The sequence below is a fragment of the Gordonia sp. NPDC003950 genome, from assembly GCF_053605205.1.
The window spans coordinates 170909-227989 of the sequence record NZ_JBSGIT010000001.1; the positions used below are offsets into that span (position 1 = coordinate 170909).

Below are 57081 nucleotides of genomic sequence, written 5' to 3' on the forward strand. Positions count from 1 at the left end.
CGTGCCGTTCATCGACGTGACCATCGCGCAGGGACGCAGTCCCGAACAGGTTCGCGCGCTCATCCACGAGCTGACCGAGGCGGCGCACCGCACGCTGGGCGCACCGATCGCCAACATCCGGGTGGTGGTGCGGGAGGTCCCCACGACACACTGGGCCGCCGGTGATGTGACGATCGCCGAACGGAAGGAGCCGAACACCGTGTCGTCGCGGGAGTAGCAGCGTCTCGCGGGCGAGGGGAGATGGTCGAGGCCGCGAGTGCCGAACCTGCTCACCGGCCGATCAGCAGCCGCACCCGACCATCGGCGTCGTCGCGCCGGGCGGCGACGCCGTACACCCGCGTCACGCATTCGGCGGTGAGCCCACCAGCTGCCGTGCCAGATGGGGAACGACGAGTCCGACGAAGCCGATGGCCCCGCTGACCGCCACCGCCGCGGCAATGGCCGACGCGGACAGGATCGTCACCTGCAGCCGTAGGCGATGTGCGTCGACGCCGAGACTGCGCGCGACGTCGTCGCCGAGACCGATGGCGTCGAGCCGCCGCGCCCACAGGATCATGATCGACAGTGCGACAACACCGATACCGGCGAGAACCGGCAGCTCAGCCCAGGATGAGCGGCCGAGCGAACCGAGCATCCAGAACATCACCGCGCGGACGGCGTCCCGGTTATCCGACAGCACCACAACCAGATTCGTGACCGCCGCCATGAAGTAGCCGACAGTGAGCCCGGCAAGAACCAACCGCGAGCCACTCAGGGCACGCCCACCGCCGAGAAGCAGCACCACCATCACCAGCGATGCGATGACCCCGAAGAAGGCCCCAACGGTGGAACTGACCACGCCCAGAGCGGCGCCGAGTCCGGTGGCGATGACCAACGCCGCACCCAAGGACGCGCCCGAGGAGACACCGAGGAGGTAGGGATCGGCGAGATCGTTGCGGACGATCGCCTGCAGTGCGCATCCGGTTGCGGCGAGAACCGCACCGACGCACAGGCCGGTCAGTACACGCGGTAGTCGCAGCTCCCAGATGACCGTGTCCACGGTGGGTCGGTCACCACCCGCCGGCGGTCCGGCGGCCACCACGCCGACCACCTCACCGGGCGTGACGAAGAGCTGGCCGACCCCCACCATCAGAACCGCCACCACCGGGGTGGCCACGGCCAACACGGCGAGCACGACACCGGGACGACGCCGTCGCGGGATCGGGTCGAGATCCCCGGTGTTGACTGATGGGCGTTTGGCTCGTACGGTCACGCAGTAATGATAACCATATTCATTAGTGGGTGCTGACGTGGAGCACATCCGCCTCCTCAGGCTGTGGGATGGTCGCCGCAGCAGACTGCTCTGCCTGGTGGTGATCGGCCTGTCGATCTCCGCGACTGGGTGGCGCAGGCGCTGCTCACCTCACAGATCTTCGCCGACGTGACCGCATCGCACAGATGGTCGGGCACGACAATGGTCCCGGTCGTCATCGCCCTTGCCGCCGTGCTTGTTTCACGTCCTCTGCTGGTGCTCGCCCGCCAGTTGGTCGCACACTCGTCGATGAGCGCGATCAAAGCAGACATCCGCTCACGCGCATTGCGCGCCTTCGTCCGACGCAGTGCACTCGACCCGGCAGGCGGTCGCAGTGGACGTGACCATGCCGTGGCGGTCGACGGCGTGGAGAACCTCGACGCCTACCTCTCCGGCTACGTCCCCCAGATCGCTGTGACGATCGTCGTGGTGCTCGCGACCGGCATCACGATGGTCACCGTCGATCCCGTCACCGGCCTGGTGGCAGTGTGCGTGACCATCCTGCTGCCCTTCCTTCCCCGGCTGTGGGACCGCGCTCTGGCCGCGCGCGGTTCGGATCACTGGGATGCCTACCAAGAACTGCACGCCGAGTTCGTCGACTCGATGCAGGGGATGACGACCCTGGTGACCTTCGGCGCCGATCAGCGTCGTGAACAACAGCTGGCGCAGGCATCGCGCACACTGCTGCAACGTACCCTGCGTCAGCTTCGGCTCTCCTTGGTCGAGTCGGGCCTATCGGGATTCTCGCTGGCCGCCATCCCGGCGGCCGTCCTGGTGGTGGTCGCACTCCGGCACGATCATCTGAGCGCCTTCGACATATTCGCCCTGGTGTTGCTGTCGGTGGAACTGGTTCGTCCGTTCCGCGACCTCGCGTCGATGTGGCATGCGGGCTATCTGGGTACGTTCTCGGGTCCACGGATTCTGGACCTGCTGGACGAGGAAGCCCGCCACCAACGGGGCACCGCAAGCCCCCCGCACCTCGACGCCTCCGCAGGCAATCCCGTTGTCGGAGGGTGGATTAGCGCTCCGCCACCGGACGAGACCGATCCGCTGCGCCTGGTCGGCGTGACCGCGAGGTATCCCCGGGCAGCCGAGCCGAGCATCGTCGATGCCTCCCTCATCGTGCGGCCCGGTCTCACCGCCATCGTCGGCGCCACCGGATCGGGCAAATCGACCTTGGCCGCCGTGATCTCCGGACTGTTGGTACCGGAGGCGGGTTCGGTTGCCCTGTGGGGCAATCAATGTACGCCCGATGAGCTCCTGGAACGAGTCAGCCTCGTCGCACAGGACTGCCTACTCTTCGCCGGGACCGTCGCCGAGAACATCGCGATGGGATTGCCGCCCGGCGCCGACCCCCGGCAGGTGATCGACGCCGCCCACATCGTCGGGATCGGTGATGCCGGAGGAGAATTCACACTGGACACGCCCGTCGGCGAGGACGGTGCACTGATCTCCGGAGGCCAACGTCAGCGAGTGGCGATCGCTCGCGGCCTGGCCCAGGGACGCCGACTGCTCATTCTCGACGAGGCCACCTCCGCCCTCGACCCGGCAAGCGAGCACGGGGTGCTCACCAATCTGCGTTCCCATCACCCGGGGCTCCCGATCCTCGCCATCACCCATCGTCTCGACGTGGCGCATCAGGCCGATCACCTGATCCAGGTGCGAGACGGACGAATCGTCGACGACCACGTCCACGATGCAGAAGCAGCTCACCAGGACTTGGCCGAGGCGTCACCGAACAGGCACCCGCATGACTGAACCGACCGCGGCAGCACCTCCCACCTCGGCGGTCCACGCTCGCAGCGACGCCGGTCCGGCCTCACGCGCGGCCGTGATCGCCCCCATCCTCGCCCTCTCGTCCCACCTGCGCGGTCAGTGGCGGTTGTTCATCGGCGTCGTGGCCGTTGTCTGGACCGTCCTGATTCTGGGCATCCTGTCCTCCGTTCTGTCGGTGGCGGCGGCGGCGGCGCTGGTCGCCGACACCGGAGCGGCGCCCATGCTGTTGATCGGGCTCATCGCCACGGTCATCGGTATCGGTCTCGCGTCGTGGACCGAGCAATGGTTCGCGCATGTGCTGGCCTACCGCGTCATCGACACCATTCGACTGCGCATCCACCGCGCGCTCGCACGTTTGGCTCCCCTCGGCCTCGCCGGCCGCAAGTCCGGGGACACCGTCTCGGCTGCGATGACCGACGCCGAGAGTCTCGAATGGTTTTACGCCCACACCGCCGCACAGGTGGTCGCCGGTGCCATCGCCTCGGTCACGGTGTCGATCGGTGCGGTCATCTGGCTCGGTCCGGCCGGCCTTCTCCTTCCGCTCGCCCAGATCATCATCGTCGCCATCCCGATCACCCTGCTGCCCTGGGCTGTTCGTCAGGGCACGGTCCTGCGCACAGCGATCTCCACCATGTCCGCCGATGCCCTGTCGGCACGCACCGGCGCACGGGAGGCGGTCCTGCTGGGACGTCTGGACATCGTGGCCGCCCGGGCCGCCGACGGCACCCGCCGGATCCAGCGGGCACGACGGGCATTGGCCGTGCGCGGTGGCATCGAACAGGGATTGATCGAAGCATCCACCGTCGGGATTGTGCTGACGGCTCTCGGTCTGTCCGTTCAAGCGGTCAGCTCGGGGACATTGGCCCCCACCATGGTTCCGGTGATCGTGACCCTCGCCGCCGCCGGCGTCTCACCGGCCGTCGCCATCACCGGCGCCGTCGGCAAACTCGGCGAGACCTCTGCCGCCGCCGCGCGAGTGGATGAACTCATCACCACCCCCGGAGTTCGTCCACAGACGAGTCCCGACGAACCCGAACCGACCGCACCTCGGCCGAGGTGCGGTCGGACGCACTGACGGTTCGCTACCCCGGCACCACCGAACCCTCCGTGCGCGACCTCGATCTGGACGTCGACGACGGCGAACTGGTGGCCATCGTCGGAGCCAGTGGCGCAGGCAAATCCACCATCGCACTGGCGCTCACACGACTCATCGCCGAGGAATCCGGTCGAATCTCCATCGGCGATGTGGACGTGGCCCGGCTGTCGCCGGAACGGACCCGCGAGCACGTCGTCCTCGTGGGTCAGCACACCCACATCTTCCATGCGAGTGTGCGTGAGAATCTGCTGCTGCCCGCGGCCGACGACGTACGCATCTGGGAGGCCCTAACCAACGCCCGACTGGCGGAACGGATTCGACGGCTTCCGAGAGGACTCGACACCGTCCTCTCCGAGCGGGGTGCCGATCTCTCCGGTGGCGAGCGGCAGCGACTCGGCCTCGCACGTGGCCTGCTGAGATCCCCCGATGTGCTCATCCTCGACGAGCCGACCGCGGGGCTGGACCCGAACACCGAGGCCGAGTTTCTGTCCGCTCTCGCCGCCGCACGGCGCAACCGCACGACCATCGTCGTGACCCACCGCGCCTCTGTCATGGCGGCGTGCGATCGAGTCGCCGTACTCGCGGCCGGAACCATCGTCGCGACCGGTCGTCACGACGATCTCATCGTCAGCTCACCGCACTATCGCGAGCTGCACGGATCATCCGACGATGACGGTGCGACGCCCTCGTGAGTCGCACTCTCGTTGTCCCCCAACCGATTCATCACGCACACACTGAGAGGAGGTGAAACATGTCGGAGATCACGATCGTCGCTGTCGAAGAGGCGCGTGCCGAGGAGGCGGTGCTTGCACCGAACTCCAACCATCACGGCCACGTGGCAACCGCCTTCTCCTGGGAGTGATCCCGGGCCGGCGGTGACGCGGCCCCGGTAACCACCGGGGCCGCGTCCCTCCCCGTCGGTCGCCACACCTGTTGTCCTGCAAGACACTTCCCTGGAGAACTCCATGTCCGCCGCCTCCGAGTCCATTACCTCCGAGTCCGTTACCGCCATCTCCACACCGGTTCCCCTCGTCACCGAGACACTCCGCCCGGTCGTCGGCGTGGAGATACGATCCCTCGACGACCGGTCATGCGTGATCAGCCGCGGCGAGGCGCACCACATCATCGGGCTGCCGGCCGCAACCGTGACGATGCTGATCGCCGCCTGGCAGGCCGGACGCGACGAGTTGGTGAGTGCGGACCTCACGCGCGCCGCGCATCCGCTGCGTGCGTTGATCGGAGATCGTTCCGTCGAAGGCGCGAGTACCGTGCGGTCGGTTGCGCCACAAGACATCCGGCGACGGGGTATCGATGCACTCATCAGCGGCGATGGTGAGGCCGTCGATGCGATGGTCACGCTCACTCATCCTGACGACCGCCTCATTCCCGTCGAATGGACCGGGGCGCGCGCTGTGGTGAATCAGGCGTTCACCACCAGATCACCTCTGGTGGTGGTTGTTCAGGGCTCACGAGAGTCGGATCTGATCGACATCGACCGGATGTGCCACGACATGCGGGTCACCTGGCTCCCGGTGGAGATCACCCGCGGACGCCTGTGGGTGGGTCCCGTGGTCACGCCGGGACTCGGCGCCTCGTATGAGGATGCGGCGGCGCTCCGACTCGCGGCAGCACGCGACCCACGGGTCCATCGTGTCCTGCGGACACCGGCCATCACCGGCGATCACGGTCCTCGTCCACGTTCGCTCACAACGCTTCTCGACGCCGCACTGGACATCATCGCCACCACATCACCGTCAGCAGCCCGCGCAGGGGCCGGTGATGTCGTCCACGAACTCTGGATCGACCCAACCGGAGACGTCGACCACCGCAGACACCCGGTACTCCCGATGCCGTCCCGGCGCACCACACACCGCCCCCATACCATCGACGACCTCGTCGACGACCGAACCGGTGTGATCGTAAGGGTCCGCACCGTCACCCACGACGCGAGCGTTCCGGCCGCCCTCGCCACCCGACAGGCCGACGTCGGCGACATCCGTGCAGTCACTCCGTGGGCCAACAACATCCTCTGTCAGGGTTCGGCTTTCGACGACCCACGCTCCGCTGAGTTGGCGGCGTTGGGAGAGTCGGCCGAACGATACTGCGGCAACATCCTCGATACCCTGCCGGTCACCTGGGGCTCCTATCACGAACTCGTACGCCGGGGTGTTCCGACGCTTGATCCGGCCGAACTCGTACTCTACAGCGATACCCAATATCGTTCTCCGGGTTTTCCTTTCGTCCCTCTGACCCGTGATCTGCGGATCCACTGGGTTCCCGGGCGGAGGCTCGGCGATCGCTCGGAGATCCTCGTTCCCGCGTCGCTGGTCTATGTCAATTGGTACTCGGCCGGGTTCGCGGCCGCCCCACCGACCAACTTCTGCGCCTTCGCCGGGATCGCGGCCGGACCCGATGAGGACTTCGCCGTCGCGAGTGCACTCGAGGAGATCATCGAGCGTCACGCCACCATGATCTGGTGGCTCAACGCCTTACCCCTGCCCGCTGTCGCCGGTGTCGAGTTACCCATACTTGCAGACGGACTGCGTCACCATGTGATCCGTCTCGACAACGAGTTCGGCGTACCCGTGGCGGCCTCGGTGGTGCACGACGATGCCCACTCGTTGGTCAACGTGGGCTTCTCGGCGCGACCGCGGTTCGGCGACGCCGCACTCAAAGCACTCACCGAGGCCTTCACCCTGCAGGAGGGATCACGCGATCTGTTGCGTGCCAACGGCCTGCACTGGAAGGTGATGGCCGACGGCGAGCTCAACGGCCGAGCCTTCAAACCGTGGCGAGCCGATCGCGCATACCTGGATGACTTCCGCCCCGACATGCACGACTGCGACGACCTCATGGTGCAGCAGCAGGTCTACCTGGATCCGCGGGCCGGTGAACGTATGGCGCATCTGCTGGAACCGGCCGCCCGGATCGCGATCTCCGACATCGCCGAACTGCCCTCCCGATCGGCATCGCAGTACGGTGACACGTTGCACGCCAACGGTATCGACCCGATCGTCGTCGACATCACCACCGACGACATCGGCAGTACCGGCATGCGGGTGGTTCGTGTGCTCGCCCCGGGCACGGTCGGGAATGCTCCTGCCGCCTTCCCGTTTCTCGGTCGGGCACGAGTCATGGACGTACCTGTTCAGCTCGGCTGGCGCGAGCGCCCGCTCGCCGAGACAGATCTCAACTACTTCCCCATGCCCCATGCCTGAGATGTTGCACGCCATCCGGATCCGCCATTCCGCCGATATCCCTGAGGCATTCCGGCACCACCAGATATCGCTGCCCCGCCATGATGGTGTCGACGCGCAGGCCGTGGTGGTCGATCTCGATGAGTCCGATGACGCGGATCGTCTTCGCCTCGCGGCGGTGCGTCATTGGTGGTCGGCCGACCATTCCCGGCTGCCTCGCCGGGTCGGACGGATGACCGAGTTGTCCGAGGAACATTCGCCCGCGCTAACGTCGCCGATCTGGGATTGATCGATCCGGCGCTGGTCGCCGAACCGGGCTGCCCCGTCACCACACCGGGAGCCGACGTCCGACGAACCTGGGTGGCGGCGACCCGATATCGCGTTACCGAGAGTGACCGGCCACCGCAGAAGCGCTGTGGATGGGTGCCGTACACCCTCGCGTTTGCTCGGGGATGGGATACCAAACCTGCTGAGCCCAAGGATCATCCACCCTTCCTATCCGGGCTGGGTGCCGGCCTCACCCACGCTGCCGCGGTAGACGATGCGTGGGCCGCGCTCGCCGTCGAGGATGCCTTGTGGCGGTGGTGGGCCGCCGAACAGCCCGAGGTGATCGAGACGGCGTCCGCGATGCATCCCGAGGTGAGTGATCTTCTGGGCCCGGCGCCAGGGCCGGTGACCCTGCAGGTGCTGCCCGCCCGCCTCGGCGGCGTGGTGACCCTGGCCGCGGTCGACGATGGCGAGATCATCGCGTTGGGCGGTGGATACGGAAACGATGCTCGGGCACAACGCTCCGCGATCGCGCGAGCGTTCTGGCAGCTCGTCGTCGCCCGTTCGTTGAGCGACGCGGGGAGCGCAATGTATCGCGCCGGTACCTCGGGGCTGCCGGCACATCGGACCGACCGAGGATATCTCGCAGCCTCCGGTCCCCGACACCGGACTTTGCTCGATCCCATTGCGCACGTTCAACTTCTCATCGATCCGGTGGTGCGCAACCTCATCCGAGATCGCCTGGATGCTCCGGCACGCCTTGACGATCGGAAAACGGCCACGGACTCCGGCGGGCGCGTCGCCGCGTTGTCGACACCACCGCACGACGTCGCGTGGCGGATCGACCTGTCACCACCGGACAATCCGTCCGGCGTGTGCGTCCGACTCCTCGTACCCGGCACAGCGACGATTCCGCTCGGCGCTTTCCCGCCCGATGCGGTCGTGACCGCGACACCCTCGGGAGTGACGCCGTACCCCGGGTGGTGATATTCGCAGTGGCCATCACCGATCACACGGTGAACACGCGACCTGCGTTGCAGACCCAACTGTCTGCTGACCGGATCGGATGCACAGTCGACGCTGAGTGGCGCACGCTCGAAAGGAAAGGGCGCACACTCGACGCAGAGTGGCGCCCACTCGACGTGAAACAGCGCCCACTCGGCGCACGAGGGTCAGGGGGTACCTGCGCGGGCTCTGATCTCCGATGCACGCGCGCCCGACGCCGGACGGCCCGCGATCCCCCAGTTGTCCGGGTCGACCTCGATGATCTGTCCACGCACGCCGGCGCGGTCGACGTCGAGGACGTCCACGATGAGGTCGGTGAACCCCGCGAGTAGCTCCTGCCGCTGCTCGACGGGACGTCCGGCCAGGACGATCGCGGTGAAATATGGTGCGACAAACCCACTCTCGGCGACGAGCTCCCCGGCCACCGTGAGGTGAGCGGGGTCATAGTGCACCAGGAAGGTCCGCACCCGCTCGATCGGAGAGTCGAGGACTCGCGAGTAGGCTGCCGCCGCCTCGGTCAGCAGTCGGCGCTCCTGATCGGGTGTCGCCGCTCCGACGGGCAGGTGAAAGTGGGCTACCGGCATGGTCTTTCCCTTCTAGAGAAGTCCGTGGCGCACGCCGCCGTCGGCGGTGAGGACGGCGCCGTGCAGGACGTCGGCTTCCGGCGCCAACAGCGTTTCCACCACCCAGGCGATCTCCTCGAGCGTGGGTAGACGGCCCAGCGCGGTCTTGGCGCGGTAGCGCGCCCAGATCTCCTCGATCGCTTGCCCGGTCTGCTGCGACTCGGTCTCGATGATCGCGCGCAACCGAGGCGTGTCGATGGGCCCGGGCGCGACGGTGTGCGTGGTGATTCCCTTCGGCCCGTACAGTGCACTGATCTGCCGCATCAGGTTCAGCAGTGCGGCATTCGCGGTGCCCGGGCCGGCATCGAGCGGACCGGGTTCGATACCGAGCGATCCGGCGATCGCCACGAACCGCGATCCCGGCACGAGGTGAGCCCGCACCGCGTGCAGCAGCCGCACCGGCCCGGCCACCTTCACGTTGGCAGCGGTCGCCAGCGCCGACGGCGTGATGGTGTCCACCGAACCCTTGACCGGCAGACCGGCCGCGAAGATCGCCATCCGGACGGGCGCGTCGAGCGCTGCCCGAATGTCGTCGACCGCGGCGTCATCGGCGATATCCGTGCGGCACGACACGATCAGAGGGCTCGTCGTCGCGAGTTTGTCGAGCTGCTCCTGTGAACGGGCCACCGCCACCACCCGATGGCCGCGACCGACGAGTCGCTCGACGATGACCGATCCCATCGCGCCCGTGGCGCCGACCACCACACAGGTCTCTGCCGCGGCGTGCTCAGACATGCCTGCCGCACTCACTTGCGTAGCCGGATGGTCACCGCGCGGGGCTCGGTGAAGAATTCGCGGGAGTACTGACCGCCTTCGCGGCCGAGTCCGCTGATTCCCTCCCCACCGAACGGCAGGCGCAGATCCCTCTCGAAGAAGGTGTTGATCCAGACGGTCCCGGCCCTCCATCGCGCTGCCATTCGATGAGCGCGATCGAGGTTCTGCGTGAACAGCATTCCGGCCAGGCCGTACGGGGAGTCGTTGGCGATCCGCAGCGCCTCGTCCTCGGTGTCGAAGCCGATGACCGTCTCCACCGGGCCGAAGATCTCCTCGCGAGCGGTGCGGGACTCATTGGTGAGCCCGGTGATCACCGTCGGCGGGTAATAGAAGCCCTTGGCATGTGCGGCACCGGTGAGCCGCTCGCCTCCCGTGATGACCTTCCCACCCTCCTCCTGAGCGAGTTCGACGTACCCGGCGACCTTGTCGAGGTGACGTTGTTCGATAAGCGGCCCCATGAATGTCCCGGAATCCTTGGGATCGCCGACGGTGAGCTTGGCGGCCTCTTCGGCGAAACGCTCGATGAAGGCTTCGCGGATCGAGTTCTGCACCAGTAGTCGTGAACCCGACAGGCACACCTGACCGTTGCCCCCGAAGATCGCACGAATCGACATCGGCACCGCCACATCGAGATCGGCGTCGTCGAAGACGACATTGGCCGACTTGCCACCCATCTCCGCCGACACCGGTGTGTGATTGAGTGCTGCCGCCTGCAGGATGTGGACGCCGGTGGCGCTCGACCCGGTGAAGGTGATGCGGTCGACTCGCGGGTCGGAGGTCAGTGGTCCGGCAACGCCTTCGCCGCCGAAACCGTGCACCACATTGAGCACTCCGGCAGGCAGGCCGGCCTCCAGGGCGATCTCGGCGAACCGGTTGGCGGTCAACGGGGTTTGTGGTGCCGGTTTGAGCACCACGGTGTTACCGAAGGCCAGCGCCGGTGCGATCTTCCAGGTGGCCAGCATCAGCGGCGCATTCCACGGACTGATCGCCGAGACGACTCCGGCCGGCGGGTAGAGCACATAGGACAGCAGGTCGCCGTCGGGGTAGGCCTCGCTCGCGGCCATCGACACATAGTCGGCGAAGAATCGCAGATTGTGGGCGACCCGCGGGATCTCCGCGTGCAGCGACTGCGTGATCGTCTTGCCCCCGTCACGGGTTTCCAGCTGCGCCAGTTCTTCTCGATGCTCGTCGACGGCGTCGGCGACGGCGCGCAGGACGGTGGCGCGTTCCTTGGGTGACATCTGCGGCCACGGTCCTGTGTCGAAGGCGGTGCGCGCCGCGGTGATGCCGGCCGCGCCGTCGTCGGCGGTTCCGCGGGCCACATTCGCCAGCAGTGTGCCGTCGTGCGGATCTCGGGATTCGAAAGTTGTTCCGTCCGAGGCACCATGCCAGTCGTCACCGATCAGGTGACGAATCTCGACGGGTGTTGAAGTCGGTGCTGGTGTGGTGGTCATACCGCCGCCACCTCCGGGGTCTCGTAGGTGCGGCCGGCCAGTTCGGAGGCAACATCGATGATCATGTCCTCCTGCCCGCCGATTACCCCACGCCGGCCGAGTTCGAGCAGGATGTCGCGGGTACTGACGCCGAACTTCTTGGCGGCGCGTTTGGTCGGGTGGAAGAACGTCGAGTACACACCGGCGTAGCCGAGGACCAACGCCGTCTCGTCGACGATCTGCGGTTCCTTCATCAGTGGCGCGACCACGTGTTCGGCGGTGTCGATGAGCGGGAAGAGATCCACTCCGGTGTCCCATCCGGCGCGTTCGAAGGCCGCGGCGAGAACCTCGGTCTGGGCGTTGCCGGCGCTCGCGCCGAGACCGCGCAGCGAGCCGTCGATAAAGGTGGCGCCGTTCTCGGCTGCGGTGAGCGCGTTGGCGATTCCGACGCCGAGGTTGTTGTGGGCGTGGAATCCGATGTCGGCGGAGATTGCCGACCGTAGTGCGGCGACCCGTTCGCCGGCCTGCTGCGGCACCATCGCACCTGCGGAGTCGACGACGTAGACGACGTCGGCGCCATATGAGTCCAGCTTGGCCGCCTGTTCGGCGAGTGGCTCGGCCTCGAGTTTGTGGCTCATCATGAGGAAGCACATGACGTTCAGGCCCTTGTCTTTTGCCCACTCGACCGGTTGCTGACCACAGTCGGCCTCGGTGCAGTGCACGGCCACCCGGACGGTGGAGATGCCCGCGTCGATGGCGCCCTGCAACTCGTTGAGGGTGGCGATTCCGGGGACGTACAGCGCGGCGATCTCGGCGTTCTCGACGGCATCGACGGCTGCGCGTACGTATTCGGGATCGGTGGCGGCGGCGAAGCCGTACTGGATCGACGAGGCGCCCAGCCCGATGCCGTGGGCGACCTCGATGGTCGGTACCCCGGCACGATCGAGTCCGGCGGCGATCGCCGCGACATTCTCAGTCGTGAATTGGTGTGACACGCTGGACATTCCGTCGCGCAGCGTGGTGTCGACGAGGGTGATCTCGCGGTTCGTGGTCGGCTGGTCGGTCATCGTGTTGCTCCTGCGACGAGGTTCTGCTGGGCCATCACGTCGGCGACGCGTACGGCGGCGGCGGTGATGATGTCGAGGTTGCCCGCGTAGGTGGGCAGGAAGTCGCCTGCGCCAACGACTTCGAGCATCACCGTGACGAGATCGCCTTCGACGTCGACGAGTTTGAGGGTGTACCCCGGCACGTACTCCTGCACTCGGGCCACCATGTCGACAACGGCACGTTCGATGGCTGCGGCATCGGGGTTGCGCACCTTCGCATAAACGGTGTCCCGCATGTTCATCGGTGGTTCGGCCGGATTGATGACGGAGATGGCCTTGGCCTTGTCGGCCCCGGCGACCTGCGCGAGGGCACGTCCGGTTTTCTCGCTGAACTCGCTGAGATTCTGCCGCGTTCCGGGGCCGGCGCTCGCCGACGCGATGGCGGCGACGATCTCGCCGTAGGCGGCCTCGGCAACCTCGTTGATGGCGTACAGGATCGGGATGGTGGCCTGTCCGGCGCAACTGACCATGTTCACATTGGGCGCGCTGAGGTGCTCGTCGAGATTGACGGCCGGAACCACATACGGACCCACCGAGGCCGGCGTGAGGTCGATGGCGGTGATACCGGCATTCGCATACCGCGGGGCTGCCGCAGCGTGGATCTTCGCCGAAGTCGCCTCGAAGACAAGATCGGGCAGATCCGGTTGCGCCAGCAGCCAATCCACTCCTCCGGCGGAGATCGTGAGGCCTTCGGAATCTGCGCGGCGCAATCCCTCGCTGTCCGGATCGATCCCGATCATGTACACCGGATCGACATGCTCGGATCGGAGCAGTTTGTACATCAGGTCCGTCCCGATGTTGCCCGACCCGACTATTGCGGCGGTCAACCGACTCATCGTGTTCTCCCTTGTTCGCTGACGCGTTGGCACCGACGCTAGGCAGTTGGTCCCTGCTCGTGAGCCCGGTCACGGGGTATCCGGACAGACGAGCCCGTCCCGACGACGTTGTTCGGTATTGCCGAACGGCAGTGATGGCGGTCACAGAGTTGGTCCATCCTCGTCTCATCCGCAGATGGATGGCACCGCCCAAGCGGTTCGCCAATGAGTCACCACAGGAGATCCGATGACCGAAAATCCCGGCCGTTTCGACGTTGCCCATCTGGCACGCTGCGAGCTGCTCAGCCCCAAGCCTCAGGAGACCGAAGATTTCTTCACCCGGTTCCTCGGTATGTACGTCACCAAGCGCGAGGGGCAGTCGGTATACCTGCGCGGCTATGAGGACCCCTACCAGTGGAGTCTGAAGATCACCGAGTCCGCACAGCCGGGCATGGGCCACGCGGCAATGCGCACCAGCTCACCCGAGGCGCTCGAGCGGCGCGCGAGGTCCCTTCAGGACGGAAACGTCGAAACCTCCTGGCACGAGGATGAATTCGGCTACGGAAAGACGCTGTCATACAACACCGCCGACGGCCACGACTTCGCACTGCTGTGGGAGGCCGAGAAGTACGTCGCGCCGGCGGAACTGCAGAGCAAGATCCTGTCCCGGCCGTCGAAGAAGCCGCTGCAGGGCATCCCCGTCAAGCGCATCGATCACCTGAACCTGATGGCATCGGATGTGACCGCGGTGAAGAACGAGTTCGAACGTCACCTCGGCTTCCGCACCACCGAGCGCGTCGTCGACGGTGACGTCGAAATCGGCGCCTGGATGAGTTCCAACCTGCTCGGTCACGAGGTCGCCTGCATGCGCGACATGACGGGCGGTCGGGGCAAGCTGCACCACCTCGCCTTCTATTACGGCACCGGCCAGCACAATGTCGATGCTGCGGAGATGTTCCGCGACTACGACATTCAGATCGAGGCCGGTCCCGACGTGCACGGCATCACCCAGGGCCAGTTCCTCTACGTCTTCGAACCCGGCGGCAACCGGATCGAGCTGTTCGGTGAGGCCGGCTATCTGCACCTCGATCCCGACGCGCAGACCAAAACCTGGAACATGGCCGAGATCGACACCGGTCTGGCCATCGGCGGCGCGAAACTTCCGTGGGAGACCTACTTCACCTACGGGACCCCGAGCCCGCTGTCACTCGATCAGCACATCGAGCAGTTCGCCCACTTCGGTCCCGGCGCCGAACTACCCGAGGCCGAAGCTGCGGCGGAGAACATCCCGGCCGAGATCGATCACTCGCGCGCGGTCGCCGGCGCCCCGGTGTAGGCGCGCCACATCACGCCGCCATCACGCACATCGGCGCGGAACCCTCAGGTTCCGCGCCGATGTTGTGTTCGCCGATGTTGTGTTCGTGGAAGACTACTTTCCCGGCCCGGGCTGCGGCGGTCGTCCACACTGAACCCAGTTCCCCACCAGGACAGCGTGGGCCAGCGCGGCGACCAGGAATCCGACGGAGGCCACACCGAGTCCGGTCTGCGTCGACCAGTAGCCGAGTACCGACAACGGCACCGCGATCGCACTGATCGCCGAGGCCACCCAGCACCAGCCGAATCGTCGTAACGTCACGGCGACGGTGGACATCAGCGCGCCGGCCACGCCGAGTCCGATGGCGATCTCACCGAGGATCGTGCGGACACCGTCGGCGTCGCTGGTGATCCACGCGGTGACGGTCGCCGCCGCAAGCACCACGATCGTGGTCCAGATCACCCGGACCGAGCGCGGACGCAGCGGGACCTCTGCCAGCACCTTGCGCTCGATCTTGCGCAACGAAGCCGCGAACCCCGGGTCCAGTTCGAGCCCTGCCACTACTCTCCGATCGTCGGCCACTGCTACCAGTGTGCTCCCCGTGTCGAGGGACGGCATGGACCGGGGTGACGCGGCCAGCCCACTGACAGCGCTCTCCTCCTCGCTGACAGCGCTCTCCAGCCCACTGACAGCGCTCTCCTCCTCGCTGACAGCGCTCTCCAGCCCACTGACAGCGCTCTCCTCCTCGTTCACAGCGCTCCCAGGTTGATCGGCTCCAGCCGATTCTTACGAGGCCTCGGGGCTCGTCGCCATCTCTGGATCCAGTGCACGGCACGTGACCGCCACCGACAGTGCGCACTCTCCCGCATCGGAGGCATACCTCGCCGCACCCACTCGACGCTGAACGACACCCACTCGACGCGGACGAGCGCACACTCGACGGGAATGAGCGCACACTCGACGAAAAGGACGCCCAACTCGACGAGGCGTGTTACACAGATCGGCCGTTCAGTTGTTCCGTTTGTAACCACCACGAAATACGCCGGCGGTCTACTTGATGCGTGGCCGAGAGTTCGACGGCCCGCCCGGAACCTGATCCGGAATCTCCCCGGCAATGTCGCCGAATCTGAATCTTCACTTCCTGCAGAGCTTTCCGCACCCTCAAGGAGTCCCATGTCCCTCGACGACACCATCACCGAGAACATCGCCAAGTCGCTCGCCGAGATCCCCCATCCTTCGCTGCCCAAGGGGTCGAACATCTACGGCGGCACCAAGATCTTCCCCGACTACCAGGCCGAGGACGGCGAGACGTACTTCACCCTCGTCCACGGTATCGCGCACGAGTCGTCGGTGTCATTCGTGGCGGTGCTGCAGGCCACCCGCGCACTGCGCAAGGGATTCGAATCCGCCATCTACTTCTACGGCCCCGGCGCCATCAATTGCCTTGCCACACGCGGCTTTCCGAAGACCGGCGACTCCGGATTCCCGGGTGAGCAGAACATCAACGACTCCCTCGCCACGTTCATCTCCGAGGGCGGCACCGTCTTCTGCTGCCGGTTCGGCCTGGCATTGCACGGCGGCCGCGAAGAAGACCTCATCGAAGGTGTCATTCCCGCGCACCCACTCGACGTGCAGGACGCGGTCATCCACTACGCCCGCAAGGGCGCCATCATCAACTCGACCTACATGGTCTGACGAGGATGCCATGACCATCATCGGATCGGTCGCGGCCAACTTCACCCGCGACCTCGAGCAGAACTTCCAGACGATCGCCGAGTATGTGGCGCAGGCTCGTGAGCACGGCGTCGACTTCCTCGTCTTCCCCGAGGCCGCCATCGGCGGCTACCTGTCGAGCCTCGGCAATCACGGTGACACCATCAAGAACACCCAGCGGTCACTGCCGCCGGCGATTCGTCTCGACGGCCCGGAAATCGCTCGGATACAGTCGATTATCGGTGACATGCTCATCGCCATCGGTTTCTGCGAACTCGCCGACGACGGCGAAACCCGTTACAACGCGGCCGCACTCCTCGACGGCACCCGAATCTACGGCAGTTACCGGAAGGTGCACCAGCCACTGGGCGAGAACATGTCGTACTCGTCGGGCACCGACTACGGGGTCTTCGAGACACCCATCGGCCGAGTCGGTCTCCAAATCTGTTACGACAAGGCGTTTCCCGAAGCCGCCCGGATCATGGCCCTCAAAGGTGCCGAGGTCATCGCCAGCCTGTCGGCGTGGCCGGCCGCGCGGACGGCAACCGCGGAGAACCTGCAGGAGGATCGCTGGACCTACCGGTTCAACCTCTTCGATGTCGCCCGCGCCCTGGACAATCAGGTGTTCTGGGTGGCGTCTAATCAGGCGGAAACCTTTGGCTCCCTTCGCTATGTCGGCAACGCCAAGATCGTCGACCCCGGGGGAAACATCCTCGACTCGACCCTGCTCGGGAGCGGACTGGCCATCGCCGACGTCGACATCCCCGACACCTTCCGCACCATGCGCGCAGGCATGTTCCATCTCCGCGATCGACGGCCCGACGTCTACGGCACGTTGACCGATGTCGACGCCACCGGCGCGGCGGCCTGGCGGAGTCTGTCGCATGCCTGAGATGACCTTCACCGTACGTTGGCCCGATGGTGCTGTGCGCGAATATTATTCACCCAGTCTGGTCATGCACGATCACCTGGATTCGGGAGCGGACTACACCGTCACCGAACTGCGTGATCGCGCCACCACCGCTCTCGGCGAGGCGGCCGAACGCGTCCGCGCCAAGTACGGATTCGCATGCACGTCGGCCGCCGCCTCCGCGGCCGACATCACCTCCACCGCAGGCGGCTACGACGACGATGCCACCGTCACCGTGATCACCATGTATCCGCCACTGCCCCAACCCACTTCCTCCAGCTCCTCCTCCCACCACCCGGAGTCACCATGAGCACACCGGCTCATCCCACCCACCACATCCCTGTCGTCATCGTCGGCGGCGGCCAGGCCGGCCTGTCGGTCAGCTGGTACCTGCAACGAGCCGACATCGACCACCTCGTCGTCGAATCCGGCACCCTCATGCACGCCTGGGCCGACAAGCGGTGGGACAATTTCACTCTCGTCACCCCGAACTGGCATTGCCGACTGCCCGGACACACCTACGACGGCGCGGACCCCGACGGATTCATGACCCGCGACGAGGTCGTCGCGTGGTTGTCGAGGTGGCTGGATACCTTCAGTCCTCCCGTACGCGAGCACACCACGGTCACCCGCGTCCACCAGCCGACCGCGCACGGGTTCCAGGTGACACTTCACTCGCAGGTTGCCGACGCCGGAGCCGGCGACGAGATCCTCACCTGCGATCACGTCGTGATCGCCACCGGCGGGTACCCGCTGCCGGTGCTACCGCCCTACGCGTCATCACTCGATCCTGCTGTTGCCCAGATTCATTCGGAACAGTACTTCCACCCCGACCAACTCCCCGAGGGCGGCGTGCTGGTCGTCGGATCGGGCCAGTCCGGCACCCAGATCGCCGAGGACCTGCATCTGGCCGGCCGCGAGGTCCACCTCGCCATCGGCAACGCACCCCGCGTCGCGCGGACCTACCGCGGCCGGGACTGCATGACGTGGTTGGCCGAGATGGGTGTGTATGACATTCCGGCGCAACAGTATCCGGGCGGACGGGCGGCGCAGGAGAAGACCAACCACTACGTCACCGGCCGGGACGGTGGCCGCGACGTCGACCTGCGCCAGTTCGCCCGCGAAGGAATGCGCCTCTACGGTGCGCTCACCGGCGGCAAGGACGATCACCTCACCTTCGCCCCGACTTTGACCGGATCGCTGGACCGGGCCGACGCGGTGTACAACTCCATCTGCTCCGACATCGACCGCTACATCGACACCCAGGGGATCGACGCTCCCCCGGCGTCGCGGTACGAGCCGGTGTGGACACCCGAGGCCGGTCCCACCGCACTGGACCTCACCGCGGCCGGGATCACCAGCATCATCTGGGCCATCGGGTACCGGCCGGACTATCGCTGGATCGAGGCCAGCGCCTTCGACGGCGCCGGCCGCCCGATGCAGACCCGCGGAATCACCGCGGTCCCCGGACTCAGCTTCATCGGACTACCGTGGATGCACACCTGGGGATCCGGCCGATTCCTCGGAATCGACCGCGACGCCCACCACGTCGCCGACAGCATCACCACCGCATTGCGCCGGGGCAACCCCGGTACGCACGCCAGTCCGGTCGGCATCGCGTCCTGATCGACCCGCCTCACCCACACCCGCACCAGCCACACCCGATCGATCCGCAACGACGCGGCACCGACCTCGCCCCAGCGCATCCCGCGAGCGAACGGAGCACACCATGACAGCATCCACCCGGGTCGACCTCGCACTCCTCGGTATCCGGGGCACACCCCCGGTCCATCGAACCGGCGGTGCCGGCCCCAGCGACGACGGCCACCTCATCGTCGATGGCCTGGACGCGGCCATCCCCCGAAACCCCGACAGTCCCTTCGTCTTCGACGGCAGCCGGGTGCTGCGCGACGGCGACGACACCGGCTTCGAGATCGGAGTGATCGGCCGCCCGAGGTTCTACGATCTGCGCACCGACGACGGCATCGCCTACGAACAGATCGCCAGACTCCACGGCCGGAATGTGCTGGCCACCACCGTGGTTCAGACGTGCATCCGCTACGGCGAGGATCAGCGCTGCCGATTCTGTTCCATCGAGGAATCCCTGCGATCCGGTTCCACGGTGGCGGTCAAACGCCCCGAGCAACTCGCCGAGGTCGCACGGGCAGCAGTGGAACTCGACGGCGTGAGCCAGATGGTGATGACCACCGGCACCTCCGCCGGAAAAGACCGGGGCGCAAGACACCTGGCGCGCTGCGTTCGGGCGGTGAAGCGGGCCGTACCGGATCTGCCGATCCAGGTGCAGTGCGAACCGCCCGCCGACCTCTCAACCATCACCGACCTGCGAGATGCCGGCGCAGACGCCATCGGCATCCACGTCGAGTCGCTCGACGACGCCGTCCGCCGGCGCTGGATGCCCGGCAAATCGTCGGTCCCGTTGAGTGAGTACCGCGCGGCGTGGGCCGAGGCGGTACGTGTCTTCGGGCGCAATCAGGTCTCCACCTACCTCCTCGTCGGACTCGGCGAGGACCCCGACGAGATGATCTCCGGTGCAAAGGAACTCGTCGACTTGGGGGTGTATCCGTTCATCGTTCCGTTCCGTCCGCACGCCGGGACCCTCGCCGTCGACGTGGACAAGGCGCAGGCTCCCGACCCGGCGATCGTCGAGAAGATCAGTCGGGAGGTTGCCGCCCACCTGGCCTTCACCGGAATGGCCGGCACCGACCAACGCGCCGGATGTGCGGCCTGCGGCGCCTGCAGCATCCTGGCGAGCGTGGGAGGCTGACATGCTCGACGGACGGCCCCGGCCCGGCACACTCGCGCACACCACACCCGCCCCCGCCGCATGTCCCGCACCCCGGGAACTCTCGATTCTCGCCGGCCGGCGCGCGGCACCCGCGCCTGCCTTTCTGATCCGGGTGGCCGACGACCCGACCACACTGGCCGCGTATCACGCTCTGCGACATCAGGAATTCGTCGTACACCAAGCACTGTTCGCCGGCTCCGACCGCGATCACGTCGACGACGACCCGCGCACCGATGTGCTCGTGGCCGTCGCCGGTGACACCGTCGTCGGCGGAGTGCGTGTGGCACCGATGCACTCGCCCGACATCGGCTGGTGGGCGGGCAGCCGATTGGTGGTCGCCCACACCGCGCACGCCGGCGGGATCGGACGGGCGCTGGTGCGGGCCGCCTGCGCACACGTCGAGCAGGCCGGCGTCCTGCGTTTCGACGCCACCGTGCAGGCCAGGTACGCCACGATGTTCGCCTCCCTCGGGTGGGACGACACCGGGACCGGGGAGACCATCGGGGAACGTGCCCACCGTCGAATGCGGTGGCCGCTGCACCGGATTCAGCGGACCGCGGACTCCACCAAATCCCTCCTCGCCGATGTGCTGGCCCCGCTACGTCACCAGGACGGCGGTCTCGGTCCGGACGGATTCCGCGGTGACGACGGAGTGCCCCTGGACGGTTCCGACATGATCGCCGCCTGCGATGCGATCATTCCGGCCATGGTGGACCGCGACCCGGAATGGGCGGGGTGGTGCTCGGTTCTGGTCAACATCAACGACCTGTCGGCGATGGGGGCCACACCGACAGCCCTTCTCGATGCGGTCGGCGCACCCACCACCGCACACCTGCGCCGCATCGTCGGAGGTATCGCGGGGGCGGCGCAGGCCTGGCGCACCCCGGTGGTGGGTGGCCACACGCAGGTCGGCGTTCCCGCATCGCTGTCGGTGACCGCGCTCGGTCGCACCACCGAGCCGATCGCGGCAGGCGGCGGGCGCGTCGGCGACGTCGTGTCCGTGGCGGCCGATGTCGGCGGCTCGTGGCGACCGGGGTATCACGGCAGACAGTGGGACAGCACCAGTTCGCGCAGCGCCACCGAACTCGGCGAGCTGGCCGCACTGGTACAGCGGCTACGTCCGGCCGCCGCCAAGGACGTCAGCATGGCCGGGCTCGCGGGCACCCTCGGCATGCTGGCCGAGGCGTCGGGGACCGGAGCCGAGCTCGACGTCACCGCGATTCCCCGACCCGACGCGGCGACGATGGGTGACTGGCTCACGTGTTTCCCCGGATTCGCCATGCTGATCGCCGACCGCCAACCGGCCGCCGACGCGGGTGGTCCGGCGGTGACCGCATCCTGTGGTCGTCTCACCGCCGCACCCGGGGTTCGGCTGCGCTGGCCCGACGGTGAGGTGACCACCGCCGTCGCGTCGACGGTCACCGGACTGGGGGTGGCGTGATCACCGTGCCCGCCCGCGCCAACCGCGGCGCGTTCCTCAGTAGAGTTCGCTGACATGAGCACGGTCACCCTGGGCGCGCTGGCCGGGCACTTCGGCCGCGACCTCACGCGCGGAGTGGACAAGGCCGTCGGGATCATCGAGGCCGCCGCCCGCGACGGCGTCGACCTTCTGGTGTTTCCCGACGCCGCGCTCGGCGGATACATCGGTGACCTGCGACATCCCGACCCCGAGGATCTGCCGCCCGCCATCGACCCGGCCGGGCCCGAGGTGGCGGCGATCATCGCGGCGGCGGGCCCGATGACGGTGTGCATCGGATACACCGAGGCCGCCGGCGACGTCCACTACAACGCGGCGATCTGCGTCAACGGCGACGGCATCCTCGGGTCACATCGCAAGGTCCACCAACCGGCCGGCGAATCGGAGGCGTACGCGGCGGGCGATTCGTTCCGCACCTTCGACACCCCGGTGGGACGGATCGGTATGCTCATCGACTACGACAAGACCTTCCCCGAATCGGCGCGTACCCTCGCCCTGCACGGCGCCCGGGTGATCGCGGCGCTGTCGGCGTGGCCGGCCAGTGTCACCGACCGCGCCACCCGATTACCCGCCGACCGGCAGTCCCGGCTGTTCGACCTGTATGACTGCGCCCGCGCCGCGGAGAATCAGGTGTTCATAGTGTCGTCCAACCTCACCGGCATCACCGGGTCGTTGCAGTTCCTCGGTCAGGCCAAGGTGGTCGGGCCGGGCGGCGACGTGCTGGCCACCACCCGATCCAAGGGCGGCCTGGCCAAGGTGGAGGTCGACATCGACGCCGAGATCGGCCGCGCCCGAAGGGTTCTCAACCATCTCACCGAACTGCGTCCCGACATCTACGCCACCGATCCGGTGCGGGAGAGGTGAACCATATGCGGGTCGCACTGCTGACCTATTCGACGAAGCCTCGCGGCGGTGTCGTGCACACACTGAACCTGGCCGAGGCGTTGGCGGCGCAGGGCGCCGAGGTGACGGTGTGGAGCCTGGCCCGTGGTGGCGACGAGGGATTCTTCCGTGACGTCGATCCTGCTGTGCAGCAAATACTTCTGCCGTTTCCCGACCGCGCCGACGAGACGGTCACCGACCGCATTCTGCGCTCCATCGACACTCTTCGCAACGGTTTCCGCCCCGACGAGTACGACATCGTCCACGCGCAGGACTGCATCAGTGCCAACGCCGTCGGACGTTGCATCCGCACCATCCATCACCTCGACCAGTTCACCACGCCCATCCTCGTCGAATGCCACGAGAAGGCCGTCGTCACCCCCTACGCACGCATCTGCGTGTCGCAGGCGGTGGCCGACGAGGTGCATGCCGGTTGGGGTCTGACACCGAACGTCATCCCCAATGGTGTTGCCTACGAACGTTTTGCTGCGGCTTCGGCGGATACATCGACCGCTGTCGCGGCCCGCGGAGAGTGGCGATCTCGACTCGGTCGGTATGTGCTGGCCGTCGGCGGCATCGAGCCCCGCAAGGGCAGCATCGACCTATTGGCGGCGTGGGCACGGCTACGACGCGACGACCCCGACCTCGGACTCGTCTTCGCCGGTGGCGAGACACTCTTCGACTATCGCGGCTATCGTGCCGAGTTCGACAGTCTCCAAGAGACTTTGGGTGTGCATCCGGTGGTGCTCGGCAATGTCGCCGATCCCGACCTGCCGTCCCTGGTGGCCGCCTGCGAGGTGTTCGCCTTCCCGTCGACGAAGGAGGGCTTCGGTCTGGCGGCGATGGAGGCTCTCGCGGCCGGTCGGCCCGTCGTCGCGCGTGATCTGCCGATACTGCGAGAAGTGTTCGGCAACAGCGTGTCCTATGCGACCGACATCTCGTCGCTGGCCACCGCATTGGCTGCCGCGGGTGAGGACGGTGGTCGCCGCGAGCGTGGACGAGCCCTGGCCCGGTCGCTGACCTGGGAGCGCGCGGCTGCGGCACATCTGGAGTTCTATCGACGACATCCGTTGCGGGGGTAAAGCATTTCGGTGGTGATCCCGCGCCGGCGTCAGCTCAACGAGCCTCGATATCTGGTCGATGCCCGCTGCGGTGATGCTGGGACACAACCGGGATTCCTACCCGAACCGTTCCGTCCGGATCAGCGCGCGGTCGTGCCCGGCCTCGATCATCCATTGGGCACAGTTCTCGACGAAGCCGTTCGGTCCGCAGATGTAGACGTCGGGTCGTCGGTCGGGAGCGATCGTGGCGTCGGCGAGCTCGGTGGACGTGAGTCGCCCTGGTGGCCGTGACTCGCCTGCGGGTGCGACTCGGGTGTGAAAGAGATTGAGCGACAGCCGATGATGGTCGGCGAGCTGGCGCAGGTCATCGGTGAAGAGCGTTCGGTCCGGCGACCGCAGGGAGTACACGAGGTTGAACCGAACCTGTGGCGCCGACGCCTCGCGGGCACGGATCATCGACATCAACGGAACGATGCCGGAACCCCCGCCGATCAGTTGCACCGACCGCGGACTGCTCGGCTCCCAGGTGAACCAACCGCCGTGCGGTCCGCTGATCTCCAGCGGATCACCGGCCTCGACGACGTCGACCAGATATGGCGACACCTCGCCGTCGTCGGCACGTTCGACGGTGACCTCGGTGGTGGCGCGTTCCCGGGTATCCGACAGCGAGTATGCCCGTGCGGTGGTGTAGCCGTCCTCGGCGGTGAGCCGAATGTCGATGTGCTGGCCGGCAATTGCGGTGAACGGCTCCCCCAGCGCCAGTCGCAGCGACACCGATGACGGACTCTGCCGGATCGTGGAGATCACGGTGGTGACCTGCCAGCCGTCACTCACGAGTAGCGCTCCTCTTTCCACGGGTCACCGTAGATGTGGTAGCCGCGCTCCTCCCAGAAGCCGGGGGTGTCACGCGGCATGAACCGTAGGCGCCGAACCCATTTGGCGCTCTTCCAGAAGTACAGGTGCGGGACCAGCAACCGCACCGGGCCGCCGTGCTCGGCTGCCAGTGGCTCACCGTCGAAGGTGTCGGCCAGCCAGCCCTTTCCGTCGACGAGGTCGGCGAGTGGGACGTTTGTGGTGTAGCCGCCGTAGCAGTGCGCCATCACGAAATCGTCCGGCTGCCATGGCAACAGCGCCAGCAGGGTATCGAAAGACACGCCCCGCCATCGGGTGTCGAACTTCGACCATCGGGTGACGCAGTGGATGTCGGTGGTGATGTCTGCGTGGGGCAATGCCGAGAACGCGGCCCAGTCCAGACTGTGCGCACGATGATCCGACGACTGGATCGTCAGCTTCCACGACTCGAGCGGTAGCGACGGGGTGGGTTCGGCGGACAGGACCGGGAAGTCGACCGTCGAATACTGCCCGGGCGGGAGCCGTCGGGCGGTGCGATCGCGCCGCCCGACGAATCCACGGTTGACGATGGCCATGTGACCGATCCAGCCTACAGCCGGCCCAGCAACTCGGCCTTCTTGGTGGCGAACTCCTCGTCGCTGAGGATGCCGCGCTGATGCAGACCGGCCAGCTGCTCGATGGCCGCGAAGATGTCGTCGGAACCCGAGGACGGCGCCTGATGCGACGTCGGCGTTACCGGTGCCTGATCGAACTGCGGCGCGGGTTCGGGTTGGGACACGAATCCCGGCTGGGACACGAATCCGGGTTGGGACGCGAATCCGGGTTGGGACGCGAATCCGGGCTGGGACACCGATCCGGGGTCTGGGGCCGGTGCGGCCACCGGCGTGGCGTCGACCTGCCGATCGGTGAGTTCGGTCAGGCTCGACACATCGAAGGTGCCGAACTGGCTGGTGAAGCTCACGGTGCCGGGGTAACCGCCCTGCTGCTGTTGCACGCCGCCGATCTGGTGGTCGCCGGTGTCGAAAACGCGCGTGACCCCGTTCTGCTGGATGGCCAGTCGCCGGGTTCCGGGGAACACCGCATACCGAGAGTCGTTCTGCCCACCGGTGGAACTCGGCACGCCGAGCTCGGTGGGCCACCAGTTGTTGGCCGTACCGAAGCCGTAGTTCGCGCTTCCGCCGGCGGGGTGCGCCGGGGGCGGCGGGAACACGATCGTGGTCGCCAGGAGCTGCGACAGCTCATTGCAGAGCGAATCGACGCGTGCCTTCAGGGCGTTGTCGAACATGTTGCCCACCATGGTCATACCGCCGCGCATCCACTGTCCGGATCCGCCGAGTTCGGGGATCGAGAACTGCGCCATCGTGCCGCCACCGCTGTTGACGGCGTACAGCATCGCCAATACGGCGTCGTGGGAGATGCCGTAGCGTCCGGCGATCTCGTTGACCGATTGCTCGGCCTCGGGGGTGAGGGCACCCTGCATGATGTGACTCTTTCGTCGAGGAAATCCGACACAAGTGTACGGCTACCACGCAACGGAATTCAGCCCGCGCAGGCGGCCCCTGCTCGCACGCGCACGTCCGTTCCTCAGGTGGTCGGCGGCGGAACCACCGCACCGCGGACATGTGCCGCACGACGGCGCGCCACCGGCGCCCAGAGCATTCGTTGTGTCCACAGGGTGAACCAGCCGGCCACGGTCATTCCGACGATGTTCACCAACAATTGCAATGCCGAACCTCGTACCTCATGCCATTCGGCGAAGGCCGCCGCCAGGGCGATGTTCCCGGCGGCCGGAATCGTGGTGACCGAAATGAACACCCCGGCCAGGCCGCCGAGGCGCGCCGAGGTGATCGAGAGGATGCCGGCCACCGCGGCGAGGACCGCCACGACGAACGACCACCGGTCCGGTGAGTAGATGAAATCGGTCTCCGGGTGGTGCTGCAGATCGTCGAGGTCGACCCATCCGATCCCGCGCATCACCCAGGACAGGGCGTATGTCACGGCCATCGCGACCGCGAAACCGACCACCAGGGTGCGTGCGGACATGCCGAGCAGATTCCATCGCCGGAGTACCAACGCCACCCCGAGCGCCGAGATCACCCCGAACTCGGGTCCGAGGACCATCGCCCCGATCGTCAGGATCTGTGAATCCAGCACGATGGCGATGGCCGCCAGCATGGTGGCGAGCACCATGAACCCGAGGTAGGTGAAGTTGAGTTCGGAGTCTGCGTAGGCGCGGCGACCGACCTGCGCCCACACGACGGCATCCGAGCCGAAGCCGGGCGCCGCGCGTTCGGCCTCCAGGGCGTGCCGGGACAGGAAGGTCTCCACCTCTTCGGCGCGGACGCACCCGTCATCGGCGACGCCCATGCTCCGCAGGGTCATGATCAGGTCGTCGGCGGCTTCGCGCGCGACGTCGAGGGTGATGACGTCGCCCTGCGGCTTCACCGACGCACCCCGCATGACGGCCACCGAACTGACCGTCTCATCGTCGACGACGAGGTCGAGCACACCGGCGGTCTGTGCCGTCGGCACCGAGATCTCGAGATGGAGCATGCCTCAATGTGGCGCCTGGTCGGCGTCGTCACGCCTGCGAAACACCGGGTTTCAGATGTCGAGTGCGAGATCGTCGAGTTGTGCGAGACCCTCACCGCGGGCCAGGAGTTGCTGATAGGCGGCCAGGCGCACGCGGTCGATGTCGGTGTTGCTCACGCCCTTCTTCCAGTAGCCGAACACCGCGACGTCGTCTTTGCCGAGTCCGACCGAGTTGCGGAAGTACCGGCGAATCGTGCGCATATCCTCGCGTTCGCCGGCGGCCCACACCACGACCTCGGCGGGATGCTCGATTGTCCGTGCCGCGGCTTCGAGCCCTCCATCGGCGACGGTCACCCGGTGCACGGCGATCTGTGCCGAACGGGGCAGTTCGTCAAACGCAAAGTCGCTGTGGCTGAGGACGAATGCGTCGGCTCGGCGATGCGACGGCCACTGGCGGAGGATCTCATACAGCGCCGGGATCGCCGAGTCATAGGCGAACAGGACCGCGTCGGCGCGGCCCTCGGGTACCACGAAGTGAGGTCGTGGCCCGACGATTGTCACCTGATCGCCCGCCCGCACTGCCGCCGACCACCGCATCATCGGACTGCTGGATCGATGCCGGACCACGTCGAGGGTGATCAGCGACCGGGATCGGTCGGCGTCACGGACAGTGTAGACGCGCGACGCGTCGTCGAACCGCGGTCCCAGATTGACCCGGACGGCCACGTTGGGTTGCTCCCAGCTCGGATCCACTGAACGGCGAGGTCCCTGTCAACGTTGAGGCGAGCGCTGTCAGTGATGGCAAGAGCGCTGTCAGTGATGGCAAGAGCGCTGTCAACGTTGAGGCGAGCGCTGTCAGTGGGTCCAGGGATCAGGTGGTGGCACGCATCACGAGTTCGACGGGCAGCCGGATGGTTTCGGGTTCCCGGCCCTCGATGAGGTCGAGGAGTCGACGCACCGCGGTCTCACCGATCCGGTGGGCGGGCGAGCGGATCGTGCTCAGCGGGACCGGCAGTTGTGCGACGGTGGGGATGTCGTTGAACCCGATGAGTGCCACGTCGTCGGGGATGCGGATGCCGAGATCGCGGGCCGCGCCCATCACGCCGATCGCGACCGTGTCGGAGACCGCGAAGATCGCGCGCGGTGGGCGCGGCGCGTCGAGCAGTGCGCGACCGGCCGCGACGCCCCCGTCGACGCCGAAGCTCGACTCGACGATCCGCTCGGGGGCCAACACGACGCCCGCGGACTCGAGAGCCGAGAGGAACCCGGCCGTCCGGTCCCGCCCGGTACTCGCATGCGCCGGACCGGTGATCACCGCGAGGTCGGTGTAGCCGCGATCGAGCAGGTGCCGCGCGGCGAGGATCCCGCCGTTGCGGTCGTCGGCGCCGACGAACGGCAGCCCGGCATCAGCGTGCCGGGTGACCGTCACCATCGGCAGATCCCGAACCGGGAGTGACTCGATGAACGGTTTTCCGGGGATGTGCAGGCCACCCAGCAGCAGGCCGTCGACCTGACGTCCGGCGAGCATCTCGATGGCGCGGCGCTCGGCGTCGAGATCGTCGGGCGGAGACGACAACAGCACCGAGTAGCCCGCGCGCGTGGCGCCCTCCTCGATGCCCTGATAGGTGGTGGCGACGACGCCGTCGGTCAACCGTGTCATCACCGCGCCGATGGTCGTGGTCTTGCGTGTCCGCAGACTCGCCGCCCAGCGGTTGGGCTGATAGCCGAGTTCGTCGGCGATCTCTCGAATCCGTCGCGCCGATTCCGACCAGCCACCGGCCGGCTCACTCTGCCGCAACACGCGCGACGCGGTCGACACATGAACTCCGGCGCGTTCGGCGACCTCCTTGAGGGTTGCCACCCGCGGAGTGCTCGACATCGCCGCACCTTCCTTCCTGATCCGCCGACTCCCGGGCCAACGCCTGTCACCGTCGATCTTGACGGCACGCCGTGGTGCTGCCTACAGTAGCCACCAGAAATCGATTGTGCAATCGTTCTCACCTGGAGGTTTAGATGTCCAAGCCGCAAACACTGAGCCAGTTGTTCGCCCTCGACTCCCTGCTCGACGACGAGGAGATCGCGATCCGCGACACCGTCCGAAAGTTCGGCGACGAGCGCCTGCGGCCACACATCGCCGACTGGTTCGAGGACGCCACCCTGCCTGCCCGCGACCTCGCCGTCGAACTCGGCTCACTCGGCGCGTTGGGCATGCACCTCGAGGGCTACGGCTGCCCCGGCACCAGCGCAACCGCCTACGGGCTGGCCTGCCTGGAACTCGAGGCCGTCGACTCCGGCATCCGCAGCCTGGTGTCGGTGCAGGGATCACTCGCGATGTTCTCCATCCACCACTGGGGCAGCGAGGAGCAGAAAACCGAGTGGCTGCCGCAGATGGCGGCGGGCAAGGCGATCGGCTGCTTCGGTCTGACCGAGCCCGACTTCGGCTCCAACCCCGCCGGCATGCGCACCAACGCCAAGCGTGACGGTGACGACTGGATCCTCAACGGCACCAAGATGTGGATCACCAACGGTTCGATCGCCGACGTCGCCGTCGTCTGGGCCAACACCGACCTCGAAGAGGGCGCCCGCGGCATCCGCGGCTTCGTCGTCCCCACCACCACCCCCGGCTTCTCCGCCCCGGAGATCACCAAGAAGATGTCGCTGCGCGCGTCGGTCACCTCCGAACTCATCCTCGAGGACGTCCGCCTGCCCGCCTCGGCGATGCTGCCCAAGGCACGCGGACTGTCCGGACCGCTGACCGCCCTCGGCGAGGCCCGCTTCGGCATCATCTTCGGCGCCATCGGCGCCGCCCGCGACTGCCTCGAGGTGGCCGTGGAATACGCGCAATCCCGCGAGGTCTTCGACAAACCCCTTGCGGCGTACCAGATCACCCAGACCAAGCTCGCCGACATGGCACTCGAGGTCGGCAAGGGCCACCTGCTGGCCTACCATCTCGGCCGCCTCAAGGACCGCGGCGAGATCACCCCCGAGCAGGTCAGCACCGGTAAGCTCAACAACGTCCGGGAATCCATCGCGATCGCCCGTGAATGCCGAACCATTCTGGGCGCCAACGGGATCACTCTCGAGTACCCGGTGATCCGGCACGCCAACAACCTGGAGTCGGTGCTCACCTACGAGGGCACCTCCGAGGTCCACCAGTTGACCATCGGCAAGGCCCTGACCGGTGAGGGTGCATTCCGGTGAGTGGCGCTCTCGGCGGGCTCGTCGTCGCCGACTTCGGTCGCGTGCTCGCCGGGCCGTACGCCACCATGCTGCTGGCCGACCTGGGTGCCGAGGTCATCAAGATCGAGCGACCCGGCTCCGGTGACGACACCCGCAGTTGGGGTCCCCCGTGGGTGGGCGATCAGTCGTCGTACTTCCTGTCGGTCAACCGCAACAAGCAGTCCCTGTCCATCGACCTCACCGATCCCGCCGGGCTGGCCCGGGCTCGTGATCTGGTGGCGCGGGCCGACGTCGTCGTCGAGAACTTCCTGCCCGGCACGATGGACCGCCTCGGCCTCGGCTACGACGACGCGCGAAAGATCAACCCGGACATCGTGTATTGCTCGGTCACCGGCTTCGGTGGCGACAATCAACTACCCGGCTACGATCTGCTGATCCAGGCCGTCGGCGGACTGATGAGCATCACCGGCCCCGATCCCGACACCCCCACCAAGGTAGGTGTGGCCATGGTGGACGTGATCACCGGGTTGCATGCGACGGTGGGAATCCTTGCCGCCCTTCGTCATCGCGACTCCACCGGCGAGGGTCAGCGCGTCGAGGTAAATCTGCTGTCGTCGTTGTTGTCGGCGTTGGTCAATCAGTCCTCGGCCTATGTGGCCGCCGGTGTGGTCCCGCACGCGATGGGCAACCGACATCCGAGTATTACGCCGTACGAGGTGTTTTCGGCGTCGGACCGACCGCTGGTCCTCGCCGTCGGCAACGACCGCCAGTTCGCCTCCCTCGCCAAGGCCATCGGGCTGCCGGATCTCGCTGTGGATGATCGGTTTTCGACCAACACGGCACGCGTGGCGCACCGTGAGGAACTCGGTCGCATCCTCAACGACGCCCTCGCCGCCGACACCGCCGACAACTGGTTCACCGCGCTGACCGCCGAACGGGTGCCGTGCGGCCCGCTGAACGACATCGACGACGCCATCGCGCTCGCCGAACGGCTCGGCCTGGCACCGGTGATCACCATCGACGACGACCGACGCGATACGCCGATCACTCAGGTGGCCAACCCGATTCGACTCAGCGCCACCCCGGCCACCTACCGGTCGGCGCCACCGCTGCTGGGTGAGGACGACCCCGGGCGGTGATGCACGTGGCAGACCACGACCGCCCGGATCATATCCGTGCTGCGGCGGCGGGCAGGACAATCGTCGGGTCGGCTGCGACGAGTCGTCGGCGGACCCGATCCCGCGCAGCTCGGAAGTACGGTGCCCGACGATCGTGCGCACGCGCGTTGGGTGACTCGGACCCGTGGCGTGCGAGCATGTCGATCATCCGGTCCTCGACGAGCATCACCCGCCCGCACGGTCCGGCGGTTTGATCGGCGATGGTGAGTGCATCCGACAGCGCGTCCTCGGTGAAATCGAAAGCCGCGAGCACGGACCCCAGTCCACGTTCGTCGGCGACGAATCGGGCGCCGGAGTGATGGGCCACCAAGTCGGCGATCAGCTTCGGCCACGTGTGCGCGCACAGATAACGTGCCCCGTCGACCGGGTGGAATCCGGTGTCGCGGAGTGCCGGGACATATCCGATGTCGTGGAGCCAGGCCGCCGCGACGAGGATGTCGCGGTCGGCCGGGTCGACGGTGATGGCCAGCTTCTCGGCCTGGGACGCTGCCGTGACGACATGATCGAGGCGCCGAGGGTCATCGGCGAGAAGTGTCTCGGCCAACGTCTGCGCGGCACCGACGAGAGAGATCCGCGGTTCCTCGGCAGTCGTATTCACACGTTTCCCCGATCGCCACTGATTGACGAATCGGACGGTACTCCTGATTGCGTCCACTTGCCGGGTAACGCGTAGCCGCACGCACCGGGGGGACCGACCCACGATTCGCGTCAGGCGATCTTGCCGAACGGGTCGTGTTCGGCGATGAGGCGATCGACGCGGGCCTCGTCGAGCCGGACGCGAACGGACTCCTGCTCCTGCCGGTCGCGGACCACCTTGGCGAGGGTGAATGTGCTCGAGGTCAGAAACAGCAGCGTGATGGCGAGGAAGCCCCGCTGCCACGGGTCGATCGGGAGGTAGAAGATGCCGACACAGCCAGTGGCGAGACTGACGCCGAAGGCGATGGCGGCCTGCAGGAAGAAGGCGGCGGTGGTGGCGGTACGGGACACATCAGCGGAAGAAGTCATGCGATGAGGATGACAATCCAGGGGGTCTGTGGAATGGGTGAATCTACCCAGATGGCGTGGGTAGATGGCGCGGACCAGGTGGCGTCACGCCCCCCGAGTGATGATCTCGGCCATGTTGCGTTCGGCCACCGCGGTGATCGTCAACGACGGATTGGACGCACCCGCCGAACCCGGCAGCATCGCGCCGTCGTTGACGTAGAGGTTCTGGTAGCCCTTGACGCGGCCGTACTCGTCGCATGCGGTGCCCAGTGTCGCGCCGCCAAGGCAGTGGGCCCACGTCAGGTCCGGTTCGTAGACGACACCGTTGACCGGGAGCCCGGAATGGTCGGCCAGCCGATGCCCGATCCGCACGCAGTTGGCCGCCACGTCGCCGTTGCCCGCGGCAGGCCAGTCGAGCACCACCCGCCGAGTGTCGCGGTGATAGCGGAAGGTGCCACGGGAATGGTCGACGGAGGTGATCCCGACCTTGATGGCCGAGGTGTCCAGTGCAGCCGCAGCTGAGTCCAGTGGGCCGAGCGAGAAGGTGCTGTTGACGACGGCGCGGGCGAACCCCGGCCTTGCCGACGTTGTACGCGGCCATGCCACCGGCCGCCGAGAATGCCGCCGCCGACGCCACGTTGATGAGTCCGGCGCGACTGGACTCTCGTAACTGCGGCAGGAAGATCTCGGAGCCGTACACCATGCCCCACAGGTTGATTCCCAGCGCCCACTGCCAGTCGGCAGCACCGATCTCGCCGACGGTCCGACCGCCGATGCCGACTCCGGCATTGTTGATCATCAAACTGGTGGGCGCGTCGAAATAGTCGCGGGCGCGGTCCGCGAGCGACTCCATGTCATCGCGCCGCGAGACGTCACAGAAGACCGCGTCGCCACCGCCCTGTCCGGCGGCACGGATGAGGTCGGCGGTCTCATTGGCGCGGTCGATGTCGATGTCGGCACACAGCACCCGCCCACCCCGGCGCGCGATCTCGAGCGCGAACGACCGGCCGATGCCGCTACCTGCTCCGGTGATGACGGCCCGGGCGCCGGTGCTGCGTGTGTCGCCCATCAGATCATCACCTTCGCTGTTGTCCGGATGAGGAAGTCGGCCACCGAGTTCAACGCCGGAGTGGCTTCGGGGATGAACATCGGCAGCGCCTGGAAGACGTGCATCTGACCGGGCCACACCTGGAGCTCACAGTCGGCGCCCGCGTCCGTCAGCATCCGAGCCGCAGCGCGCGCGTCATCGAGAAGCATCTCGGCACCGCCGGCCTGGATCAGGGTCGGCGGCAGAGTGCCACTTGCGTTGAGTGCCAGACGGAGTCGGGGAAGGTCGTCCGGCTGTCCGACGGTGTAGTGGCGGACGAGTCGCCGCGCCGCACGTGCGGAGATAAGGGGGTCGCGCTTGCCGGTCTGCTCGCGCCCCAGTGCCAGTCCCAGGGTGAGGTCCACCAACGGCGACATCAGCACCGCCGCCCCCGGTTGGGGTATGTCACGTCGGGCGTTCTCGGCCAGCAGGTCGAGGATCAAGTGTCCCCCTGCGGAATCACCCACTACCGCAATGTCTTCCGGCCGGACCCCGGCGTCGAGGAGACCTCGGTAGGCAGTCTCGACGTCCTCGGCGGCCGCCGGGAATCGATGCTCCGGGGCGAGGCGATAGTCCACGACAAAGGTCGACATCCCGGTCAAGCGCGCCAGCCGGGACGCGATGCCGCGGTGCGTGCGGGCCGAGCAGATCGCATAGCCACTTCCGTGGACGTACAGGATCACCGGCCGCGTGCGCTCCGAGCCGGGTGGATGAATCCAGTCACCGTCGACGGACCCACGTGTAACTCGCTCGACGCGCACTCCGTGCGGGGGCGGACACCCGGCGAACATCGCCGCGGCGACGAGAGCGCGGGACACCCGGATCTGTGGTGCGCCGGGCGGGAGAAGATCGGCGAACGGGCGCAGCGTCCAGGACATCGTGTGTGCCAAGACGGCAGACCTCACTGAGACGACGGTCACAAGCACAATGTCACTACTAATTGTGCCAGTTGTCAATGCCACATTCGCGCCGCGTCGTACAGTAGGGTTCTCACCAGGCAAGACAACGGAAGAGGAGACCGGGGTGGCGCGACGTTCGGCATCGCTGTCGCACCAACTCGCCCACGCGGTGGGTCGCCTCGCCCGGACCCCCTCGGCGGTCGGGAAACAATCGCGGGAAATCGAGGTGGCCGTCACCCGGCTGATCGACTCCACGGTGCGTCAAGCGCGTGGGCGATCCGCCGACACGCCGCAGTACCGGGTCGATGAACTTGCTCAGATCACCGGAACCACCACCCGCAACATTCGTGCGTACCGCGAACGCGGACTCCTCCCCGCACCACGCAAAGTGGGTCGGGTCACCTTCTACAGCGACGATCACGTCGAACGTCTGGAGCTCATCAACTCGATGCTCGGCCGCGGTTACTCCATCGCACACATCGACGAACTGCTGACGGCCTGGCGAGATGGCAAGCAGCTCAACGATATTCTCGGAGTCAAGCCCGACCTCACCCTGCCGACCGAGACCAGCGGAGCACACACGACCGTCGACGAGCTCCTTGCCGGCGGTATGGATGCGAGGTCCATCGATCGTCTGCAACGACTGGGTCTTCTCGGGCTCGACGAGTCCGGGGCCGTGTCGTTGCGGTATCCCGACATCGTCGAGGCGCTCACCGCACTGATCACGGCATCGACGCCGGCCGAGCAGGTGGTGGAATTGGCCGAGCGACTCACGCCGGCGTTGATCGAACTCGAGCGTGTCCTTGTCGCGGCCGCCACCGACCTGACCGATGCCACCGAAGACGAGGAGGACCTTGCCGAACTGACCGTCCGACTCGTGCGATTGCGCATGCTGGGACAGGCAACTCTCGACGCCGTTCTCGACCAGGTGACGGTCAGCCTCCTGAACCGGGAGACAGAGTCGGAGACGTCATGACCGACCACACCCCCGCCGACGCCGTTCGCGAGGCCACCGACAGCGAGTGGTTCGAGCGGCTCGCCCGCGCGGGGCATGTCGTCAGCGGTTTGCTGCACCTGCTGATCGCCTACATCGTCGCGCGCCTCGCCTTCGGCGATCCGGGCAATGCCGATCAGTCCGGGGCGCTCGGCCTGTTCGCCTCCACGCCCGGTGGCCGCGCCGCCTTGTGGATCGCGGTCGTCGCCTTTGTCGCGATGGCATTGTGGCGCGTCGCGGAGGTGATCCTCGGCCCGCATCCGGCCGATCCGGCGCCCGACGATGACGACGGCTGGCTCGACCGCGCGAAGGCGGGCGCACTCGCCGTGGTGTATCTGGCGTTCGCGTGGTCGGCGGCGCAGTTCGCCCTTGGCCATGGGCAATCCAGCGGCCGTCAGAATGCCGGTCTGAGCGCACGATTGATGGGATCGGCGCCAGGCAAGGTCCTGCTCGTCGTCGTCGGGCTCGTGATCATCGCGGTGGGCGCCTACCACGTCTACAAGGGTGTGACGCGATCCTTCTTCGACGATCTCAAGATCGACGAGAACGACGCGGTGAAGGTCACCGGGATCGTCGGTTACACCGCAAAGGGACTGGTGCTGGCCGGTGCCGGACTACTCGTCATCGTCGCGGTCGCGACCGTGGATCCGTCCAAGGCCACCGGCATCGACGGGGCGGTGAAGACCGTCGCCGGGTGGCCCGCGGGGCAGGTGCTGCTCGTGGTCGCCGCGCTCGGACTCGCCGCCTACGGGATCTACTGTCTCGTGATGGCGCGGTACGCGCGGATGTGAGGCGACCGGACCAAAGGCACCGCATACCAGACACTTCCGGCCAATCCCGCACCTCGGAGCGGATTGGCAGGAAGTTGCCAGCCGATCGACACCGACCATCGAGGAATCGTCCGCACGATCGATCCCGTGAGTTTTCTCCACGCCCAGCCCGTGAGTCCCGACACCGCGTCCCCGCCAGCCGGAACCCCGGAAGCCGCGTCGACGAAACCGACGGTCCGCGACCGCATCCTGCTCGCCGTGCTACTGGTGGGCGCCGCCGTCCTGTATCTGGCGAACATCACCGCCAACGGCAACGCGAACACCTTCTACGCCGGGGCGGCGTGGGCGGGTTCGCGGAACTGGGAGGCGCTGCTGTTCGGGTCGGTCGGTCCGTCGAACTTCATCACCGTCGACAAACCACCACTGTCCCAATGGGTGATGGGGGTCTCGGGGCAGATCTTCGGTTTCTCGTCGGCGAGCATGCTGATCCCGCAGGCACTGATGGGCGTCGCGTCGGTGTTCCTGGTCTATGCCATGGCCACCCGGGTCAGCGGACGCACGGCCGGGCTGATCGCCGGTACCGCACTGGCACTCACCCCGGTCGCGGCAATGATGTTCCGCTACAACAATCCTGATGCGGCGATGGTGCTGCTGATGACGGCGGCCGCCTACTGCACGGTGCGTGCACTGCCCCGAGCGTCGATGAAGTGGCTGATATTGGCCGGGGTGGCATTGGGATTCGCGTTCCTGGCCAAGATGCTCGAAGGTCTGATGATCCTCCCGGCGCTGGGTCTGGTCTACCTCGTCGCCGCACCCACCACGTGGGGGCGAAGATTCGGCCACCTGCTCGCGGCCGCCGGCGCGATGGTGGTGTCGGCGGGATGGTTTGTGCTGCTGACCATTCTGTGGCCGGCGTCCTCACGTCCGTATCTGGCCGTCTCCACCGACAATTCGTTCATGAATCTCGTCCTCGGATACAACGGGCTGGCCCGGATCGAGGGCCGCGAGGGCGGACAGCACGGTGGCATGCGGGCCGGGGGAATGGGTACCGGGGGGATGGACGCGTTGACACAGCACGGCGCGACCGGCGCCGGTGGTGATGGCGGTCGCTTCGGCGGTGGGGGTGGCATGTTCGGCTCGTCGCCGGGCATCACCCGACTGTTCACCGGGGAGTTCGGTGCGGAGATCTCGTTCCTGCTCCCATCGGCATTGATCGCCTTCGTGCTGCTGCTCGTGCTCCGCGGACGCCGCCGCCGGACCGACCTCGTCCGCGCCACCACCCTCCTCTTCGGTATCTGGCTCATCGTCGACGGTATGGTGCTGTCGTTCATGAACGGCACCACCCACCCGTACTACAGTCTCGCGATCGCACCTCCCATCGCCGGACTCATCGGCGTGGGCGCCGTGCAGCTGTGGCGGGCACGCGAGGACACCGATGCGGTGCGCGCCGGCATCGGGCGGTGCGGGCTCGCGGCGATGGTGCTCGCCGGCGGCATCTGGGGATTCGTGATCCTCGACCACGCACCGAGTTGGCAACCGTGGCTGCGGTGGCTGGTCCTCGTCGCCGCGATCGCGTCGGCCATCGCACTGATGATTCCGGCGTGGTCGCGTCGCCGGATCGCGGTGATCGCCGCCGGAGTCGGTCTGGTCGCACTGATCTCGGCGCCCGCGGCGTACGCGATCAACGGCGACACCGTCGCCCACACCGGTGGTGGGCCGTCGGTGCTGCCCACGTCGTCGTCGACACATACCGGCGCCGGCGGCTGGGGCGGTGGTGCCGGTGGACGGACCGGATCGGCTGCGGGTGGTCAGTCGGGGACGCGTATGGGCGGATTCGAGAACCAGGCAGCACCCGCACAACTGACCGCCATGCTGCGGGGCTCGAGCGCCCGCTGGGCCGCCGCGGTCACCAGCGCGAATGCGGCCTCCGGCATCGAGCTCGCCGCCAAGGTTCCGGTCATGGCCATCGGCGGATTCAGCGGCAGCGATCCAACGCCGACGCTCGCACAGTTCCAGCGCTACGTCGCCGACAAGCAGATCGGCTACTACCTGGTCGTCGGGACCGGCAACTCCATTGGCGGAGCAACCCCGGGTGGTCCGAGGGGCGAGCGCCGTTCCGGTGTCGGCACCGCCATCAGCGAATGGGTGACCAGCACCTATCACGGAGTCCGAGTCGGCAATTACACCGTTTACGATCTGAGCTGATCGCGCGTAGGTTGGCCTCATCGAGGTCAGGAGGCCCAGGTGACACACCAGATGTCCCGTCCCGACGCGGTGGTCGTCGGGGCGGGAATCGCGGGCCTGACCGTGGCCCGGCTGCTGTCTCGCCACGGTCGATCGGTGGTGGTGCTCGAGGCGCGTGACCGGATCGGTGGTCGTGTCCACACCGATCGCTCCGACGGGACGGTCACCGATCTCGGCGCCTCGTGGATTCACGGCATCGACGACGCCCCACTGTTCGACGCGGTCCGCGGGTTCGGGATGCGATCGGTCGAATTCACCGTCGGCAGTTATCAACCCGATTCCCGGCCGATCGCCTACTACGATCCCGACGGCCGACGCCTCGACGCCGCCGCCGTGGCGGCCTTCGCCGCCGACATCCGAGGCTGCGATGCACACCTGTCGCGATACATCGCCGACATCGGCTCGGGCACATCGTATGCGGCGGCCATGGAAGAGCCCCTCGGCGCGGTGGGCTGGTCGGCGGGACGAATCGAGCGGGTCCGGGAATTCCTGCACCACCGTACCGAAGAGCAGTACGGCGTCGATGCACACGATCTCGATGCCCATGGACTCGACGACGACGAGACCCTCGGTGACGAGGTGGTCTTTCCCGAGGGCTACGGCGTCCTTGCCGACTCCCTGGCGGTCGGTCTCGATATTCGTCTGGGACACATCGTCACTCGCGTCCAGAGGGATGCCGACGGTGTTGTCGTCCACACCGATCGGGACGTCGTCGACGCGGCGGTCGCGGTCGTCACCGTTCCGGTGGGCGTGCTCAGATCCGGCACCATCGTGATCGAGCCACCGCTGCCCGAACCGGTTGCCGGCGCACTCGGCCGCCTCGAGATGAACGCCTTCGAGAAGATCTTCCTGAGGTTCCCGGAGAAGTTCTGGGACGACGACGTGTACGCGATCCGGCGTCAGGGCCCGGCGGGAGCGTGGTGGCATTCCTGGTATGACCTCACCGCACTGCACGGCACCCCCACCTTGTTGACCTTCGCCGCCGCCGACTGCGCACGAGCGATTCGTGGGTGGGACGACGCGCAGATCGTCGAGTCGGTGCTCGACGCACTTCGGGACATCTACGGCGACGCGGTTTCCACACCCACGCAGGTGAAGGTAACCCGTTGGCAGGACGACCCTTTCGCGCGCGGCTCGTATGCGTACATGACCGTGGGTTCGACGACCGCCGATCACGACGTCCTCGCCACGCCGGTCGGTGGGGTGCTGCACCTCGCCGGTGAGGCCACCTGGACCGACGATCCGGCCACCGTCACCGCGGCGCTGATGTCGGGCCACCGGGCGGCGTGCACCATCCTCGGACGCGACATCCCGATCGAGGACCTGTGGACACCGGCCTCGTGATGTTCGTCCTGGTCCTCGGCTGCGGCGTGGTGGCCGCGGTGTGCGCCCTCGCCGCCGCTTACGTGTACCTGGCAGGCGCGGGTGACGATGTGCACGGTGACCGGGTCGACAGGGACCGACGGGCCCGCCAATGGCTGATCGGCACAGTTGTTTTCGGTGTCGGCGCCATCGTGCTGCGGTTCGTGTGGGCGCTGATGTGACGGTGGTGTACGTCGGAGGATCCCCCGCACCCCGTGGTCCCTGTACCCCGAAGAGATGAAAGTTCACCCCGAGGGGCCGTCCGCGGATCGTCGCGTGCGGGTTGCCGTTACGATCATCGCCTGTCGAATGAAAGGCCCTCATGTCCATGCGTTCTCGCACGTACGCCCACCGCCGGTGGGCGTTGCTCGTGGCCGCGGTGACGGCCGTCCTCGCCGGCGCCGGATGCAGCGCCGAGACGGGAACCGCGGTTCCGGAGAACGCGGCGGTGTCAACGGTGGGCGGCAGTGGCGCTACCGCAAGCCCGACGGCGACGGTCGATCCATGTGCCGGGGCATCGGGGACCTGCCAGGTGGTACGCATCGTCGACGTTGACGGTGACGGCACACCGGATCCGGTGGCGATCGCGTACTCCTCCGATGCGCCTGCACCTGGGATCGCCTTCGGCACATCGCACATCACCACCCGGGTCGGGATCAACGGAACGGTCCACTCGGTCACCCAGAATGTGTCAGGCAGCGCCTACACGACCCCGTTTGACATCTTCCGCGGCGCATTCGCGATCAGCCGCGCGCACGGCGCCGATCTCGCCCTGCATCTGGTCCGGGGGCAGGGCAATGCCGAACAGTTCTCTGTGATCGGCTGGAACGGAGCCGAATTGGTGCCATTGCCCCAGCCGCCCATCCCGGGTGCGACGAGTATGGCCACCCCGGGTATCTGGTATCTCGGTTCGTCGCACGGCAGGCAGGATTCGATCGTGTGCCGAACGCCGGGCGAGATCGCCGTCGTCGGTCTGAGTGCGGCGACCCAGGAAGGGATTCCGATTCCCGGCGGTGGCCGGCGATCGGAGAACTACTTCACCTTCAGCGCGAATGCGTGGCAACCACGCGGGTCGAACTCCACCGCCGACAGCAGCTTCTCCTATGCCTGGGATGCACACACCAACGCGTTTCAGTGCACCCCACTGGGCACCGCCGGGTGAGCGTGCGCCGTCACACCGCCGTCAAACGGAACACACGGATCTCGCGATCCGTACGCCGCCGGTATTCGCCGTAGACCTCGATCAGATTCGCCATCTCGCCGAACACCCGGTCCCGCTCTTCACCGTCGAGAAGGTCTGCGTTCGAGGCAATTTCGGAGTCACCGATCGTCACCCAGCAACGCGGATCGGCGAGCAGGTTCCAGGTCCAGGCGGGATGGTGCTCCTGCCCGAAGTTGGAGCCGATGAGGAAGATGTGCGGGTCCTCACGGTAGTAGAGCAGCGGGGAGGTGCGGCGCTCACCCGACTTGCGTCCGATCGTGGTCACCAGCGCGGTCGGTGCCGCGATCGGTCCGAGCGTGGTGAATCGGCCGTGGGAGCGTTTCATCAGGGCCCGGTCGAGTGGCGTCATCGTACGGATCACCCAGGAGCCCGGCTTGGTCTTCGCGAATGCGACCAGCGGCGCACGCAGTGAACTGCTCTCCGATCCCCATCGGACGTCGGGGTATGGCGATCCCATGGCGAGACTCCTTCGGCTTGGGCGATCCGGCTGTGGTGTCCCAAGTGTGGGGGATCGCGCATACGGTCCGGTCCGGATTCATCACAATCCCCGATTGTCGGAGGGGCGGAGTAGCGTCGCCTCCACATCCCCGCGATTGGAGCACGATGGCCACCCACACCGTCACGCACCACGTCCTCGGTTCGTGGTCACTCGACGTCAGCCGGGAGTTCTGGGAAGGATTCACCCCGTCGGCATTGGGCGGTAGCCAGGAACCAGGCCGGCTGTCGACGGTGTTCCGGGTCGACGCGGACTGGTCGGCGGCGCACGTCACCGTGGAGCAAGACGATCAGGACGCACAGATCGTCGTCACCGGTGACGGTGACCTCGAGGCCGCGGCGACGCAGACCGCACGGTTCCTCGCGCTCGACGTCGACGCCCGCGGCTGGCCGGAGGTCGGGGCGCGTGATCCGGTGATCGGGGCGGCGCAGGCATCGCTTCCGGGACTGCGGCCGTGCGGTTTTCACTCCGCTTACGAGGCCGCGGCGTGGACGGTGCTCTCCCAGCGCATCCGCATCGTGCAGGCCGCGAAGCTCCGTGCCGACATCACCACCCGGTACAGCGGCGACGGCGCGTTTCCCGCGCCATCCACCCTGGCCACCCTCGATCTCGACCTCCCCGGCCGCAAGGCCGAGTATCTGCACGCCGTCGCCGACGCCGCACTGGACGGACTCCTCGACACCGGCCATCTGCGGTCGATCCCGCCGGCGGAGGCGGTGTCGGCGCTGCAGGAGATCAGAGGCATCGGCCCGTTTGCGTCGGAGTTGATCGTGCTGCGCGGAGCCAACGCCCCCGACATGGTGCCGACGCACGAGCGGCGGCTCGCGGCCGAGGTGCACGAACACTACGGACCCGACCGCACGGTTGCCGACGTGTCGGAGGCGTGGAAACCGTTTCGGACCTGGGCGTCGGTATATCTGCGCGCCGGCCGCGAGCACCGCACGCACGAGATCGCCGGCGGCTGATTAACTACTACGTGCACGATGTCCCCTCGCAACCCGGTCGAGCGTCGCGCGTGAAGGAAATGTGATGGGTGTGGCAGAGCGGTCGGGCCCGACGAGATCGTCGACACTGCGTCGTGCCGGCGTCGCGAGTTGGTCACTACTGGGAGTGATCGCGCTGATCGTCGTTGCGGCCACGGCGATCGGTGCGATCAGTGGCATCCTCGTCCCGCTGGTGATCGCCGTGATCATCGGTCTCGTCCTGGAACCGCTGAAGGAACGCCTCGAACGGTGGGGGCTCCCGTCGACGCCGGCGACGATGGTGACGCTGCTGGTGGCGGTGGCGGTCGCCGCGGCCACCATCGCGATCGTGGTGTCCGGGTTCCTCGACCAGTGGCCGGAGATCTACCGGCAGCTCATCGGCGGGTGGAACGCCTTCGTGAAGTGGGCGGGCGATCTCGACATCGACGCCCAGATACTCGAGCATGCCCGCGCAGCCTTCGAAAGCCATGCCGCACAACTGGGTCAGGGCGCGCTCGGTGCCGTCACCAGTACCTTCTACGGCGTGATCTCCCTGATCATGGGAACCTTCTTCGCGCTGTTCTTCCTGTTCTTCGTCCTGCGCGACGGTCAGCGGTTCTCGGAGTGGCTGGCGCGTCGCGGTGACTTCGACGCCGCCGAGGTGGAGCAGATCGCCGCGCTGTCACGACAGTCGATCCGTGGGTACTTCCGCGGCACCGCGATCACCGCGATCCTGACCGCGCCGATCTTCATGATTCCGCTTCTGGTGCTGGGAATCCCGCTGGCCATCCCGATCTTCGTCCTGTACTTCTTCATGTCGTTCATCCCCTACCTGGGGGCGTGGCTCACCGGCGCGTTCGTCGTGCTCATCGCGTTCGGCACGGGCGGACCAACGGCCGCGCTGATCATGGGGATCACCTTCATCGTCTCCAACGGCACCATCCAAAGTGCCGTCAGCTCATGGGCACTCGGGTCCTCACTCCACCTGCATCCGGTGGCGGTGCTGCTGGCGACGATGATCGGCGGGACCGCGGCCGGGTTGCTCGGCATGGTCCTGGGCCCACCGGTGCTCGCGGTGGTGACCAAGTCGATCAAGGCCATCCAGGAGATGCGGAGGCCTGCCGCCGAGGACGCCCCGAGCGAGACGACCTGATCGGGGCGCAGCGACGCCCGTCGTGAACCGTTGGCAGCAGAACCCACGTCACCTGACGGATGACGTGCGCCGCCGATGAGCGCAGAGTGTTCGGTGTTCGACAACACCCCCGACACCGACGAAAGCGCACCGCCATGCACCTCCCCCACGCACCGCACACCGCCTACTCCCATGGCTTCTACTCCGACGCCGGCCGCGACTACTCCGTCCGCATCCTGCTCGGCTACGCCACCTCCGGCGCGACCGATGCAGGCGAGGTCCTCACCACCATCGACGGCATCGGCGACGGTCACGACCGCGACTGGTACGACGCGTGGCACCGCCTGGGCACGCGACTGGCCACCGAGGCCGCCGCCGTGGCCGATCGCGGGCACCGGTTCAGCGCCGCGATGAGCTACCTCCGCGCCGCGACCTATCTGTCGGTGGCGTTCGACGCGCTGGACGGTATCGCCGACGACGCCGAGCGGATGCCCGTCTTCGCCGCGCATCGCGCGGCGTGGGAGAAGTTCATCGATCTCGGTCCGTTTGTCGCACAGCGACTCTCCATCCCCTACGAGGGCACCACACTGCCAGGCTGGTACCTGTCACCCGAGGACGCCGGCGACGACGATCGGCGTCCCACGCTGGTGATGGTCAACGGGAGCGACGGGGCGGTGTCGGGCCAGTGGTCGGCCGCCGCGCAGGGCGCGCTCCGACGCGGCTATCGCGTGGTGATGTTCGACGGACCGGGCCAGCAGTCGATGCTGTTCGAGCAGGGCATGACCTTCCGGCCCGATTGGGAGGCGGTGCTGACCCCGGTGACCGACGTCGTCGTCGGGTTGCGTGGTGTCGACGCCGACCGGCTGGCGGTCTACGGCATCAGCCAGGCCGGCTACTGGGTGCCACGAGCGATCTCCTTCGACCATCGCTATGCCGCCGCAATCGCCGACCCCGGCGTCGTTCAGGTGGAGGCGTCCTGGCTGGCGAATCTGCCGCACGCACTGCAGTCGATGCTCGCCGAGGGCAAGGATCACCAGTTCGATCAGATGATGTCGATCGGGCTGAAGGCCAGCAAGGCCACCCAGCGGATGTGGGACTGGCGCGCCCGCCCCTACGGTCAGGAGACCTATGCCGCAACGATGAAAGCTGTTGCACAGTACACGCTTACACCGGATGTCGCGGCACAGATCCGGACGCCGATGCTGATCACGGCGCCGGAGGCCGAGCAGTTCTGGCCGGGGCAGTCCGAACAACTCGCCGCGATGTCCGGGGCTGACACCACCGTGGTGGCGTTCACCGCCGCCGAAGGGGCGAGTTGGCATTGCCAACCGATGGCACGGGCGCTCACCGAGCAGCGCATGTTCGACTGGCTGGATGAGACGCTGGGCCTCATCTGAATCAGTCCGGAATCAGTTCGCCCGGAATCAGCTCATCCGGCGCACCCCGACGGTGTTGATCACCATATCGATCAGACGAGCCTCCTCGGCGGGCTCCGCCGGCCACAACAGCAGGGCCAGGAACGATCCGATACACCCTTCGGGGCGACGACTCTCGTAAGTGATGACCTCAGTGCGATGTGGTGGACGCGGGAATCGCACCAAGAGCGATCCGAGATGACCGAACGATCCGCCGAGAAGCGCGCGGCGCGGCGTCATGCCCCTGAGCATCGGGTGCCTTACCGGGAGGCGCTGGCCGCGGTACGGGGCCGTCGACGGGGTCCCGATGTCACGCTTGTTCGGACGCCGACTCCTGATCGAGGCCGCGGAGGGATGCGGCATCACCCACTGGGCCCGCATCGACTCCTGGGATGGTGAAGGGACCCTGGCCGTCACCGACCTCGGCGGCGAACGGTTTCAACTCACCATCGACAGTCTGTCGCCGGTTCTGCTCGACCATCTCACCGACGGCACCATCTGCGACCCCCTCGACATCGACGCCTACCTCCCCGACGAGATCATCCAGTCGGCACTGTTCGGCGCGGTCATCTACCGGACGCTGATCCGTCGACGACCGGAGTTCACGGCGTGAGCGCGGCCGGGGACCGGCTCACCCGATATCCGGCAACCCCAGCGCCGACCGCACCGTGCGCACCACCCCGTTCTCCTCATTCGACGGCGCCACAAACCGTGCCGCTGCGAGGATGTCGGGGTGTGCGTTGGCCATGGCGTACGACCAGTCGGCGGTGCCGAGCATGGCGAGGTCGTTGAGGTAATCACCGAAGACCATGGTCTGCGCGGGGGTGATGTCGAGACGGTCCTGGATCGCGCGGACGGCGACGGCCTTGTCGACGCCGGGCGCCATCACGTCGAGCCAGTGGTGCCCGGACACCACGACCTCCTTGGCCCCGCCTACCGACATGATGGCCGGGGCGGTCACCGCCTCGATGCCATCGAAGTCGAAGACTGCGACCTTGACGAGTTCGGCCTCCACCGCCGTGAGATCGTCGACGATCTGGTTGGCGAAGTAGTAGGGCTCGACCTGTTCGAGGAACTTCTCATCGGAGCGTTCGACGAAGGAACCATCGGGCCCGCACAGGACGACGCCGAGGTCGACACCCGACGCGGACAATTCACGGGCCCGGGCCAGCACCGCCGTCGCGACGTCGCCGTCAAGGGGTGCCACGCGAAGCTTCTCGCCGTCACGGGCCACCACCGATCCGTTCTCGGCGATGACCACCAGGCCCGGCACCGCATGCCCGAGTTGATGCAGCAGCGTGGCCGCCTGCCGACCGCTGGCCGGACTGAACACGATGCCGCGGCGGCCGAGTTCGTCAAGCAGGGGCCACAGCGTCTCCGGGATCTGTTTGGCGCCGTCGAGCAGGGTGCCGTCCATGTCGGAGACCACCAGTCGGATGTCGTCGGGTACGGGCGGCAGTGGGGTGTTCATCGCCCTTCATCGTCGCATCCATGGGCTCGGTGCGGCTCCCTGGATCACTCCGGCGTGCGGCCCGGACGATTCGTTTACCGCTCCTGAGCAGCTCGCGCGGGTCAGTTCGGCTCGCGCAGATCTTCTCGGCTCACTCAAGTCGCCGACGTCCCACCTCACCCGAGAGGACCCGCGGGAGGACGATGTGGCCCTTGCGACCGCAGTGCCTGCGACGAACGTTCCCGGCGTGATGACGTGTCGGGCGGTAGCGGCCGCCGCATCGACCATCGGTCGGTGAACCGGCACGCGGCGATCTTCGGAACGTGAGGCAAGCGATCCAGCCCGTTCGTTTGCTCCCGTCGACGAGCGCAAGATTACGGGTCAGGGAGTGCGGGAGCGCGGCCGCCTTGACGTGAACACCTGGGTAGGCATCCGCACCGAACACGGTGGTGTGAGGTCGGGCCAGAGCGGACTCCAGCAACCCGTAGTCACGAACCTGCGTCCGTACCCGTTGCGAGGGTGGCGACCGAAGCGACTTCCGATGTCACAGCGTTCGCACCCGCCGTCGTGAATCGGACCGTCGAAAGACTCAGCGCGCCGAGGCCGCCCGGCTCCCCGCGCCCTGACCGGTGTGGACGTACTGCCGGAGTTTATCGATACTGTCCTGCGCGCCTTGGTAATACGCCTTGGGCACGCGAAGCACATTGGGCAACGCCTCGGTGTGGTCGGACACCACCGATGGCCAGAACCCTTCGCCGTAGATCGCCGGGCATGCCTTGGTGGCGACCTCCAGCACACCGGACAGGGCACCGCAGCGATAGGTGACATCCACGATGTCGGTGAACGGGATGACCTCCAGATGCTCACCGACGGGTAGATCGGTGGTGCGGCCGGTCTTTCGGATGACGATCCGGTCGGCAAAGGCTGCCAACTGGCCGTGGCGTCCGCAGTTGAGGATCATCCACGGGTACTCGTCGGAGCCGATTGACCGCTCGATGGCAACCCACTGCGCGGACGTCATGGGCTCGCCGTAGACGGGGACGCGACGCTGCTCGCGTCGGCGGGCGCGGGCGCCGGCGGACTGCTGCGTGTCGGATCGCCACCGGTCGAGTTCCGGGCGCACCGCCTCATCGACGCCGTCGTGCCGCAGGGTATCGAGGAAGTAGGTGAGGAAATCCATCTCCTCACGGTGGAATTCACCGAAGCACAGCGGCGTGCCCGTCGTGCGGATCGTCAGAGTCGGAACCATATGTGCGGAGACCAATTCCACGTCGGCGATCTCGTCGGCCGCAACCGCCATCGTGATCACGTCGCGTCGCGACGGAGCGGCGGTGTGGAAACCGAGGACCCGGGCATTGGTCACGGCCACACCCTCGACGGTGGGCTTGAGACGATGCGCCGAGACGAACGCGACGATCACCTCCCCGTCGAGGAGATGCGGCGCCAGGCAATGCTGCCAGTGCGCCGCCTTCAATGCGGAAATGGCCGGACTGAGCTTGCTCACGTAGTGAAGAATACGCTCGACGAACGAGCGTCGCAGCCCGAGCAGACCACCCGGACACCGGTGCGCCACACTTCGTCAGAAGGTCCTCTGACCTGCGTACTTTCGTCCCTTGCGGATGCCGCCGGCGCCGGTCTCACGTCATTCGGCGCACCCATCGGACCCGGATATTTGGACGGGATCATCGAATCCCGTTGCCTTACAACACTGTCATACGAATAGTGTTGTACCCCAACATGAGTCTGCCGAAGCCCGCGGGCTACCGATGGTCGGCGCACCGGCCTCCGCGCGTCGTCACCGAAGTGACGGTAGCGGGCCCGTCTGCTCGACCGCTCCCCCAGGAGTTCGAGATACCGCACGCCCACGGGGTTCGACCAATGACCCGGTAGTTCACCGTGTTTCGTACCCATGCGGTCCCGATTGCCCACGGCAACGTGAGCGGCTGCCCCAGATCCCCCATCCCGCGGACACCAGAGAACCTTGAAGCATGCTCAGGGGTCGCAGACGCGCATGGCTTCCCGACGCCGCGGGGAATCTCTTGTAGTGCAGGGCCTTTTGTGCGTTCACCAGGGCGGTGGTCAATTCGGCTCCGGCGTCGGTGACCTCTCCCTGCGCCGGCAGGATCGCGTAGCTGAACTGGTGTTGCGCCATTTCCTCGTCGAAAGAGCCAGTCCTCGTCGACTTCGATCAGCCGGCCGACGTACTTCCAGAGATGCATCAGCGCGCGGGAGTCCTCATCGACGACCGGGACACCGAGTGCGCGCACACCCATCAGCAGCGTTCCGCTGAACAGGCCGAGGTTGGCGGCGAGGTCGGCCCGATTGATCGGAAGGGCGTCGGTACACCCCGGCGCCCTTCTCGCACAGTTCTCGGTCGACCCAGTCCGGGGTGGCCTCGACGGTGGCGAAGAACTCGCGCAGCGCCGGCGGTGCATCGGTGGGCACGCCGCCGGCGAGTGCGCCACGGAACTGCGTCACGCTGACCCGCTCGGGTGATTTTCGTGGCGCCCGCGTGGCGCGGACCAGAGCCGCCGCGGGCTCGTCGCATCATCATCCGCCGCCCGATGGTGTCGAGTTCGGCGGGGGTGGGTTCACGCAGATTCATGTAGATCTTCAGCAGCCGGCCGTTGCGACGACCGCGACCTTCCGCGGATCGGACCCGACGGGGTGCGTGCATGTCCGCGGGTGCGATGGGATCAACGGTCGTCATGAAACCACCCGTTCGTCTCAGCGGATGCAACGCTCGCCCGTGCCGAGACCGACCCCGTTGGGGTAGTCCACTACTCGTTCGGTTCCGCGCCGGCTCCGGCACACTCGATAGCCGTCAGCCGCCGAGATGTCGGCGCGCCACCACGGACAGACTGAGGAGACGGCCATGGACGTCAGCCAGGACATGCTCGACGCCAAGGACGCCCTCGCCGCCGTCCTCCGGGGGGCGCTGCCCTTCCTTCCCGGACTCCTCGCCGTCGACGTCGGCTTGCGGACCGACGACGGGGAACTCACCGATGACCTCGTCATCCGCGTCATGGTCGCCGATATCGACCGGATACCCGCCGGGCTCGACGGCCTCATCGCCGGCGCCGGATTCCCGGTGAGTGTCGTCGAGCGCGAGCTGACACCCCTGCTCGACACCGCGCCACACGACCCGCTGCTCGGCGGCATCACCATTCACGCGGCCCACGGTGGCGCGCTGATCCAGCACGGCGCGGGCACCCTCGGCGGGTTCGCCTCCGACACGCTGTTCGGTGGTGTCGTCGGTGTCACCTGCGCCCACGTGATCGCCGAGAGCGATCAACAAGCCCTCCAGGGTGATCCGATCTACCAGCCCGACAGCACCCGAGAAGTCGGGCGGCTCTACCGGTGGCAGGCGTCGACCGACATCGCCGTCTTCGCTGCCCACGACGGCGTCGGATTCGACGCCACGATCGCCGACATCGGCAGGGTCGGCGGCATGGCCCGCGCCGAGGTGGGCGACCGGGTCCGCAAGCGCGGGCGGACGACGGACCTGACGCTGGGCACGGTCAGCGGCATCGGGCTGGCCCCGTTGGGGCGCGGTACCCCGGCCAACAGCTTTGAGATCTGGGCGCGCGACCTCAACGCACCCGTCTTCTGCAAACCCGGCGACAGTGGGTCGCTGATCGTCAACGACAACGACGAGGTGGTAGGCATCCTCACCCAGAAGGGAATCGAGTACAGCCGCATCGTCACGATCGGTTCACCGCCGGACGGTGCGATCTCCGGATTCGCCACCCAGATGGTGACCGACGGTGCGTTGATCGGGGCGGCCGACTCCGTCGGCATCGCCTTCTAGACATCACATCCTTCTGGACACCACGACAAGGACTGCCGATGCTTCCCTTTCCCGACGCGAAAACCGATCCCCTGGTTCACGACTCGGCGCTGCAGCAGGCATTGGACACCGCGATGGCCACCACCCTCAACCCACCGACTGCGGCGCCGGTCGCGATCGTCGACCTCAATCCGGACGGCACCCGCGGATATGCGGGCCGGCTCGAGTTCATCGAGTGCTACTCGGCCAGCATGCTGAAGGTGGTGGCGATGTACGGCGCCTTCGAGTTGCGCAAGGCGAGCAACGATCTGCTCGCCGCGACGGCGCCGGCCGACGCGTTCCAGTCGCTGCACGACGGCTTCGACGATGTGATCCGGACCAACCGTCTGCCGCGGCTCGCCGGTCTGGCCGACCTGCACCTGCTTCCCAAGTACGATCAGGTCTTCGACCACGACCCGTCCTCCAACACCGTGAACTTCTCCCAGACCTTCTGGAACGACCTGTTTTCCGCGATTGCTCTCGGCGACAACGCCTCCGCCGGCCGATGCATCCAGCGCCTGGGCTTCGGGTACGTCACCGGAGCCGCATCCGAGGCGAACTTCTTCGACGCGGACACCGACCTGGGACTGTGGCTGTGCGGCGACTTCGGCATCGGGTACCCGCCGCAACGGATTCCGTGCAGCAACGACGGCCCGACCGCCCAAGGCGCGAGCGCATATCAGATGGCGAAACTGTGCACCCTGCTGGCCGATTCGGAGTTGGTGGACCCGGGCAGCGATGCGGCAATGCTCGACCTGCTGCAACGTGCCGTCATCAATCTGCACCTGTTCCTCAACCGGGACACGACGGTCGAGTACGTCACCCTGCACAGCAAGATCGGTCTCGGCCCGGTCAACGCCGGCTTCTCGGTGGCCTCCGAAGCGCTTATCGTGCAGGAGAATTCGACCGGACGGCGGTTCGTCGTGGTGTTTCAGAACCAGCGCTTTGTCAACGATCCGTCGGTCTTCCCGGTCGCCCGGATGGTCGACGCCACCATCGCCGGGTTCCTGTTCCCGTGACGGTCGGTCCGGGACCGCTGCCCTCTTGCGTCGTGTCCACGGCGACCGGTCGCCGGGCATTGACCACCAGGCCGCCCAACGCGACACCGACCGCGATCCCGGCGCCGGTGACCAGTGCGGTGACATATGCCCCGGTGCCCGATTGCCCGAACACTGTGCGCACGATTCCCAGATACACCGTCAACCCGGCTCTTCGAAGTTAGGCGGGCAGTGCTCAGCAGTGGAATTGCTGGTTGTTGGCCCGCTGGGCGCGGGTGCAGTGGAATCGTATCCGGCGTCGTGAGTTCTCGGTGTTGCGGAATCCGCAGGCGACGCGTTTGACCTGTTTGACCAGGCGGTTGTAGCCCTCGGTGCGGGCGTTGGTCAGCCCGGTCTGTACGAACGCCAGGATCGCCGGCCACCACGCCTCGATGGTGTTCGCCAGCCGGGTGAGTTCGGGGATGTCGGCCTGGGCGCACCAGGTGTAGAAGCGGTAGAGGCGGCGGCGGATCTCGCTGTTGTCCACACCCTGACGGGCTAAGGAAAGTAGTTGCCGTAGTTCCTCTTTCGCTATGTAGGCGGTGAGGATCTGCGCGGACGGATCGTGATCGACCAGCGCGTTCCACATCTTCGCAAATGACTTGTCCGACAACCGTTCTCGCGCACTCAGCAATCGGCGTCGGTTCGCCCATTCCGGGTCCTGTGTGCGGCCTCTGCGGCCGTGGGTGTCGAAGGTGACGCGTCGCCGCACCGCGGTCACCATGTCGTTGGCGAGCTTGACCAGGTGGAAATGATCGACCACCAGCTGTGCGTTGGGCAGCAGTTCTTTGGTGACCGCGGCGGCATAGGCTGCTGACGGGTCGATCACCACGTGGGTGATCTCGTCACGAAACTGCGTGGTCTGCGTGGTCAACCACCGGGTCACCGCCGCACCCGTGCGGCCTTCGACCTGCCCCAACAGGCCCTGATCGCCACTGAGGTCGACGAATCCGGTGTCCCACGGATCGACCCGCACCCAGCGTCGGCCGTCCTAATCGCGCGTCCAGCGCGGCTTGCCGCGGCGGGTCTCATCAATCCCGAGCACCCGTATCGGTTCGGGGTCTGTGAGGACCTTCTTGGCGTGTTCGACGAAGGCAGTGTGCGCGGTCGGCCACGACACGCCCGCCCCGGCGGCGACCTCGACCACCGAGCGCGCTGCGTCCCCGATGCTGCGCCCGATCTGGGTGCGCAATCGGGTGGTGGTGCGCCGCCGGGGCGGGACCTGCGGGAGGGACTCGGTGAACGACCGCCGTTCGCATGCCGGATTCATGCAGTAGTAACGGGTCTTGTTCCACCGCAACTGAATTGGATCGTCGCCGTAGGAGATGTCACGTGGTCGTGTGACCGCGTGGCCCTTCACCGACCTCGAGGCGACCCTGCACTGCGGGCATCGCGATGCCGCCGGATCGACGGTCACCACATCCAGCACACAGGTGCGGTCCTCGATCTGGGTGACCGCCCTGACTTCCAGTCCTTCCAACCCCAACAACAACGACGTAGGCTCGACCATGCCCCTGGTACTCCTTCAGAGAATCTGAGTGCTTCGCAACATCCAGATTTCCGGAGGCCAGGGGCGTTTCACGTCATCAACACGCCGAGGCTCTGACCAGGCATTGCCCGCTCAAGCTCGAAGAGCCGTCAACCCGGGGATCAGCGCACCGGTGATTCCCATGAGCGACAGCACTGCACTGGGGTAGGGGCTGTGCTTGGCCCACAGCGCCGAGACGACACCCAAGACGATGGACGCGCACACCGTTGCCGCGGTGGACCCGATACCGGCACCCCGCACCAGGGACTGGTGAATCGCCCCGGGTTTGCTGGAGGCTCGGTTAGTTGGTTCCGGCCTCTGCTGGGACCGGGTTCTCACGGTAGCTGGTGACCGTGTGGGCCGCCCAGTAGGCGGCCTCGTACTCGACCGGCGGGACGTGTCCGATCTCGCCGTGCAGACGGCGGTGGTTGAACCACTCGATGTACTCGGCGACCGCGATCTCGACGTCGCCGACACCGCCCCACCCGCTCTTCGGGCGCATGTATCGGTGGACTGCTATAGGTTGCTCCCATGGCCAAAGGCAATCAGGTCGCTCCGTCGACGAAATTCGAGCAGACGCTGCGCGCATCGGCTCAGCTGCCAGGTGTGCAGATCGACCGGGAGGCCTTCCTCCGCAGAGAACTGAAGCGGTACTGCACCGACGGGCAGATTAAACTCGCTATCGCCACAACACCGGCCGAAGCAGGCGTAACACCTCAAGTGATCGACAAGATCGCCAACAGCGTGATCAAGTACGAGACCGGCAAGGTGACGACACTTTCCACGGCAGCTGGCATCCCCGGAGGCCTCGCAGCGATCGGCACGGTCCCGGCCGATATCGCACAGTACTATGGCCACCTTCTTCGCGTCGTCCAGAAACTCGCCTACATCTACAGCTGGCCGGAGCTCTTCGACGACAACGCCGACGGAATGGACTCCGCGACCGAAAGCATGCTCACGCTGTTCATCGGCGTGATGTTTGGCGTGAACGCGGCCCAGGCCGGCGTGGCGCAAGTCTCAAAGTTGATCGCAAGTGAAGTGGCCAGGAAGCTGCCGCAGAAGGCTCTCACCAAGGGTGCGATATATCCGGTGGTCAAGAAGGTTGCAGGGCTCCTGGGCATTCAGATGACCAAGCAGGTCTTCGCCAAGAGCGCAGCCAAGGTCGTGCCGCTGGTAGGAGCGGTTGTCTCGGGAAGCCTGACCTTCGTCACGTTCATGCCGATGTCGAAGCGGCTCCAGAAGCACCTCGCAACCCTTCCGCTGACCAAGCCCGGTCACGGAGTCACCACGCAAGCGCCGAATCCCCCGAGCACATCCCCAAAACCAGCACCAACGTCATCTGCGAATTAGACGAGCTCATCCCACAAGCCAATCGCCGATAGCCAGCCGCCAGACGCCGGTCACTTCAGACCCTTCGTCGCCCGGTTTCACCGCGCAATCGGCGATTCCCTGGCATAGATTCCCCGGCAAAATTAGCAGGAAATCACGCGAAAACGCGGGCTACGGGCAACGCTCGACTGACCATGTTTGCCCTAGTCAGGGCGGTTCTTGCGCCGTGATCAGGCTTGTTAAACAAGCTGGACCACCTTGTTAATCTTCGCTGCATCTCGACAGCTAGCTAGCCCCGCGCCATATCCACAAACTTACTCAAATGCAGTTGGTGCGCAACGGTTATCGTGGCCGTCGGTCCATTTCGATGCTTACCGACGATGATGTCTGCCTCACCTGCACGCGGGTCGTCACGTTCGAAGGCATCGGGGCGATGCAACAGGATCACCATGTCGGCGTCCTGTTCCAGCGATCCCGATTCACGCAGATCCGACACCTGAGGTTTCTTATCAGTTCGCTGTTCCGGCCCACGGTTCAGCTGACTGATCGCGACCACTGGGACTTCGAGTTCCTTTGCGAGAAGCTTCAATTGGCGGGAGAACTCGGAGACCTCTTGCTGGCGGGACTCGACCTTCTTACCCGAGGTCATCAGCTGCATGTAGTCCACCACAACGAGTTTGAGGTCGTTGCGCTGTTTCAGACGTCGCGCCTTCGCGCGGATCTCCATCATGGTGAGGTTCGGTGAGTCGTCGATGAACAGCGGCGACTCGGAGATCTCACCCATGCGTCGGGCCAGCCGGGTCCAGTCGTCGTCGGTCATCGAACCACCGCGCATGTCACCGAGTTTCACCTTCGCCTCCGCCGATAACAAGCGCATGACGATCTCGGTCTTGCTCATTTCCAGGGAGAACATCGCCCCGGTCATGCCGTTGTGGATCGAGCAGGATCGCAGGAAATCCATGGCGAGGGTGGAGTTGTGCGTCGGTACCATCGCCTCGCCGGCGAGGTAGAGGTGCTCGTCGTTGTCGACCTGCACGCAGCGCACCGGCACACTGTCGACCGGGCGCACGGCCACCACCCGTCGGACTCCGGCGCGGCGTCGAAGTTCCTTGTGCCGCACCGCTTTGTGGTGGACTGTGAAGACGTCGTCGTCGGCGTCGACGCGCAGCCAACCGGTTGCCGACCGCCGGTATGTATAACCCAGTCCGGCAACGAGATCGGCGACGACGGCACTCATGTGTCGGGTGGCGGCGGGAACCGTGATCCAGCCGTCCTCGTCGACGGTGGCACGCGCATCGAGCAGCCCGGCCAGCAGGGCCCGCCGCTGGGCGATCGACCCGCGCAGGTATTCGTGCGGAATCCGGCCGCCGAGATCAGCCATCAGCGTCATCACGTCGACCTCACCCTCGGCGTCGATGCGCATGCCGATCTCGGGATCGTCGAACGCCATCCCTGCCAGCGCTGCGACGGTGTACGGGCCGTAGGCAAACCGCTTGCGCGGCAGCTCCAATGGGCTGGTGTTACGGATGACCGCGCTGCCGGCGTGACCCTGCAGGACCTCGGTGGTCATCACCTGAGTGGTGTCGTCGACGTCGACCTTCCACTGATGCTGCGCGTCGGCGACGACGGCGTTGCCGTCGGAGAATTCGACCTCGAAGCAAGGACGTTCGGTCATCACGTCGGTGGCGGCGACCACGCGGGTCGGCCGTCCGTGCGAATCGAGCAGCTCGTCGCCGACGGCGACCCGGCCCATCGTGGTCCAACCGCTGGGCGTGGGGAGCGGGGTGTCGAGGGCGAGCGCCTTGCCGACACCGGGACGTGCAGCGACGATGATCATCTGCCCGGGATGCAGTCCGTTGGTGAGCTTGTCCAGATCAGCGAACCCGGTGGGCACCCCGAGTGACAGACCGCCGCGCGAGGCGATGGAGTCGATCTCGTCCATCGTCGGCTGCAGGAGTTCTTCGAGCGGCACATAGTCTTCGGCGGTGCGACGTTCGGTGACCTCGTAAACCTCGGCCTGCGCACGGTCGACCACCTCGGCGACGTCCTGGCCGTCGGCGCCGGAATAGCCGAACTGCACGATGCGGGTGCCCGCCTCGACGAGACGACGCAGGATTGCCTTCTCGGCGACGATCTCGGCGTAGTAGCCGGCGTTCGCGGCGGTCGGCACGGTCGAGATGAGGGTGTGCAGATAAGGCGCTCCGCCGACCCGGCGCAGCTCACCGGCGCGCTCGAGTTCGGCAGAGACCGTCACGGCGTCTGCGGGTTCACCCTTGCCGTAGAGCTCCAGGATGGCCTCGTAGACGGCCTGATGGTTGGGACGGTAGAAGTCCTGGGTCCGTAGCTTCTCCACGACGTCGGCGATGGCGTCCTTGGACAGCATCATGCCGCCGAGCACGGACTGTTCGGCGGCAAGATCCTGCGGGGGTTGCCGGCCGAACTCCTCGGCGGGGATCGCGTCGTCGAAGCCTCCGGCGCCGCCGCGGTTGGACTCACGCGATGCGCCGTGCCCCCGATCATCGACTACCGCCACTGACCCCTACCTCTCAACACACATCGGACCGATCACGCGAACCGGCCACTCCTGTCTTCTGAGATATTCACTACCTGGCACCACCGACAGATCGCCGCTCGCCGACATCATTGCGGGCCCGCCGAACACCTGAGACGTGACCTTAGGAGCTGTCCTGCCGCGACTCAAACGGCCCTGTGGACGAAGCTGTGCAGCAATTGTGGACCGTTCGGGATGCACCTGTGAGTGGCTGTGCAGCACTTGTGGACAAAATGAGGAGTTTGCCGGTGAGTTACGGACAAAGCCCAGGTCAGACACTGTGAGCAAATTCCACAGATACGAGTTTCAGGTCGCCACGGCGTGTCGCTTGATTCTCGATATCGGGCGTGTTGCGCCATCGTGCAACCACGACGCGTTTACGGCCACATGAACAGTATGTGTGAGCGGCTTGACCAGAACTTTGTGTGGCGAGCGCCACGACGCGCACTGTGGCGAGGTGTCGGAATCGGCCATCACGATCGGCCCGCTGTGGTGCAATGA

At 66.7% G+C, this 57081-nt stretch carries 55 protein-coding genes and 3 pseudogenes (1 of these 58 running past the window's edge); 31 read left to right on the plus strand and 27 right to left on the minus strand.

Annotated elements, in window-relative coordinates; translation table 11 throughout:
- Position 1 precedes the first annotated feature (1 nt).
- Positions 2-217, plus strand: a complete 216-nt coding sequence (locus ACWETB_RS00860; RefSeq protein ID WP_449744500.1) for a tautomerase family protein — start codon at positions 2-4, stop codon at positions 215-217.
- 123 nt (positions 218-340) lie between these two features.
- Here the strand turns inward: ACWETB_RS00860 and ACWETB_RS00865 are convergent, their stop codons facing one another.
- Positions 341-1252, minus strand: coding sequence for a FecCD family ABC transporter permease (locus tag ACWETB_RS00865; protein ID WP_452208666.1), 912 nt, complete (start codon positions 1250-1252; stop codon positions 341-343).
- A gap of 63 nt (positions 1253-1315) precedes the next feature.
- Here ACWETB_RS00865 and ACWETB_RS00870 point away from each other — a divergent pair, with 63 nt between their 5' ends.
- The 4 genes from ACWETB_RS00870 to ACWETB_RS00885 all read left to right on the plus strand — a co-directional run bounded on the left by ACWETB_RS00870 (position 1316) and on the right by ACWETB_RS00885 (position 7381).
- Positions 1316-3049: an ABC transporter ATP-binding protein/permease gene (locus ACWETB_RS00870; RefSeq protein WP_452208668.1), complete on the plus strand. Its 1734-nt coding sequence runs from the start codon at positions 1316-1318 to the stop codon at positions 3047-3049.
- The gene (locus ACWETB_RS00875) at positions 3042-4142 is read left to right on the plus strand and encodes an ABC transporter transmembrane domain-containing protein (RefSeq protein ID WP_452208670.1); all 1101 of its coding nucleotides are present in this window, start codon (positions 3042-3044) and stop codon (positions 4140-4142) included. Before ACWETB_RS00870 ends, ACWETB_RS00875 begins: the two co-directional genes overlap by 8 nt.
- Before the next feature lie 32 nt (positions 4143-4174).
- Positions 4175-4855: an ATP-binding cassette domain-containing protein gene (locus tag ACWETB_RS00880; protein ID WP_452208672.1), complete on the plus strand. Its 681-nt coding sequence runs from the start codon at positions 4175-4177 to the stop codon at positions 4853-4855.
- Between the two features lie 273 nt (positions 4856-5128).
- Positions 5129-7381: a YcaO-like family protein gene (locus ACWETB_RS00885; protein ID WP_452208674.1), complete on the plus strand. Its 2253-nt coding sequence runs from the start codon at positions 5129-5131 to the stop codon at positions 7379-7381.
- On the opposite strand, the gene ACWETB_RS00890 is transcribed toward ACWETB_RS00885, so the two are convergent.
- Complete coding sequence (locus ACWETB_RS00890; RefSeq protein WP_452208676.1) at positions 7353-7547, minus strand: hypothetical protein; 195 nt, start codon at positions 7545-7547, stop codon at positions 7353-7355. The genes ACWETB_RS00885 and ACWETB_RS00890 overlap by 29 nt on opposite strands.
- A gap of 236 nt (positions 7548-7783) precedes the next feature.
- On the opposite strand from ACWETB_RS00890, the gene ACWETB_RS00895 reads away from it, so the two are divergent.
- Positions 7784-8614, plus strand: a complete 831-nt coding sequence (locus ACWETB_RS00895) for a hypothetical protein (RefSeq protein WP_452208678.1) — start codon at positions 7784-7786, stop codon at positions 8612-8614.
- Positions 8615-8799: 185 nt separating this feature from the next.
- Here ACWETB_RS00895 and ACWETB_RS00900 read toward each other — a convergent pair whose 3' ends face one another.
- The 5 genes from ACWETB_RS00900 to ACWETB_RS00920 are packed head-to-tail and all read right to left on the minus strand — an operon-like array spanning position 8800 to position 13404.
- Entirely contained in the window at positions 8800-9216 is a 417-nt protein-coding gene (locus tag ACWETB_RS00900; RefSeq protein ID WP_449744505.1) for a tautomerase family protein, read from the minus strand.
- Positions 9217-9228: 12 nt separating this feature from the next.
- Positions 9229-9990, minus strand: coding sequence for an SDR family oxidoreductase (locus tag ACWETB_RS00905; RefSeq protein ID WP_449744506.1), 762 nt, complete (start codon positions 9988-9990; stop codon positions 9229-9231).
- 11 nt (positions 9991-10001) lie between these two features.
- Positions 10002-11483, minus strand: coding sequence for an aldehyde dehydrogenase (locus tag ACWETB_RS00910; protein ID WP_449744507.1), 1482 nt, complete (start codon positions 11481-11483; stop codon positions 10002-10004).
- Positions 11480-12529, minus strand: coding sequence for a 4-hydroxy-2-oxovalerate aldolase (gene dmpG / locus ACWETB_RS00915; protein WP_449744508.1), 1050 nt, complete (start codon positions 12527-12529; stop codon positions 11480-11482). The genes ACWETB_RS00910 and dmpG overlap by 4 nt, the downstream gene beginning before the upstream one ends.
- On the minus strand, positions 12526-13404 hold the full coding sequence (locus tag ACWETB_RS00920) for an acetaldehyde dehydrogenase (acetylating) (protein ID WP_452208681.1): 879 nt from the start codon (positions 13402-13404) through the stop codon (positions 12526-12528). Before ACWETB_RS00920 ends, dmpG begins: the two co-directional genes overlap by 4 nt.
- 226 nt (positions 13405-13630) lie before the next feature.
- On the opposite strand from ACWETB_RS00920, the gene ACWETB_RS00925 reads away from it, so the two are divergent.
- Positions 13631-14719, plus strand: coding sequence for a VOC family protein (locus ACWETB_RS00925; protein WP_348809849.1), 1089 nt, complete (start codon positions 13631-13633; stop codon positions 14717-14719).
- Positions 14720-14812: 93 nt separating this feature from the next.
- Here the strand turns inward: ACWETB_RS00925 and ACWETB_RS00930 are convergent, their stop codons facing one another.
- A complete protein-coding gene (locus ACWETB_RS00930; protein WP_452208683.1) occupies positions 14813-15451 on the minus strand; it encodes a hypothetical protein in 639 nt (212 codons plus the stop codon).
- A 420-nt stretch (positions 15452-15871) separates the two neighbouring features.
- On the opposite strand from ACWETB_RS00930, the gene ACWETB_RS00935 reads away from it, so the two are divergent.
- The 8 genes from ACWETB_RS00935 (at position 15872) to ACWETB_RS00970 (ending at position 23568) form a co-directional block, all read left to right on the plus strand.
- Complete coding sequence (locus tag ACWETB_RS00935) at positions 15872-16393, plus strand: MSMEG_0572/Sll0783 family nitrogen starvation response protein (RefSeq protein ID WP_348806035.1); 522 nt, start codon at positions 15872-15874, stop codon at positions 16391-16393.
- 10 nt (positions 16394-16403) lie between these two features.
- A complete protein-coding gene (locus tag ACWETB_RS00940) occupies positions 16404-17303 on the plus strand; it encodes a carbon-nitrogen hydrolase family protein (RefSeq protein WP_348809851.1) in 900 nt (299 codons plus the stop codon).
- A complete protein-coding gene (locus ACWETB_RS00945) occupies positions 17296-17631 on the plus strand; it encodes an MSMEG_0570 family nitrogen starvation response protein (protein WP_348809852.1) in 336 nt (111 codons plus the stop codon). Before ACWETB_RS00940 ends, ACWETB_RS00945 begins: the two co-directional genes overlap by 8 nt.
- Positions 17628-18947, plus strand: coding sequence for an MSMEG_0569 family flavin-dependent oxidoreductase (locus tag ACWETB_RS00950; protein WP_348809853.1), 1320 nt, complete (start codon positions 17628-17630; stop codon positions 18945-18947). The genes ACWETB_RS00945 and ACWETB_RS00950 overlap by 4 nt, the downstream gene beginning before the upstream one ends.
- Positions 18948-19050: 103 nt before the next feature.
- Positions 19051-20106, plus strand: a complete 1056-nt coding sequence (locus ACWETB_RS00955) for an MSMEG_0568 family radical SAM protein (protein WP_452208687.1) — start codon at positions 19051-19053, stop codon at positions 20104-20106.
- Position 20107: 1 nt separating this feature from the next.
- Positions 20108-21568: an MSMEG_0567/sll0787 family protein gene (locus tag ACWETB_RS00960; RefSeq protein WP_449744511.1), complete on the plus strand. Its 1461-nt coding sequence runs from the start codon at positions 20108-20110 to the stop codon at positions 21566-21568.
- A 54-nt stretch (positions 21569-21622) separates the two neighbouring features.
- The gene (locus ACWETB_RS00965; protein ID WP_452208689.1) at positions 21623-22468 is read left to right on the plus strand and encodes a carbon-nitrogen hydrolase family protein; all 846 of its coding nucleotides are present in this window, start codon (positions 21623-21625) and stop codon (positions 22466-22468) included.
- Positions 22469-22473: 5 nt separating this feature from the next.
- Positions 22474-23568: an MSMEG_0565 family glycosyltransferase gene (locus ACWETB_RS00970; protein WP_348809857.1), complete on the plus strand. Its 1095-nt coding sequence runs from the start codon at positions 22474-22476 to the stop codon at positions 23566-23568.
- A gap of 96 nt (positions 23569-23664) precedes the next feature.
- Here the strand turns inward: ACWETB_RS00970 and ACWETB_RS00975 are convergent, their stop codons facing one another.
- The 6 genes from ACWETB_RS00975 to ACWETB_RS01000 form a co-directional block, all read right to left on the minus strand.
- Positions 23665-24381: an FAD-binding oxidoreductase gene (locus ACWETB_RS00975; RefSeq protein WP_348806042.1), complete on the minus strand. Its 717-nt coding sequence runs from the start codon at positions 24379-24381 to the stop codon at positions 23665-23667.
- Entirely contained in the window at positions 24378-24974 is a 597-nt protein-coding gene (locus tag ACWETB_RS00980; protein ID WP_348806043.1) for a sulfite oxidase-like oxidoreductase, read from the minus strand. Before ACWETB_RS00980 ends, ACWETB_RS00975 begins: the two co-directional genes overlap by 4 nt.
- Before the next feature lie 14 nt (positions 24975-24988).
- Positions 24989-25879: an SHOCT domain-containing protein gene (locus ACWETB_RS00985; RefSeq protein ID WP_348809858.1), complete on the minus strand. Its 891-nt coding sequence runs from the start codon at positions 25877-25879 to the stop codon at positions 24989-24991.
- A gap of 104 nt (positions 25880-25983) precedes the next feature.
- Complete coding sequence (locus tag ACWETB_RS00990) at positions 25984-26952, minus strand: DUF389 domain-containing protein (RefSeq protein ID WP_348806045.1); 969 nt, start codon at positions 26950-26952, stop codon at positions 25984-25986.
- 51 nt (positions 26953-27003) lie between these two features.
- Positions 27004-27684 (minus strand): siderophore-interacting protein, encoded by a 681-nt coding sequence (locus tag ACWETB_RS00995; RefSeq protein ID WP_452208693.1) that lies wholly within the window; start codon positions 27682-27684, stop codon positions 27004-27006.
- 118 nt (positions 27685-27802) lie between these two features.
- A complete protein-coding gene (locus ACWETB_RS01000) occupies positions 27803-28810 on the minus strand; it encodes a LacI family DNA-binding transcriptional regulator (protein ID WP_452208695.1) in 1008 nt (335 codons plus the stop codon).
- A gap of 134 nt (positions 28811-28944) precedes the next feature.
- On the opposite strand from ACWETB_RS01000, the gene ACWETB_RS01005 reads away from it, so the two are divergent.
- Positions 28945-30132: an acyl-CoA dehydrogenase family protein gene (locus ACWETB_RS01005; RefSeq protein WP_452208697.1), complete on the plus strand. Its 1188-nt coding sequence runs from the start codon at positions 28945-28947 to the stop codon at positions 30130-30132.
- Positions 30129-31250, plus strand: a complete 1122-nt coding sequence (locus ACWETB_RS01010) for a CaiB/BaiF CoA transferase family protein (RefSeq protein WP_449744517.1) — start codon at positions 30129-30131, stop codon at positions 31248-31250. The genes ACWETB_RS01005 and ACWETB_RS01010 overlap by 4 nt, the downstream gene beginning before the upstream one ends.
- A 28-nt stretch (positions 31251-31278) precedes the next feature.
- On the opposite strand, the gene ACWETB_RS01015 is transcribed toward ACWETB_RS01010, so the two are convergent.
- The 5 genes and pseudogenes from ACWETB_RS01015 to ACWETB_RS01035 form a co-directional block, all read right to left on the minus strand.
- The gene (locus ACWETB_RS01015) at positions 31279-31887 is read right to left on the minus strand and encodes an HD domain-containing protein (RefSeq protein WP_348809861.1); all 609 of its coding nucleotides are present in this window, start codon (positions 31885-31887) and stop codon (positions 31279-31281) included.
- Positions 31888-31997: 110 nt separating this feature from the next.
- The gene (locus tag ACWETB_RS01020) at positions 31998-32294 is read right to left on the minus strand and encodes a YiaA/YiaB family inner membrane protein (RefSeq protein WP_452208699.1); all 297 of its coding nucleotides are present in this window, start codon (positions 32292-32294) and stop codon (positions 31998-32000) included.
- 84 nt (positions 32295-32378) lie between these two features.
- Positions 32379-32879, minus strand: coding sequence for a GMC oxidoreductase (locus ACWETB_RS01025; RefSeq protein WP_449744518.1), 501 nt, complete (start codon positions 32877-32879; stop codon positions 32379-32381).
- Positions 32842-33342: pseudogene (locus tag ACWETB_RS01030) on the minus strand (SDR family NAD(P)-dependent oxidoreductase); the annotation flags it as partial. The gene ACWETB_RS01025 and the pseudogene ACWETB_RS01030, both read right to left, overlap by 38 nt.
- On the minus strand, positions 33342-34250 hold the full coding sequence (locus ACWETB_RS01035) for an alpha/beta hydrolase (protein WP_452208702.1): 909 nt from the start codon (positions 34248-34250) through the stop codon (positions 33342-33344). The gene ACWETB_RS01035 and the pseudogene ACWETB_RS01030, both read right to left, overlap by 1 nt.
- 133 nt (positions 34251-34383) lie before the next feature.
- Here ACWETB_RS01035 and ACWETB_RS01040 point away from each other — a divergent pair, with 133 nt between their 5' ends.
- The 6 genes from ACWETB_RS01040 (at position 34384) to ACWETB_RS01065 (ending at position 40791) form a co-directional block, all read left to right on the plus strand.
- A complete protein-coding gene (locus ACWETB_RS01040; protein ID WP_449744520.1) occupies positions 34384-35235 on the plus strand; it encodes a MerR family transcriptional regulator in 852 nt (283 codons plus the stop codon).
- Entirely contained in the window at positions 35232-36044 is an 813-nt protein-coding gene (locus tag ACWETB_RS01045; RefSeq protein ID WP_452208704.1) for a DUF1206 domain-containing protein, read from the plus strand. The genes ACWETB_RS01040 and ACWETB_RS01045 overlap by 4 nt, the downstream gene beginning before the upstream one ends.
- 126 nt (positions 36045-36170) lie before the next feature.
- Positions 36171-38228 (plus strand): ArnT family glycosyltransferase, encoded by a 2058-nt coding sequence (locus tag ACWETB_RS01050; RefSeq protein WP_452208706.1) that lies wholly within the window; start codon positions 36171-36173, stop codon positions 38226-38228.
- Positions 38229-38267: 39 nt separating this feature from the next.
- The gene (locus ACWETB_RS01055) at positions 38268-39611 is read left to right on the plus strand and encodes a flavin monoamine oxidase family protein (RefSeq protein WP_452208708.1); all 1344 of its coding nucleotides are present in this window, start codon (positions 38268-38270) and stop codon (positions 39609-39611) included.
- Positions 39593-39811: a hypothetical protein gene (locus ACWETB_RS01060; protein WP_348809868.1), complete on the plus strand. Its 219-nt coding sequence runs from the start codon at positions 39593-39595 to the stop codon at positions 39809-39811. Before ACWETB_RS01055 ends, ACWETB_RS01060 begins: the two co-directional genes overlap by 19 nt.
- Before the next feature lie 146 nt (positions 39812-39957).
- Positions 39958-40791 (plus strand): hypothetical protein, encoded by an 834-nt coding sequence (locus ACWETB_RS01065; RefSeq protein WP_449744526.1) that lies wholly within the window; start codon positions 39958-39960, stop codon positions 40789-40791.
- 10 nt (positions 40792-40801) lie between these two features.
- Here the strand turns inward: ACWETB_RS01065 and ACWETB_RS01070 are convergent, their stop codons facing one another.
- Positions 40802-41308, minus strand: coding sequence for a nitroreductase family deazaflavin-dependent oxidoreductase (locus ACWETB_RS01070; protein ID WP_452208710.1), 507 nt, complete (start codon positions 41306-41308; stop codon positions 40802-40804).
- A 146-nt stretch (positions 41309-41454) separates the two neighbouring features.
- Between ACWETB_RS01070 and ACWETB_RS01075 the strand changes: the two genes are divergently transcribed.
- The 3 genes from ACWETB_RS01075 (at position 41455) to ACWETB_RS01085 (ending at position 44838) form a co-directional block, all read left to right on the plus strand.
- The gene (locus ACWETB_RS01075) at positions 41455-42312 is read left to right on the plus strand and encodes a DNA-3-methyladenine glycosylase family protein (RefSeq protein WP_348806061.1); all 858 of its coding nucleotides are present in this window, start codon (positions 41455-41457) and stop codon (positions 42310-42312) included.
- Positions 42313-42376: 64 nt separating this feature from the next.
- Positions 42377-43462 (plus strand): AI-2E family transporter, encoded by a 1086-nt coding sequence (locus ACWETB_RS01080; RefSeq protein ID WP_348806062.1) that lies wholly within the window; start codon positions 42377-42379, stop codon positions 43460-43462.
- Between the two features lie 134 nt (positions 43463-43596).
- Positions 43597-44838: an alpha/beta hydrolase family protein gene (locus ACWETB_RS01085; RefSeq protein ID WP_348806063.1), complete on the plus strand. Its 1242-nt coding sequence runs from the start codon at positions 43597-43599 to the stop codon at positions 44836-44838.
- A gap of 27 nt (positions 44839-44865) precedes the next feature.
- Here the strand turns inward: ACWETB_RS01085 and ACWETB_RS01090 are convergent, their stop codons facing one another.
- A complete protein-coding gene (locus ACWETB_RS01090) occupies positions 44866-45096 on the minus strand; it encodes a hypothetical protein (RefSeq protein ID WP_452208713.1) in 231 nt (76 codons plus the stop codon).
- A 67-nt stretch (positions 45097-45163) separates the two neighbouring features.
- On the opposite strand from ACWETB_RS01090, the gene ACWETB_RS01095 reads away from it, so the two are divergent.
- Positions 45164-45469: a hypothetical protein gene (locus tag ACWETB_RS01095; RefSeq protein ID WP_348806066.1), complete on the plus strand. Its 306-nt coding sequence runs from the start codon at positions 45164-45166 to the stop codon at positions 45467-45469.
- An 18-nt stretch (positions 45470-45487) separates the two neighbouring features.
- Here the strand turns inward: ACWETB_RS01095 and ACWETB_RS01100 are convergent, their stop codons facing one another.
- The 3 genes and pseudogenes from ACWETB_RS01100 to ACWETB_RS01110 all read right to left on the minus strand — a co-directional run bounded on the left by ACWETB_RS01100 (position 45488) and on the right by ACWETB_RS01110 (position 47810).
- Positions 45488-46327, minus strand: coding sequence for a Cof-type HAD-IIB family hydrolase (locus ACWETB_RS01100; protein WP_449744529.1), 840 nt, complete (start codon positions 46325-46327; stop codon positions 45488-45490).
- Positions 46328-46625: 298 nt separating this feature from the next.
- A pseudogene (locus tag ACWETB_RS01105) lies at positions 46626-46802 on the minus strand (type II toxin-antitoxin system death-on-curing family toxin); the annotation flags it as partial.
- Positions 46803-46895: 93 nt separating this feature from the next.
- Positions 46896-47810: a hypothetical protein gene (locus ACWETB_RS01110; RefSeq protein WP_449744530.1), complete on the minus strand. Its 915-nt coding sequence runs from the start codon at positions 47808-47810 to the stop codon at positions 46896-46898.
- Positions 47811-49181: 1371 nt separating this feature from the next.
- On the opposite strand from ACWETB_RS01110, the gene ACWETB_RS01115 reads away from it, so the two are divergent.
- Both ACWETB_RS01115 and ACWETB_RS01120 read left to right on the plus strand, forming a co-directional pair.
- Positions 49182-50117: a S1 family peptidase gene (locus tag ACWETB_RS01115; RefSeq protein ID WP_348806070.1), complete on the plus strand. Its 936-nt coding sequence runs from the start codon at positions 49182-49184 to the stop codon at positions 50115-50117.
- Between the two features lie 38 nt (positions 50118-50155).
- The gene (locus tag ACWETB_RS01120) at positions 50156-51154 is read left to right on the plus strand and encodes a hypothetical protein (RefSeq protein ID WP_348806071.1); all 999 of its coding nucleotides are present in this window, start codon (positions 50156-50158) and stop codon (positions 51152-51154) included.
- Positions 51155-51368: 214 nt separating this feature from the next.
- Here the strand turns inward: ACWETB_RS01120 and ACWETB_RS01125 are convergent.
- Positions 51369-52682: pseudogene (locus tag ACWETB_RS01125) on the minus strand (ISL3 family transposase).
- A 319-nt stretch (positions 52683-53001) separates the two neighbouring features.
- Positions 53002-53202 carry an IS3 family transposase gene (locus tag ACWETB_RS01130; RefSeq protein WP_452208716.1) on the minus strand — a complete coding sequence of 67 codons (201 nt, stop codon included), beginning with the start codon at positions 53200-53202 and terminating at the stop codon, positions 53002-53004.
- Between the two features lie 29 nt (positions 53203-53231).
- Between ACWETB_RS01130 and ACWETB_RS01135 the strand changes: the two genes are divergently transcribed.
- Entirely contained in the window at positions 53232-54050 is an 819-nt protein-coding gene (locus ACWETB_RS01135; RefSeq protein WP_348806961.1) for a hypothetical protein, read from the plus strand.
- A gap of 268 nt (positions 54051-54318) precedes the next feature.
- Here ACWETB_RS01135 and dnaB read toward each other — a convergent pair whose 3' ends face one another.
- Positions 54319-56562 (minus strand): replicative DNA helicase, encoded by a 2244-nt coding sequence (dnaB, locus tag ACWETB_RS01140; RefSeq protein WP_452208718.1) that lies wholly within the window; start codon positions 56560-56562, stop codon positions 54319-54321.
- Between the two features lie 515 nt (positions 56563-57077).
- On the opposite strand from dnaB, the gene ACWETB_RS01145 reads away from it, so the two are divergent.
- Positions 57078-57081, plus strand: partial view of a hypothetical protein gene (locus ACWETB_RS01145; RefSeq protein WP_452208720.1) — the start only. Its footprint extends 656 nt past the window's final position; only the first 4 of its 660 coding nucleotides appear in the window; its start codon is at positions 57078-57080; its stop codon lies off the right edge, out of view.

What these genes read in the sequence shown, in the direction of transcription:
- ACWETB_RS00875 (WP_452208670.1), top strand. Translation starts at nt 3,042, where the DNA reads ATGACTGAACCGACCGCGGCAGCACCTCCCACCTCGGCGGTCCACGCT.
- ACWETB_RS00885 (WP_452208674.1), top strand. Translation starts at nt 5,129, where the DNA reads ATGTCCGCCGCCTCCGAGTCCATTACCTCCGAGTCCGTTACCGCCATC.
- ACWETB_RS00890 (WP_452208676.1), bottom strand. Translation starts at nt 7,547, where the DNA reads ATGACGCACCGCCGCGAGGCGAAGACGATCCGCGTCATCGGACTCATC.
- ACWETB_RS00900 (WP_449744505.1), bottom strand. Translation starts at nt 9,216, where the DNA reads ATGCCGGTAGCCCACTTTCACCTGCCCGTCGGAGCGGCGACACCCGAT.
- ACWETB_RS00905 (WP_449744506.1), bottom strand. Translation starts at nt 9,990, where the DNA reads ATGTCTGAGCACGCCGCGGCAGAGACCTGTGTGGTGGTCGGCGCCACG.
- ACWETB_RS00910 (WP_449744507.1), bottom strand. Translation starts at nt 11,483, where the DNA reads ATGACCACCACACCAGCACCGACTTCAACACCCGTCGAGATTCGTCAC.
- dmpG (WP_449744508.1), bottom strand. Translation starts at nt 12,529, where the DNA reads ATGACCGACCAGCCGACCACGAACCGCGAGATCACCCTCGTCGACACC.
- ACWETB_RS00920 (WP_452208681.1), bottom strand. Translation starts at nt 13,404, where the DNA reads ATGAGTCGGTTGACCGCCGCAATAGTCGGGTCGGGCAACATCGGGACG.
- ACWETB_RS00925 (WP_348809849.1), top strand. Translation starts at nt 13,631, where the DNA reads ATGACCGAAAATCCCGGCCGTTTCGACGTTGCCCATCTGGCACGCTGC.
- ACWETB_RS00935 (WP_348806035.1), top strand. Translation starts at nt 15,872, where the DNA reads ATGTCCCTCGACGACACCATCACCGAGAACATCGCCAAGTCGCTCGCC.
- ACWETB_RS00940 (WP_348809851.1), top strand. Translation starts at nt 16,404, where the DNA reads ATGACCATCATCGGATCGGTCGCGGCCAACTTCACCCGCGACCTCGAG.
- ACWETB_RS00945 (WP_348809852.1), top strand. Translation starts at nt 17,296, where the DNA reads ATGCCTGAGATGACCTTCACCGTACGTTGGCCCGATGGTGCTGTGCGC.
- ACWETB_RS00950 (WP_348809853.1), top strand. Translation starts at nt 17,628, where the DNA reads ATGAGCACACCGGCTCATCCCACCCACCACATCCCTGTCGTCATCGTC.
- ACWETB_RS00955 (WP_452208687.1), top strand. Translation starts at nt 19,051, where the DNA reads ATGACAGCATCCACCCGGGTCGACCTCGCACTCCTCGGTATCCGGGGC.
- ACWETB_RS00960 (WP_449744511.1), top strand. Translation starts at nt 20,108, where the DNA reads ATGCTCGACGGACGGCCCCGGCCCGGCACACTCGCGCACACCACACCC.
- ACWETB_RS00965 (WP_452208689.1), top strand. Translation starts at nt 21,623, where the DNA reads ATGAGCACGGTCACCCTGGGCGCGCTGGCCGGGCACTTCGGCCGCGAC.
- ACWETB_RS00970 (WP_348809857.1), top strand. Translation starts at nt 22,474, where the DNA reads ATGCGGGTCGCACTGCTGACCTATTCGACGAAGCCTCGCGGCGGTGTC.
- ACWETB_RS00980 (WP_348806043.1), bottom strand. Translation starts at nt 24,974, where the DNA reads ATGGCCATCGTCAACCGTGGATTCGTCGGGCGGCGCGATCGCACCGCC.
- ACWETB_RS00985 (WP_348809858.1), bottom strand. Translation starts at nt 25,879, where the DNA reads ATGCAGGGTGCCCTCACCCCCGAGGCCGAGCAATCGGTCAACGAGATC.
- ACWETB_RS00990 (WP_348806045.1), bottom strand. Translation starts at nt 26,952, where the DNA reads ATGCTCCATCTCGAGATCTCGGTGCCGACGGCACAGACCGCCGGTGTG.
- ACWETB_RS01000 (WP_452208695.1), bottom strand. Translation starts at nt 28,810, where the DNA reads ATGTCGAGCACTCCGCGGGTGGCAACCCTCAAGGAGGTCGCCGAACGC.
- ACWETB_RS01005 (WP_452208697.1), top strand. Translation starts at nt 28,945, where the DNA reads ATGTCCAAGCCGCAAACACTGAGCCAGTTGTTCGCCCTCGACTCCCTG.
- ACWETB_RS01020 (WP_452208699.1), bottom strand. Translation starts at nt 32,294, where the DNA reads ATGACTTCTTCCGCTGATGTGTCCCGTACCGCCACCACCGCCGCCTTC.
- ACWETB_RS01045 (WP_452208704.1), top strand. Translation starts at nt 35,232, where the DNA reads ATGACCGACCACACCCCCGCCGACGCCGTTCGCGAGGCCACCGACAGC.
- ACWETB_RS01065 (WP_449744526.1), top strand. Translation starts at nt 39,958, where the DNA reads ATGCGTTCTCGCACGTACGCCCACCGCCGGTGGGCGTTGCTCGTGGCC.
- ACWETB_RS01070 (WP_452208710.1), bottom strand. Translation starts at nt 41,308, where the DNA reads ATGGGATCGCCATACCCCGACGTCCGATGGGGATCGGAGAGCAGTTCA.
- ACWETB_RS01075 (WP_348806061.1), top strand. Translation starts at nt 41,455, where the DNA reads ATGGCCACCCACACCGTCACGCACCACGTCCTCGGTTCGTGGTCACTC.
- ACWETB_RS01080 (WP_348806062.1), top strand. Translation starts at nt 42,377, where the DNA reads ATGGGTGTGGCAGAGCGGTCGGGCCCGACGAGATCGTCGACACTGCGT.
- ACWETB_RS01085 (WP_348806063.1), top strand. Translation starts at nt 43,597, where the DNA reads ATGCACCTCCCCCACGCACCGCACACCGCCTACTCCCATGGCTTCTAC.
- ACWETB_RS01090 (WP_452208713.1), bottom strand. Translation starts at nt 45,096, where the DNA reads ATGACGCCGCGCCGCGCGCTTCTCGGCGGATCGTTCGGTCATCTCGGA.
- ACWETB_RS01095 (WP_348806066.1), top strand. Translation starts at nt 45,164, where the DNA reads ATGTCACGCTTGTTCGGACGCCGACTCCTGATCGAGGCCGCGGAGGGA.
- ACWETB_RS01100 (WP_449744529.1), bottom strand. Translation starts at nt 46,327, where the DNA reads ATGAACACCCCACTGCCGCCCGTACCCGACGACATCCGACTGGTGGTC.
- ACWETB_RS01115 (WP_348806070.1), top strand. Translation starts at nt 49,182, where the DNA reads ATGGACGTCAGCCAGGACATGCTCGACGCCAAGGACGCCCTCGCCGCC.
- ACWETB_RS01120 (WP_348806071.1), top strand. Translation starts at nt 50,156, where the DNA reads ATGCTTCCCTTTCCCGACGCGAAAACCGATCCCCTGGTTCACGACTCG.
- ACWETB_RS01130 (WP_452208716.1), bottom strand. Translation starts at nt 53,202, where the DNA reads ATGCGCCCGAAGAGCGGGTGGGGCGGTGTCGGCGACGTCGAGATCGCG.
- ACWETB_RS01135 (WP_348806961.1), top strand. Translation starts at nt 53,232, where the DNA reads ATGGCCAAAGGCAATCAGGTCGCTCCGTCGACGAAATTCGAGCAGACG.